The 57,671-nt window shown below is 58.5% G+C and carries 37 protein-coding genes (2 of these 37 cut by a window edge); 26 read left to right on the top strand and 11 right to left on the bottom strand.

Features of this window, described 5'->3' with window-relative positions:
• The 4 genes from IC757_RS12345 to IC757_RS12330 all read left to right on the top strand — a co-directional run.
• Nucleotides 1-1,720 carry the 3' portion of a winged helix-turn-helix domain-containing protein gene (locus IC757_RS12345; protein WP_223846119.1) on the top strand. 1,034 nt of this gene lie to the left of the window's left edge, so 1,720 of the gene's 2,754 nt are visible here — the last part of the coding sequence; its start codon lies beyond the left edge, outside the window; the stop codon is at nucleotides 1,718-1,720.
• A gap of 535 nt (nucleotides 1,721-2,255) precedes the next feature.
• Complete coding sequence (locus IC757_RS12340) at nucleotides 2,256-3,737, top strand: SulP family inorganic anion transporter (RefSeq protein WP_190974605.1); 1,482 nt, start codon at nucleotides 2,256-2,258, stop codon at nucleotides 3,735-3,737.
• A 13-nt stretch (nucleotides 3,738-3,750) separates the two neighbouring features.
• Complete coding sequence (locus tag IC757_RS12335) at nucleotides 3,751-4,635, top strand: universal stress protein (RefSeq protein WP_223846118.1); 885 nt, start codon at nucleotides 3,751-3,753, stop codon at nucleotides 4,633-4,635.
• A 693-nt stretch (nucleotides 4,636-5,328) separates the two neighbouring features.
• Nucleotides 5,329-6,150 carry a transposase gene (locus IC757_RS12330; protein WP_190974604.1) on the top strand — a complete coding sequence of 274 codons (822 nt, stop codon included), beginning with the start codon at nucleotides 5,329-5,331 and terminating at the stop codon, nucleotides 6,148-6,150.
• A gap of 546 nt (nucleotides 6,151-6,696) precedes the next feature.
• Here the strand turns inward: IC757_RS12330 and IC757_RS12325 are convergent.
• Together IC757_RS12325 and IC757_RS12320 are read right to left on the bottom strand one after the other, a co-directional pair.
• Nucleotides 6,697-7,722 (bottom strand): hypothetical protein, encoded by a 1,026-nt coding sequence (locus IC757_RS12325; protein WP_190974603.1) that lies wholly within the window; start codon nucleotides 7,720-7,722, stop codon nucleotides 6,697-6,699.
• Between the two features lie 61 nt (nucleotides 7,723-7,783).
• Entirely contained in the window at nucleotides 7,784-8,272 is a 489-nt protein-coding gene (locus tag IC757_RS12320; RefSeq protein ID WP_190974602.1) for a hypothetical protein, read from the bottom strand.
• Between the two features lie 724 nt (nucleotides 8,273-8,996).
• Between IC757_RS12320 and IC757_RS12315 the strand changes: the two genes are divergently transcribed.
• From IC757_RS12315 to IC757_RS12290, 6 genes are all read left to right on the top strand, one after another.
• Nucleotides 8,997-9,839 carry a transposase gene (locus IC757_RS12315; RefSeq protein ID WP_190974601.1) on the top strand — a complete coding sequence of 281 codons (843 nt, stop codon included), beginning with the start codon at nucleotides 8,997-8,999 and terminating at the stop codon, nucleotides 9,837-9,839.
• Nucleotides 9,775-11,327 (top strand): IS3 family transposase gene (locus IC757_RS12310; protein WP_411913475.1). Its coding sequence is split into 2 segments (ribosomal slippage): nucleotides 9,775-10,249 and nucleotides 10,249-11,327, totalling 1,554 coding nucleotides; the frame shifts between segments, so codons are not numbered across the junction. Before IC757_RS12315 ends, IC757_RS12310 begins: the two co-directional genes overlap by 65 nt.
• A 194-nt stretch (nucleotides 11,328-11,521) precedes the next feature.
• Nucleotides 11,522-14,239 (top strand): hypothetical protein, encoded by a 2,718-nt coding sequence (locus IC757_RS12305; protein ID WP_190974600.1) that lies wholly within the window; start codon nucleotides 11,522-11,524, stop codon nucleotides 14,237-14,239.
• Between the two features lie 567 nt (nucleotides 14,240-14,806).
• Entirely contained in the window at nucleotides 14,807-16,564 is a 1,758-nt protein-coding gene (locus IC757_RS12300) for a S49 family peptidase (RefSeq protein ID WP_190974599.1), read from the top strand.
• 190 nt (nucleotides 16,565-16,754) lie between these two features.
• Nucleotides 16,755-18,515, top strand: a complete 1,761-nt coding sequence (locus IC757_RS12295) for a hypothetical protein (protein WP_190974598.1) — start codon at nucleotides 16,755-16,757, stop codon at nucleotides 18,513-18,515.
• A gap of 149 nt (nucleotides 18,516-18,664) precedes the next feature.
• On the top strand, nucleotides 18,665-20,824 hold the full coding sequence (locus IC757_RS12290; protein ID WP_190974597.1) for a trypsin-like serine peptidase: 2,160 nt from the start codon (nucleotides 18,665-18,667) through the stop codon (nucleotides 20,822-20,824).
• Here the strand turns inward: IC757_RS12290 and IC757_RS12285 are convergent.
• Nucleotides 20,821-20,964, bottom strand: coding sequence for a hypothetical protein (locus tag IC757_RS12285; RefSeq protein ID WP_190974596.1), 144 nt, complete (start codon nucleotides 20,962-20,964; stop codon nucleotides 20,821-20,823). The two genes, IC757_RS12290 and IC757_RS12285, sit on opposite strands and share 4 nt — an antisense overlap.
• Nucleotides 20,951-21,367, bottom strand: coding sequence for a hypothetical protein (locus IC757_RS12280; RefSeq protein WP_190974595.1), 417 nt, complete (start codon nucleotides 21,365-21,367; stop codon nucleotides 20,951-20,953). Before IC757_RS12280 ends, IC757_RS12285 begins: the two co-directional genes overlap by 14 nt.
• A 285-nt stretch (nucleotides 21,368-21,652) precedes the next feature.
• Here IC757_RS12280 and IC757_RS12275 point away from each other — a divergent pair, with 285 nt between their 5' ends.
• From IC757_RS12275 to IC757_RS12255, 5 genes are all read left to right on the top strand, one after another.
• Nucleotides 21,653-24,286 (top strand): EAL domain-containing protein, encoded by a 2,634-nt coding sequence (locus tag IC757_RS12275; protein WP_223846116.1) that lies wholly within the window; start codon nucleotides 21,653-21,655, stop codon nucleotides 24,284-24,286.
• 166 nt (nucleotides 24,287-24,452) lie between these two features.
• Nucleotides 24,453-25,784: a CynX/NimT family MFS transporter gene (locus tag IC757_RS12270; RefSeq protein ID WP_223846115.1), complete on the top strand. Its 1,332-nt coding sequence runs from the start codon at nucleotides 24,453-24,455 to the stop codon at nucleotides 25,782-25,784.
• A 270-nt stretch (nucleotides 25,785-26,054) separates the two neighbouring features.
• A complete protein-coding gene (locus IC757_RS12265; protein WP_190974593.1) occupies nucleotides 26,055-28,187 on the top strand; it encodes a hypothetical protein in 2,133 nt (710 codons plus the stop codon).
• A gap of 137 nt (nucleotides 28,188-28,324) precedes the next feature.
• Nucleotides 28,325-29,842 (top strand): AAA family ATPase, encoded by a 1,518-nt coding sequence (locus IC757_RS12260; protein WP_223846114.1) that lies wholly within the window; start codon nucleotides 28,325-28,327, stop codon nucleotides 29,840-29,842.
• A 482-nt stretch (nucleotides 29,843-30,324) separates the two neighbouring features.
• Nucleotides 30,325-31,953 carry a hypothetical protein gene (locus IC757_RS12255; RefSeq protein ID WP_190974591.1) on the top strand — a complete coding sequence of 543 codons (1,629 nt, stop codon included), beginning with the start codon at nucleotides 30,325-30,327 and terminating at the stop codon, nucleotides 31,951-31,953.
• Between the two features lie 22 nt (nucleotides 31,954-31,975).
• Here the strand turns inward: IC757_RS12255 and IC757_RS12250 are convergent, their stop codons facing one another.
• A complete protein-coding gene (locus IC757_RS12250) occupies nucleotides 31,976-32,521 on the bottom strand; it encodes a hypothetical protein (protein ID WP_190974590.1) in 546 nt (181 codons plus the stop codon).
• On the opposite strand from IC757_RS12250, the gene IC757_RS12245 reads away from it, so the two are divergent.
• The 5 genes from IC757_RS12245 to IC757_RS12225 all read left to right on the top strand — a co-directional run bounded on the left by IC757_RS12245 (nucleotide 32,516) and on the right by IC757_RS12225 (nucleotide 37,547).
• Entirely contained in the window at nucleotides 32,516-32,779 is a 264-nt protein-coding gene (locus IC757_RS12245) for a PEP-utilizing enzyme (RefSeq protein ID WP_190974589.1), read from the top strand. The two genes, IC757_RS12250 and IC757_RS12245, sit on opposite strands and share 6 nt — an antisense overlap.
• 4 nt (nucleotides 32,780-32,783) lie before the next feature.
• The gene (locus IC757_RS12240; RefSeq protein WP_190974588.1) at nucleotides 32,784-33,260 is read left to right on the top strand and encodes a hypothetical protein; all 477 of its coding nucleotides are present in this window, start codon (nucleotides 32,784-32,786) and stop codon (nucleotides 33,258-33,260) included.
• Nucleotides 33,261-34,074: 814 nt separating this feature from the next.
• Complete coding sequence (locus IC757_RS12235) at nucleotides 34,075-34,686, top strand: hypothetical protein (RefSeq protein WP_190974587.1); 612 nt, start codon at nucleotides 34,075-34,077, stop codon at nucleotides 34,684-34,686.
• A 145-nt stretch (nucleotides 34,687-34,831) separates the two neighbouring features.
• On the top strand, nucleotides 34,832-35,425 hold the full coding sequence (locus IC757_RS12230) for a hypothetical protein (protein WP_190974586.1): 594 nt from the start codon (nucleotides 34,832-34,834) through the stop codon (nucleotides 35,423-35,425).
• A 232-nt stretch (nucleotides 35,426-35,657) separates the two neighbouring features.
• Nucleotides 35,658-37,547 (top strand): hypothetical protein, encoded by a 1,890-nt coding sequence (locus IC757_RS12225; protein WP_190974585.1) that lies wholly within the window; start codon nucleotides 35,658-35,660, stop codon nucleotides 37,545-37,547.
• A gap of 66 nt (nucleotides 37,548-37,613) precedes the next feature.
• Here IC757_RS12225 and IC757_RS12220 read toward each other — a convergent pair whose 3' ends face one another.
• A complete protein-coding gene (locus IC757_RS12220) occupies nucleotides 37,614-39,800 on the bottom strand; it encodes a TonB-dependent receptor domain-containing protein (protein ID WP_223846113.1) in 2,187 nt (728 codons plus the stop codon).
• 309 nt (nucleotides 39,801-40,109) lie between these two features.
• On the opposite strand from IC757_RS12220, the gene IC757_RS12215 reads away from it, so the two are divergent.
• From IC757_RS12215 to IC757_RS12195, 5 genes are all read left to right on the top strand, one after another.
• The gene (locus IC757_RS12215; RefSeq protein WP_223846112.1) at nucleotides 40,110-41,756 is read left to right on the top strand and encodes a nitrite reductase; all 1,647 of its coding nucleotides are present in this window, start codon (nucleotides 40,110-40,112) and stop codon (nucleotides 41,754-41,756) included.
• 95 nt (nucleotides 41,757-41,851) lie between these two features.
• Nucleotides 41,852-43,606, top strand: coding sequence for a NapC/NirT family cytochrome c (locus IC757_RS12210; RefSeq protein ID WP_190974584.1), 1,755 nt, complete (start codon nucleotides 41,852-41,854; stop codon nucleotides 43,604-43,606).
• A 76-nt stretch (nucleotides 43,607-43,682) separates the two neighbouring features.
• Nucleotides 43,683-44,015 (top strand): plastocyanin/azurin family copper-binding protein, encoded by a 333-nt coding sequence (locus IC757_RS12205; RefSeq protein ID WP_190974583.1) that lies wholly within the window; start codon nucleotides 43,683-43,685, stop codon nucleotides 44,013-44,015.
• A gap of 16 nt (nucleotides 44,016-44,031) precedes the next feature.
• The gene (locus IC757_RS12200) at nucleotides 44,032-45,210 is read left to right on the top strand and encodes an alginate export family protein (RefSeq protein WP_190974582.1); all 1,179 of its coding nucleotides are present in this window, start codon (nucleotides 44,032-44,034) and stop codon (nucleotides 45,208-45,210) included.
• 595 nt (nucleotides 45,211-45,805) lie between these two features.
• Nucleotides 45,806-48,541, top strand: coding sequence for a TonB-dependent receptor (locus IC757_RS12195; protein WP_190974581.1), 2,736 nt, complete (start codon nucleotides 45,806-45,808; stop codon nucleotides 48,539-48,541).
• Nucleotides 48,542-48,603: 62 nt separating this feature from the next.
• Here the strand turns inward: IC757_RS12195 and IC757_RS12190 are convergent, their stop codons facing one another.
• The 4 genes from IC757_RS12190 to IC757_RS12175 all read right to left on the bottom strand — a co-directional run bounded on the left by IC757_RS12190 (nucleotide 48,604) and on the right by IC757_RS12175 (nucleotide 55,040).
• Complete coding sequence (locus tag IC757_RS12190) at nucleotides 48,604-50,226, bottom strand: glycoside hydrolase family 19 protein (RefSeq protein ID WP_190974580.1); 1,623 nt, start codon at nucleotides 50,224-50,226, stop codon at nucleotides 48,604-48,606.
• Nucleotides 50,227-50,240: 14 nt separating this feature from the next.
• Nucleotides 50,241-52,715 (bottom strand): beta-N-acetylhexosaminidase, encoded by a 2,475-nt coding sequence (locus IC757_RS12185; protein WP_190974579.1) that lies wholly within the window; start codon nucleotides 52,713-52,715, stop codon nucleotides 50,241-50,243.
• Between the two features lie 223 nt (nucleotides 52,716-52,938).
• A complete protein-coding gene (locus tag IC757_RS12180) occupies nucleotides 52,939-53,949 on the bottom strand; it encodes a M48 family metallopeptidase (protein WP_190974578.1) in 1,011 nt (336 codons plus the stop codon).
• Complete coding sequence (locus tag IC757_RS12175; RefSeq protein WP_190974577.1) at nucleotides 53,949-55,040, bottom strand: YjgN family protein; 1,092 nt, start codon at nucleotides 55,038-55,040, stop codon at nucleotides 53,949-53,951. Before IC757_RS12175 ends, IC757_RS12180 begins: the two co-directional genes overlap by 1 nt.
• Nucleotides 55,041-55,595: 555 nt before the next feature.
• Between IC757_RS12175 and IC757_RS12170 the strand changes: the two genes are divergently transcribed.
• The gene (locus IC757_RS12170) at nucleotides 55,596-57,395 is read left to right on the top strand and encodes a hypothetical protein (RefSeq protein ID WP_190974576.1); all 1,800 of its coding nucleotides are present in this window, start codon (nucleotides 55,596-55,598) and stop codon (nucleotides 57,393-57,395) included.
• 119 nt (nucleotides 57,396-57,514) lie between these two features.
• On the opposite strand, the gene IC757_RS12165 is transcribed toward IC757_RS12170, so the two are convergent.
• A protein-coding gene (locus IC757_RS12165) for a CDP-6-deoxy-delta-3,4-glucoseen reductase (protein WP_190974575.1) crosses the window boundary here: on the bottom strand, nucleotides 57,515-57,671 show its end. 884 nt of this gene lie beyond the right edge of the window; 157 of the gene's 1,041 nt are visible here — the last part of the coding sequence; its start codon lies beyond the right edge, outside the window; the stop codon is at nucleotides 57,515-57,517.

Here is a 57,671-nt window from a genome sequence, read left to right as displayed (position 1 = left end):
GAGGGTGGCCCATGAATTCTTGCAGAAAGCGCGTGCACTGCTGGTTTCTGCACCCGATATCATCGATCCGGCCCTCACGTTGTGGGCCGGCACGCTGGGCGTGGAAAGCGAGCAGGCGCTGGAGGTGGCCGAGCAACTGACGGAACAATATTCCAGACGCACTGATCTGGCACGTCACCGCGCGGTGTTGCTAATGCTCAACGGTCGGCCAGCCGATGCCCTGGACTCAGCCCGATCAGCTAGCTGGTATTTGGAGCCGCCGGCCGAACGATTCCGTTGGCTACTATTGAAGTCTTATCTGCACTTGCAGAACGGCGACCTGCACGTGGCTGCCCGGCAGGCGGAACAAGCGTTGGATTTGGCCGTGGAAAGGAACTGGATGCTGGAACGGGGATTGGCCTCGCTGACCTTGGCCGACATAGACAGGGGCCGCAAGCTGGGCCGGATCGATGGCGACTACTACCGTCAGGCGGCAGACCTACTCAAGCAGTCCGGCGCTGAACTGCTGGCATTGCAAGCCGATCTGATGGCCAGCTTTGGTGAGGCCGGATCCAACAGCGACGCGGACCTCGACACCTTGTTGGCCAGGGCACGTGCCGCAGGTCAGACCATGCTGGAGTTCGACGCCTTGCGCATCATCGCCCATCGCCATTTTCATGAAGGCGATATCGACCGCTACCGCCGCTTGCTGGAGCAGTCAGCCTCAATGGCCGATGCCATGGGCAGTGACACCGCGCGCCAGTTCGCCTTGTTGGACGCGGTCAATGAGTCCTTTCTGCGTGGTGATATCGACAACATGCAGTCCGGCCTGAAACAACTGTCCGAGGGCGAGTTGCAGGGAGAGGCGCGGGCCTGGGTTCAACACTTCCGGGCGGCGGCACACTTAAGCCGTGGGGGGTTCGTTCATGCCCTGGATGTTCTGGACGAGACCGTCCTGGACCAGGCCGGTCCCGCCATTGTTCAGATTCGGGAGTGCTTGCGTGGCCGCATTTATCTGGCATTGGGAGAGCTGGTGGAAGCCCGGCGCAACCTGGAGCGCTGTGGCAACTCCGAGGCTTTGGTGCGACAACTTAGTGGCGCAGCCGGGCTGGCTCATGTAGATCTTCTGGCCGGAGACCGGCAGCGGGCCACAGAGCGTATGCAGTGGGTTGCGCAGAGTATGGAAGACCTCACCAGCGTGCCGGACCGCTGGGCCATCGCCATCGAACTGGGCGAGTTACTGGCCCGTAGCGGCGCAGCCGATCAGGCGTTGACACAGCTACAAGCGGTATTGCCCGCGCTGCACGATGCCGATTACCCCTGGCTGGAAAGCCTGGCGCTCACCGGGCTGGCCGAGGCCCACGCGGTTATGGGCAACCTGGAGGCCACCCATCAATACGTCAAGGCGGCCGAGCAGACAGCCAATGGTGAGTGTTGGTATGTGAACTACAGGCTGACCATGCTTGAAGCGGTTATCGCCCACATAGAGCAAGCCCATGACCAGGCCCACCAAATTCTGATTGGGCTACACGAACAAGCGTTGACTCGCGGCGACATACTGGTCCAAGTGCTTATCGACGATTTGCTCAGGCAGTGGGGTTACGTACCGGTTTGTGAAGCGTCCACCTGCGAAATCATGCGTTTGGAAAACGGCCTGCGCGGCGCCACCATGGAATGGCTGGTGCGCGGTTTGCCGACCAATGACGAAAACGCCGAAGATCGTAGCCTTGCCTGGCACTGACAATCACTGACAATCATTCCGGCTATTGCATACCATAATTAACCCGGCAGTCGTACAGCTCCGCTCCAGGGCTTTGTCGCTCCGCGAAGTCGCCCTTGCGCTCTCGCCTGCGCTGTTCGCGGATGCTGAGAAGCAAGCTGAATGTCAGCCGATTAACGATCTTAGGCCGGTCCATATTGGTCTTTCCCGTAGCTTGAGCATAATGCCAGCATTCGCCGGACTAGCCATACGGGACACGGCAAACTGCACGGCAGTTTGTCACACTGACGGTACTGGGCCGAGTGCCGCCCAAGGTTGTAGCACCACCTCAACTGGTAATTGCGGCCGGTTCCGTTGCGATTCGTAGTTGAACCCGCGTCCGGGTTATCGTCGTCGAACTCTACCCAGACACCCAACCACCCGCATATATTCTGTATAATCCGCGCACTCCGCTCGTGTTCCGCCTTTCCGGCCCCGGTTCGGCCCGGCTGTTGACGTTGCTTTCGAGATTCTGTCGCCCGGCAAGTGCCTGGTCGACTCCCAAGGTTGTTTGCCCATGAGTTTTCTGTATTCCGTGCGTCGGGACTGGTTCTCGAACGTCCGCGCCGACGTACTGGCGGGTCTGGTCGTGGCCCTGGCTCTGATTCCGGAGGCCATCGCATTCTCTCTGATCGCCGGGGTCGACCCCAAGGTCGGCCTGTATGCCTCGTTTTGTATTGCCGTGGTGATTTCCTTCACCGGCGGGCGACCGGGCATGATCTCGGCCGCGACCGGGGCCATGGCGTTGTTGATGGTGACCCTGGTTCGCGATCATGGCCTGGAATACCTGCTCGCTGCCACGCTGCTGACCGGCGTGTTGCAGATCATCGCCGGCTATTTCAAGGTGGCCGAGCTGATGCGCTTCGTCTCGCGCTCGGTGGTCACCGGCTTTGTCAACGCGCTCGCGATCCTGATCTTCCTGGCCCAGATTCCGGAGTTGATCAACGTGCCGGCCGCGGTCTACCCGATGGTGGTGGCCGGCCTGGTCATCATCTACGGGCTGCCGCGACTGACCCGGGCCATTCCCTCGCCGCTCATCGCGATCGTATTCCTGACCCTGGCGGCCGTGGCCTTCGGCATCCAGGTGCCGACGGTGGGTGACAAGGGTGATCTGCCCGATGCCCTGCCCACTTTCCTCCTCCCGGACATCCCCTGGACCCTGGAAACGCTGTGGATCATCCTGCCGGTGTCGCTGACCCTGACGGTGGTTGGCCTGCTGGAGTCCTTCCTGACCGCCCAGATCGTCGATGACCTGACCGACACGTCCAGCGACAAGCACCGCGAAGCCAAGGGCCAGGGCGTGGCCAACATCGTCTCCGGTTTTTTCGGTGGCATGGCCGGTTGCGCCATGATCGGCCAGTCGGTGATCAACGTGAAGTCCGGTGGCCGCGGCCGCCTGTCCAGCCTGGTGGCCGGCGTCTTTCTGCTGCTGATGGTGGTCTTTCTGAGCGACTATGTCGGCATGATCCCGATGGCCGCCCTGGTGGCGGTCATGATCATGGTCTCGATCGGCACCTTCAGCTGGCGCTCCATCATCGACCTCAAGCACCACCCCAAAACCTCCAGCCTGGTGATGATCGGCACCGTGGTGGTGACCGTCGCCACCCACGATCTCGCCAAGGGGGTGCTGACCGGAGTGCTGTTGTCGGCGCTGGGTTTTGCGCGCAAGGTCAGCCAGGTTCTGGTGGTCGAAAAGTCTTTGGAAGATGACGGCGAAACCCGCCGCTACACCGTCACCGGCCAGGTGTTCTTCGCTTCGGCCAGCGACTTCCTCGCCGCCTTCGACTTCCGTGAAGTGATCGAACGGGTCAGGATCGATGTCAGCTCGGCCCATTTCTGGGACCTGAGCGCCGTTGGTGCACTCGATCGTGTCATCCTGAAGTTTCGACGTGAAGGCGTCGAGATTGACCTTGTGGGCATGAACGAGGCGAGCCGGACCATGGTCGATCGACTCGGCGTGCATGACAAACCCGACGCCGAGAAGCTGCTGGGCCACTGACCGGAGCCATACCATGAGCAAACCCGCCTACATCATCCCCACCGACGGCAAGGTCATGGCCTGCCTCGATGCCTCCGCCTATACCGAGTCGGTGGTCGACCACGCCGCCTGGGCTTCGCGACGACTGGCTGCCGACCTGGTTTGCCTGCATGTACTGGATCGAAAGCCCGCCCGACCGGCACGGGCCGATTTCAGCGGCAATATCGGCATGGATACCGGTGTCGAACTGCTCGAAGAACTTGCTGAACTCGATGCCAAACAGGCCCGCCTGGCCATGCGCCGGGGTCGGGCACTGCTCGAACAGGCGCGTCAGCGCGCCAGCGATGCCGGCGCGATCAATCCCGACGGCCAGCAACGTCATGGCCCGCTCGCCCAGGCCCTGACCGAGCTGGAAGACAACGTGCGCTTGTTCGTGATCGGCAAGCGGGGTGAAGCGGCCGACTTCAACACCGGTCATCTCGGTGCCAACCTCGAGCGCGTGGTGCGCAGCGTCCATCGCCCGCTGCTGGTGACCTCCCGCAAGTTCCAGGCCGTCGAACGCTTCGCGATTGCCTTTGACGGCAGCGCCACAACGCGCAAGTGTGTGGAAATGGTCTGCATGAGTCCCTTGCTCAAGGGCCTGCCCTGTCACCTGATCGTGGCCGGCGACGAGACGGCGGCGCTGACCGAAGCATTGGCATGGGCCCGTACCGAACTCGAACAGGCCGGTTTCGAACCGGAAACCATCATCCAGCCCGGCAACGCCGAGCAGATCATCACCGAACAGATCGGCGAGCTCGACATCGGCCTGCTGGTCATGGGCGCCTACGGTCACTCCCGCATCCGCCACCTGATCGTCGGCAGCACCACCACCGCCGTGCTCCGCAGTAGCACCATTCCGGTTTTGCTGTTGCGCTAAGCGTCCGGTATCGTGAATTAAGCCAACGGCCGGGCTTGATCCCCAATGGTCTGACACCATGACCGACTTCCGCCAACTGAGCGAAGAAAAGCGCGCCGCGCCATCGGCTCGGCCGAAGCGCTGATGGCCAAGGCTGAGGAACTGGGCCAAGTGTGGATGAGGGGCGTGGCCGGTGAGGTGGCCAGAAAGTTTCTCCGAGAACGACCTATCTGACAGTCGATCTCAACTTGAATCCGACCTGCACCGTCCGTGCCGGATATCAGTGTGCCTGACGTTCGGGATTGTGGCCTTTCCAGGCCGGATCGCTTGGCAAATCCGACAAAGGAAGAGAACCGGGACACCCACGATTTACACGAAATTTCCTACAGCACTAAGCGGCAATCTGAGGATTTTTCGGCTCCCGATCTCACGCCATCATTGGCGCATGACGTATCCACGCAGCCAACTGGTCAGCGATGAAGAGCCTGGCTTCTACCATTGCGTGAGTCGGTGCGTGCGCCGCGCCTTTCTGTGTGGCGTGGACCAGTTAACCGGTAAGAACTTCGAGCATCGGCGCCAGCATAGGCAATGGAGCAGTTGCGGTTTCCGCGACTGGCGGAAGAAGCGAGTGCGGAATGCCGTTATGCGTGGATCTAGGATCGGATCTTCAAGCTGGCGAAGTCCTTCGCGGTGTCCGTTTATGCATACGCGGTCATGAGCAATCATTTCCATGCGGTTTTGCGTAGCGATCCCCGTGCGCCCTGGCAATGGCCCGATCGAGAGGTTGCTGAACGCTGGCTGTCCATCTTTCCCGGCTCCATTAGTGATCGTGACGATCCAGCCTGCGTGGAGCGAGCCACCCTCGCACTTCTTGCGAACGCCGAGAGACTTGACGTCATTCGTCAGCGCCTCGGTTCTATCAGCTGGTTCATGCGGGCGCTCAACGAACCCATTGCTCGTTGGGCCAATCGCGAGGATGGATGTTCGGGAAGATTCTGGGAGGGACGCTTCAAGTGTCAGGCATTGCTCGACCAGCAGGCGGTTCTGTCGTGTATGGCCTACGTCGATCTCAATCCGGTTCAGGCCGGGATGTGCGAGACGCTTCGCGACTCCGCGCACACCTCGGTCCGGCACCGACTGGAATCAGCTCAATCGGCCATTGCACAGGCTTTGGGCACAGGGTCTCAGGAGAAGGCACTCAAACCGGTCGCCGGGCTCGACGCAGACACCCTCTCGGATCTGACAGAATCCAACCACATCGACCTGGTCCGCTGGACCGGGCTCCAGGCCCATCCCGACAAGCGCGGCAAACTCTCCGCGACTGAAGAAATGCCGCCGGAAAGTCTCTGGAGCGTAGCCAAACATCCAGCCGAGTGGATGGAGCGCGTCCAGGGGACAGAGAGCAACTATTACCGCGCGATCGGTTCGGCCGAATCACTGATGCTGAAGGCCGCCGAACTGGGTCAGCGTTGGATGAAAGGTGTTTCCGGGGAATTCGCACTCCAGAAGCTGCGGGAGCACCCCCTACCCTGGTAGCCCCCTTTAATCTGACCCAGAATCTCTGGCATGCACCGGACGCCAGCCCGTGCAAAGTTTCGAACCCAACTGACCTCCCAAAGGCTCAAAACGCCCAATCTCGGCGGTTCCGAGCGAACTCTAGGAGAATTTCAACGCCCAGCCACCCGCCTTTGCGCTGCATCAGCCATCAGAATCCTGGGTGTCCTGGTTTTTCGCTGCCGCCATCCAAAACCCCTTTCCGGGTCAACTGAACAAGCGGCCAAGCTTAGTGGCAACCGGCCAAAATAGTTGTCGTCCACCGGCCAAAGTAATTGTCGCTCAATAGTGCGGGCATGCAGGGCTCTCAACGTGCAACGGCACTGGTGCTATCCGGACCGACTGCAGCGCAACCGGACTGCGGCGCCAGCGGGCAATGGCCTCGGGTTGTCGGAAGCCGAAGGCAGGGCGTCTATACTTCCTTTACGCCTACGAGATACTGCACCCACTCGGACCTCCGAATATCATCTCTGGGCGGCAACTTGGTGCTCGGAAACATCGGGGGGGGCAGGCTGGCCAACGACCAAATCAACGGCGACGGTACATCGCCAATTGAGTTGCGACCTGTTCATAAAACGCAGTAAACGCCTTATACTCAATCGGTGTGGAGGTTTGATAGATGGCATCAAAAATATCAATTGGTTGGTAGCAACCGGGGCTCGACTCAATCATTGACACGCAGTGCCGCAACACCATCGGATGGTGCTGCCCACGACAGCCACCTAATTCTGCGCAGATCAGCGCCTTACCAACCAACCATGTCATCATCGGTGTATAGTAGACCAACGTGTCGGGGTCACTGGAGATTGGCGGTGCAATGAGTTCTGAACCACTCATTATCATTGCACCAAGAGCACCGTGCACCCCATTTTCATCGATCCGCTTCAGTGCCTGGTCCAGTCGGTTCATGACTAATTCGAGAGCATAGTCAGTGGAATTCGCGTGGTGTAGCTCACGAATCTCATCTCGTTCAAGCACACGACTTTGATACTCGTGCGATGGAAATTCCTCGACGTCACCCGACGACCGGCCCTCAAACCCAAGAATGATTTCCTCCGAGAAACCGGCACACAAGCGGGCAAAATTTACCAATTCATCCGAGCCAGGCACAACTTTGCGAAGTTCATCAACCCGGACAGTCGCCCTTGAATAGGGTTCTGCCTTTTCACAGTACCGAGCCCATTGCGCGAGATTGGCGCGCTCCTCACGATCAGTCCATCCGTATAGGGAACTAGCCTGAGCAAATATTTCGACAAGCCGCTCCCCGCTGGAGAATGGGTCAGGGCCAGGCTGAACTTGCCGAACTTCATCCGTCGTCGTGACCACCCTTCGCTTGAAGCCTAATGAATCTTCCGCCGATCCCAAGGAATCCACCATGCCAATCTGTTCGTCAGCATCATTTGGAACTGGCTCCACGAGAAGCGATTCGTGCTTGCCTGTCAAACCTTGAGGCTCGAAGGTCAGCCACCACCCGAGGGTGATGGCTGTAACCAAGCCTAGGCTGAGCAACCCAATTCTAACCATTCTGAATTTTGCTTTAGTTGAGTCATTCATTCCAAAAACCTCAATCCATCATTACGCGTCAAGAGCATAACTCCAATCCATCCTGCGACAGTCACGGATTAATGAGCGCATCAATGAAGTTATCGAATACGTCTTGATCAGAAAAATTGGGGTTTGCCGCCCCATAGAGATTCCAGTTCACTTGTGCAACTTGCCATGGAATCATCGAGCCAATGGGGTTGGGATGGTGAAGCCCTGTTTGCCGAAAGGTTTGAATATCTACAAGTGCCCAATCAATGGTCAGCTGGTGTACGCTATTGGCAAGATCTGCGAGCTGCTGAGCAGTTATTGCAATATTCCCAATCCTGACATATCCAAGTGGCCCACCACTGCCCAGCCCACCGAATTGCTCATCCCTCCCGACCCTGGTTCCGCCACCGCCGCTGCTGACAAACCCCCACACCATAAACGCTGGTCGCTTCGCCACAACGATGATTCTATCAAGCTCCTCGATCCCAGCCGAAAAAGGACAAAGACCTTCCACACAACCATTTTCATCCGGGGGGGGGCAAAAGGAAATCGCCGGGGAGGATTGGCTCATTGTAGGCGCCAGAATCAAAGGTCGACCATACAAGTTCATACGTTGATGTCAAACTATCTTCCGCGATCTTCTCGTAGAATCCTAGATTCTGCGCGCTCGCGGCATGAGAAAAAAGAAACACAGTTGCAAACAGGGCAATATATGCCGTACGCCTAGCTTTAATCATGATTCGATCTCCCTAACTATTTTAGTATTGAAACGGAAAGCAGTTGCATACCGGAGATCATGTGTTGGGTCACCAACGCGAACTGAAAATTTGCCAGCGAACCACGCCGTTAGTACCGCAGTACCACACACTCATCCCCTAGATTTTTTTAACACATTGAATTGACGATTGTCAAATCCACCCAAATTCCCCCGGAAACAGGACACCCATAATCTGCAGGAAATCTCCTACAACACAACACGGCAATCTTAGGATTTCACCACGCTGGATCTCTCGCCATCATTGGCACATGACGTATCCACGCAGCCAACTGGTCAGTGATGAAGAGCCTGGTTTCTACCATTGTGTAAGCCGGTGCGTGCGTCGTGCTTTTCTCTGCGGCGTGGACCAGCTAACCGGCAAGAACTTCGAGCATCGGCGTCAGTGGATCGAAGACCGGATATTCCACCTTGCAGATAGCTTCGCAGTCTCTGTATTCGCATATGCTGTAGCGCAGGCTAAGCCGCCGGGTCGGATTGCGCGCTAGCGCAAGAAGACCCAAGGTGTGCCGTTTAGCGCGTGTCGAATCATGTCCATGTGATTCTGCGCAGCGATCCGGGTGCGTCCTGGCAGTGGACAGACAGGGAAGTTGCCGAACGCTGGCTGTCCATCTTTCCCGGCTCGATCAGTCATCGCGACGACCCGAACTGCGTCGCGCGCGCCACCCTCGCTCTCCTCGGAAATGCCGAGCGCCTGGACGTCATTCGTCAGCGCCTCGGTTCGATCAGCTGGTTCATGCGGGCGCTCAACGAGCCGATTGCCCGCTGGGCCAATCGCGAAGATGGGTGCTCGGGCCGATTCTGGGAAGGCCGCTACAAGTGTCAGGCGTTGCTCGACCAGCAGGCGGTCCTGTCGTGTATGGCCTACGTCGATTTGAATCCGGTCCGAGCCGGCATGTGCGAGACGCTTCACGCCTCCGAGCACACCTCGGTCCGGTACCGACTCGAGTCGGCGCAATCGGCCATTGCAAAGGCATTGGGCAAAGGGAAGCAGGAGGAAGCACTCAAGCCTGTCGCCGGGCTCGATGTGGACACCCTCTCGGATCTCACGGAATCCAGCTATATCGAGCTGGTCCGATGGACCGGGCTCCAGGCCCATCCCAACAAACGCGGCAAACTCTCAGCGACTGAAGAAATGCCGCCAGAAAGTCTCTGGAACGTCGCCAAGCATCCAGGCGAGTGGATGCGGCGTGTCCAAGGAACAGAGAACAACTACTACCGCGCCATCGGCTCCGCCCCCTCTGTCAGGATAGTTGTCGTCTCCTCTAAAATAGTCTCCAAGAGGGGGCGGACAGGAGCTGACAGTGAAGTATTCAGAAGAACGCAGAAAATCAGTGCTGGCCAAATTGTGCCCACCACATAATCGAACGGTCCGAGAAGTCGCCGCTGAGGAAGGCATTTCTGAGCCGACGGTGTACTTGTGGCGCAAGCAGGCTCGGGAGCGCGGAGAGCTGTACCCCGATGCCGGATCTGACGCCCAGGGCTGGAGTGCTCGGGACAAGTTCGCGGCCGTGATTGAAACGGCTTCGATGAACGAGTCTGAGCGCTCGGAATACTGCCGCAAGCGCGGCCTGTATCCTGAGCAGCTGGCTGCTTGGCGTCGGGCCTGCGAGCAGGCCAACGACTGGGCCGAGGAACGCACCGCCAGCCAAGTGAAGGCTGACCGGGAACAACGCCGGAAGATGCGCGAACTCGAGCGCGATCTGGCACGCAAGGAAAAGGCCCTGGCGGAGACGGCTGCCTTGCTTACCTTGTCAAAAAAAGCCCGGGCGATCTGGGGGGACGGAGAGGACGAATGATCAGCACCCCGGATCGCCAGAAAGCTGTTGAGCTGATCGACGAGGCCAGAACCGCTGGCGCCCGTCTCAGGCCCGCCTGCCAGGTGCTGGGCATCACGGCACGCACTTATCAGCGCTGGACGGCTGATGGCGGCGTGCGCGCCGACAAACGGCCTGAGGCAGTGCGCCCGTTGCCTTCTCACGCGCTCAAGCCTGAAGAACGGCAAGCGATTGTAACGGTCTGCAACGAGCCCGAGCACGCTTCCATGCCGCCGGGCCAGATCGTGCCGAAGTTGGCCGACGAGGGCCGCTACCTGGCCTCTGAGTCGAGCTTTTACCGCGTACTGAATGACGAGGACCAGCAGCACCATCGCGGTCGTGCCCGCAAGCCTGCAGCGGCCCGGCCGCCAGCGACGCACTGTGCCGATGCGCCCAACACCGTTTGGTGTTGGGACATCACCTGGTTGCCGGCCGATATCCGTGGGCGCTTCTTCTTCCTGTACCTGATCATGGATCTGTTCAGCCGCAAGATCGTAGGCTGGGAAGTGCATGATAGCGAGAGTGCCGTGCTGTCCAGTGAGCTGGTGCAGCAGACGGTCTGGCGGGAAGGCTGCGTCGATCAACCGCTGGTCCTCCATGGTGATAACGGCAGCCCGATCAAAGGTCAGACCGTCCAGGTCATGCTCGGCAAGCTGGGTATCACGGCCTCGTTCAGCCGACCGCGGGTCAGTGATGACAATGCCTTCGTCGAATCGTTGTTCCGAACCTGCAAGTATGTGCCGGACTTCCCGAAGACTGGCTTTGCCTCGCTGGAAGCGGCACGCGAGTGGGTCGCGCGCTTTGTCGAGTGGTACAACCATCAGCACAAGCATCGCGGGATCAACTACGTCACCCCGCACCAGCGCCACACTGGACAGGACATTGAGATCCTGGCCAAACGCCATGCCGTCTATCAAGCGGCGCGGGACAAGCATCCACAGCGCTGGAGTGGGGATACCCGCAACTGGTCTCCGGCAGGAGCCGTGTGGTTGAACCCGGAAAAGGAAAAGCAGCCGGAAAGTCAGGCTGCATGAGTATGGAAAAGGCGACTTCTATCTTGACAACCACCGACCCCGAACTCCTCGAAGACCACCAGGGCCAACCCGCCTTCCCCGCCCCCCCCCCCTGTCCTGCTTCGGGGGTTGCTTGCGCTGTGAGCTGGCGCAGCCCCAGGCATTTTTCCGATGTATAGGCTACGGAGCTGCATCATGAGTGCAAGAGGAGTGACATGACCGATAGTTGGTTTGAGTTTGAAAAGCCCGACCGACCTGGGCTGCTGGCAGGAATGTTTCTGCTTGGCGTTCTGGGGGTCGACGCGAATGGCCAGGCACTTGCTGAAGCCAGCGACAGGGTTCGTGTTCAGGCAGTTGTTGCCGATGATTTTGAGCGGCCGGTCGATGGTGCAGCCGTCATTGATCGGGCGGAGGTTGAGGCAGTTGTCGGAACGGATGGAATAGTCAGCCTTGATGCGCCTATTGATGGGGGTACTGAGTCGGTTCAACTTACAGCGGTGCGGACCGGTCGAGGTGGCAATCACTCGGGACAACTGGAGGTCGAGCGTTTGAATGGTGAGCAGAGCCAGGATGAGGGTCGTATCACAATTGCCAATGATGAGGGCTGTGATCTGCAGTGGCTGCCGGGTTTCGGAGGCACACAAGGGCCGGATGGCCATGTGAGTGCACTGGCAGTGTTCGACGATGGAAACGGTCCAGCACTGTATGCTGCCGGTAGTTTTCAGCACGCAAGTGGTGTTCCGGTAAACCGGATCGCAAGATTTGATGGTGATGGATGGACGCCTATTGGCGGTACCGACGGCACAGTGAGCAGTCTCCAGGTGTTCGATGATGGATCCGGGGATGGGCCAGCCCTCTATGTAGGGGGGAAGTTCTCGACTGTAGGAAGTGCCAACGCGACTAATATCGCCCGCTGGGACGGAAAAGATTGGTCTGATCTGGATGGTGGCGTGGAGGGAGGGTCTGCGGTCCAGTCCGCACAGGTTGTTGCGATGACTGTGTTCGATGACGGCACGGGATCAGACCTCTATGTTGGCGGGATTTTTGAAAGTGCAGGGGAACAGACGGTCAACCAGGTTGCGCGTTGGGACGGCAATGCCTGGTCAGCCCTAGGGGTAGGACTGAATGGTGGCACCAACCCTTTCGTTAGCGACTTTCAGGTTTTTGATGATGGTTCGGGCAACGACGCGATACTGTATGTTGGAGGTTCATTTCAATCTGCCGGTGGTGTCGATGCAGACAATATTGCGCGCTGGAATGGTTCGGCATGGTCGGCTCTCACAAGCGAGCTGAACGGGGCGGTGCGATCGATGACGACCTTCGACCTTGGTGCTGGTGAAGCTCTGTATGCTACCGGTCCCTTTACGCAAGCGGGCAGTCAAACCGTAAACGGAATTGCCCGTTGGGACGGGGCGACTTGGTCGGCCTTGGGAAGTGGGATCGATTACGAGGAAGGAACTGCGCAGGGCCGTGAACTGCAGGTCTTCGATGATGGATCAGGTCCAGCCCTTTATGTCGGTGGAGAGTTCGATTCGGCCGGCGGCGTTGCCTCTGATCGCGTAGCCAAATGGGATGGCGTTTCCTGGTCGGGCCTTGATGGGGGTGTCAGCGACGGTTCCTATCAGATAGTTAGCGCAATGCTCCCCTATGACGATGGTTCAGGTCACGGCGAGCGACTATATGTCGGAGGTTCTTTCGGGCAAGCTGGTAATGCTATAGCAGAGAACCTAGCCATTTGGGATGACGCAAGCTGGTGGGTCCCGGGGCAGGGATTTAATCATGTCGTCTTCGATATTTCCGTATTGGATGATGGTTCCGGACCAGCCTTGTACTCGGGGGGAAACTTTGCCTTTGCTGGCGGCATCGCTGCGAACCGAGTAGCCCGTTGGGACGGCTCATACTGGCAAGCCCTGGGAGAAGGCATGGATGGTACGGTTATTGCATTTGAAGTGTTCGACGATGGTAATGGACCGGCTTTGTATGCCGGCGGCATTTTCTCCGAGGCAGACGGGGAAACGGTCAATGCTATTGCGAAGTGGAACGGGCAACAGTGGACTAGCCTTGGTGATGGTGTGGGGGATCCATATGGATTCGGCCTGGGAGTTCATGCGTTGCAGGTTTTTGATGATGGAGACGGCCCACAACTCTATGCTGCTGGACGATTTGGGCAGGCCGGCGAAATTTATGCCAACAATATAGCCAGTTGGGATGGCAGCGAATGGCATCCCGTCGGTACTGGCGTGGTCTTTGATGCCAACCCCGAGCACGTCTTCGTTGAAGCACTAGAAGTTTTTGATGATGGTTCAGGTGAGGGCCCTGCCCTTTATGTCGCTGGCCAGTTCTCGACAGCAGGGGGAGACGATGCCAGTCATATTGCTCGATGGGATGGCTCTTCCTGGTCGGAAGTGGGGGCCGGGCTGAGTAGAGCGGCCCGTTCTCTGAAAGTCGTAGATGATGCCTTCGGGGAAGGGCCGTCACTTTTCGTCGGGGGCAACTTTACCAGTGCCGGACCGACTCCGGCCAATGCCGTGGCGAGATGGGATGGGTCAGCCTGGGCGAGCCTGGGCAGCGGAATCGAGGATGACAGCCAGCCTTTACCAGGGGTTTTCGGACTGGAATGGTTTGATGACGGCACGGGCCCTGCGTTGTATGCCGCCGGTGACTTTGATATCGCTGGTGGTGAGGTGGCAAACAGAATCGCTCGCTGGGACGGAGCAGGCTGGACACCATTGGGGTCGGGCATGTCGGGAGGCAGCATATTTCAGAGGGTCGATTCCTTGGCCGTCTTCCCCGGCGATTCGGGGGAAAATGACACCCTGTTCGCGGCCGGGGACTTTTATGCCACCGGTGGCATCAGCGCCAGTTACCTTGGCCAGTGGGGCTGCCTGGTGCTTCCTGACGCCATGTTCAGAGACAGGTTTGAGAGTATGTAACGGAGATGGAAGCTCCCCAAATGGTCCTGAAAGACCAGGACGAAAATTGTTGGTGGTTCTGGCCCAGTCTCTCCGTGGAAGAGCCATGGCCCAATGATGTCATCTGGTTCCGAATCGGGAAATACTCAGATTGTCGTGATGTGCTGTAAGAAATCTCCTGCAATTCACGAATATCTGGATTCCCCCATGTTCCTCCGGGTCCAATCGAGGAAAGCCGGGCACACAGAATGGGGGGGGCATACTAACGGCTTGACTGTCAGCGCTTCTGGCTGCGTTCCCGATGCTTGATGTAGTCTGGCTACACCGGCGCATCGGCGCCTTGCCACAAGCGCTGACAGACCAAAGCTGAGTGTCTGCTCAATAGTGAGACCGTTGGTAATTTGAGCGATTGCCTCGCGTGAGCCAACGATTTCGTTTCGATATCTTCTGCGTTCCTTCCAAAGGGGGCAGCAGCTCCGTGGAGTCGTCCGGATCGACATGGCGACAATGCTGAACCCAGTGCATGGCAATACTCGGCGGCTCGTGCTATAAGCGGTCATTTCCTTGCCATTTTCGGGGGGGGTCATCATGTTGCACTGGTTGAACCGTTTCTTCTTTACCATCGGTTTTCTGGTCGTGCTCGCCGTGGTCATCGGCCTGAGTCTGTTCTTGCTCACCAGGGATCAGGTGCCCGAGAACGGGGTTCTGTTGATCGATTTTGAGCAGACTGCCATCGAGTCGATTCCGCCCGATGCACTGGCTGGCATGTTGCTGGGCGAGCAGTTGAAGGTGCGTGACCTGGTCGATGCTCTCGATGCGGCAGCAACCGATGATCGCATTCACGCTGTGGTGGCCCGTATTGGCAGCGGCCATCCCATGGCCATGTCCCAAGAGTTTCGCCAGGCCATAATTCGCTTCCGGGAAAGCGGAAAACCGGCCGTTGCGTTTGCCGAGACCATTGGCGAGGTCGGGCCGGGCAACACTGGTTACTACCTGGCCACGGCCTTCGACGAAATCTACCTGCAGGAGTCCGGCGACATTGGCCTGATCGGGCTTTCGGTGCAGAGCATGTTCCTGCGCGGCATGCTCGACAAGCTCGAGCTGGAGCCGCGCTGGGACAACCGCTACGAGTACAAGAACGCCCAGAACATGATCGTGGAGCGTGAATACACCGATGCTCACCGCGAAGCCGAGTACGCCGTAGCCAACTCCATGTTCGACCAGATGGTCGAAGACATCGTCGCCGATCGCGACTTGAGCCCCGAGGAACTGCGCGAACTGATTGATCGTGGTCCGTTTTACGGCATCGAGGCCGTCGAGGCCGGCCTGATCGATGGCCTGGCTTTCCGCGACGAAGTGTTTGCCCAGTTGGAAGAGCGGCTTGGCCAGGACTTCGAAACACTGGGCCCGCGCCGCTATCTCAAGATTAACGGTCGTCCGCACGCCAAGGGCACCGGCGTGGCGCTGATCTTTGGTGACGGCGCTGTGGTGCGCGGCTCCAGTGGCTTTGACCCGATTACCGGGATGACCTTCATGGGCTCCGACACGGTCACCGGCGCCTTCCGCGAGGCCATCGAAGACGATAATATCCGCGCCATCGTTCTTCGGGTCGACAGCGGGGGCGGATCCTACGTTGCTTCGGATGCCATCTGGCGCATGACGCAACTGGCCCGCGAGGCCGGCAAACCGGTCGTGGTCAGTCTGGGTAACGTGGCTGCCTCCGGTGGCTACTACGTGGCCATGGGGGCTGACCGCATCATTGCCCAGCCGGGCACCATCACCGGTTCGATTGGGGTGCTGGCCGGCAAACTGCTGACCGAAAGCTTCTGGGAAGAGCGCCTGGGCATTACCTGGGATCGCATCGAAACCAGCGCCAATGCCGGCATGTATGTCGGGCTGGAAGATTACACCGAGCATGGTTGGGCCCGCCACCAGGCCTGGCTGGACCGTGTCTACGAAGACTTCACCGGCAAAGCGGCCGCCGGCCGCGGCATGAGCCGGGAAGCCATGCATGAGCTGGCCAAGGGTCGCATCTGGAGCGGACGCCAGGCACTTGAGAGCGGCCTGATCGACCAGGTCGGTGGCTTTGGCGAAGCCTGGGCAGCGGTGCGCGAGCTGCTGGAGCTGGAAGTAGATGCGCCGCTACATGTGCAAGGCTTCCCGGCCGAGCTTCCCTGGTACCAGCGTCTGATGGAGGGTAGCCAGGAGCCGGAGGTATCGGCTTCGGTGCAAGCTGCGGTTGAGGTGCTTGAGCAGGTGCAGCCGGTCGCGCGGGCTCTCCGGCGCGCCGGCGTGCTCGATCAGCCTCATGCGCTGGAAATGCCACACGAGATCGATATCCGATAGTTCCTTTGAACGCGGATAGGCTCGCGCCGCGAGCCTATCCGTGGGCTGCATCGATTCGCCAGCAAGTCGACTCAACCGGAATTTTCCAGCATCGTGTCCCAAATTCCTGGTTTCGACGTTTATAGGGAGTAGAGCCCCATTTCGATCTGGAAATGGAGCGCGCCATCTTGGGAATTCGATGGGAGGAAACATGCTTCGCTTGTTCATGCTGATAGTCGCCAGCGCTTTGGCCATGGCCGTCCACGCCGAGTCCACCATTACCTACCAGGGCCAGCTCCACCACGATGGCCAACCGTACGAAGGCAACCCGGGTATGGAGTTTCGTCTGTTTGGCAGCCTGAACGGCAGTGATCAAGTTGGCGATGCCGAGGTCTTTTCCGCCGTGACAATCGAAGGGGGGCTGTTCCAGGTCGAGCTGGATTTCGGTGAGGGCGCGTTTGACGGCAGCCAGCGTTATCTGGAGATCATGATTGCCGGCGATACGCTTGTGCCGAGGCAAAGGATCACTGGCTCTCCCTGGTCGCATCAGGCACTGGGTGTCGCCGCCGGCAGTGTGGGAAGCGACCAGATTGCGACTGGCGCAGTCGGCAGCAACCAGATCGCATCCAGCGCGGTCGGGACTGACGAACTGCAAAGCGACTCACTCAGTATCGGAAGTGGTACTGGTCTGCAGGGAGGGGGTGAAACGCCACTCGGCGGCTCGACAACGATCAGCATTGCCGATGCTGGCGTTGGCGCAGCCCAGATTGCCCCCGGCGCAGTCGGGGTAAACCAGGTTGACAGTGATCAGCTCCAGCTTCGCATTACCGGGACCTGCGCGCCAGGAACAACCCTGGTCGGTGTCAATGCTGACGGTAGTGTTGTCTGCGAGAGCCTTCCCTTCGGGGTAGCGTACGTTCTTGAAAGCGAGGGCGAAGTTGGCCTTCATAACGACATCGCCATTCGTGATAATGGACTTCCTGTTGTTAGCTATTCCGACCGAACCGCTGGCGCCCTAAAAGTCTACGACTGCGATAATGTTGTCTGCTCGTCAGGAACCGTGCGTACCCTCTACAGTGATTCCAATATCAATATGGGCCATTTCAGCTCTATTGCCATTCGTGATAACGGGCGTCCCATCATCAGCTATTTCGGGAGTAATCGTTCGGACCTCAAAGTCTTCGACTGCGACAATGCTCAATGCTCTTCGGGTGCTGTGCATACCCTCGATGACGACGACATTGTCGGAATGTGGACCTCCATTGCCATTCGCAACAATGGCCTTCCCATCATCAGCTATTTCGACTATATCAATAGCGACCTCAAGGTTTATGACTGCGACGACGTCGGGTGTGCATCGGGCACCGAGCGTACACTCAACAGTGGTGGGATTGTCGGAGAGTACAGCGCCATTGCTATCCGGGATGATGGGCTGCCGATCATCAGCTATCGGGATAGTGGAAATAATAGCCTGATGGCCTACGCATGCACCGATGTTTCCTGTTCATCGGGCATTGCGCGTACCCTGGATAGCGACGGCGATGTCGGGAAGTTCACCTCCATCGCCATTCGTGACAACGGGCTTCCGATAATCAGTTACCGAGATTCCGGTCGGGGTCGGCCCAAGGTCTACCTCTGCGGCGATGCCGGGTGCTCTTCAGGCAACGATCGAGACATAGACTGGTTCGGAGATGCCGGGAGATATAGCTCCATCGCCATCCGAGACAATGGGCTACCTATCATCAGCTACTATAACAGCACCGATGGCAATCTCATGATCCGAAATTGTAAAAATGTTACCTGCTCCTCGTGGGGCGAGCCCCCAACCCGCGTGCTCGATAGGGGTGATGATGTTGGGCGGTACACATCCATCGCCATTCGAGATGATGGACTTCCAATAATCAGCTACGTCGATTATAGAAACTACGATCTCAAGATCTTCAGTTGTGGTGATCCATCATGCTCACAATGAAACGTGCGGATCATGATGGGTGCGAAGGGATCAATTCGAGAAATTCAGCATGCGGAGTATTCCTCTGACGCGAATCTGAATAGAATCCGTTGAAGAGGGGGAGAGGCCTTTTGTGACGAGCCTCATCGGTCGATAGCTCAGGAACCCTTATGCAGATAAGAAAGAATACTTCGGTGGGCAGAAGCCCTTCAACAGCAGCGATGTTCCTTGTCCTTATGGTGATGGCTGCGATGGGCCAGTCGGCGAGCCTCGCGGGCGAGAGTGATGAACTAGAGGCAAGATCCCTGGAAGGTCGATTGTTGATGGACTGCCCCTCGGCTGTCCGTGACTATAATCCGCATCGAAGGGTTCTGCAGGTCATTGACGGTGTTGTTCATCGCTGGGCGGAATACGATCTTGCGGATGGCATATCCATGTGTGTCATCCTTGAGCGGCCTGACTTCCAGATTCTGAGCGCTGACGAGGCCAGTGAATTGATGGCTCGTTCCAGCACGTGGGAGGTGTATTTGCCTGATCCCGAATACTGGGAGATCTTGCCGCCCGACGCGCCGGAGCTGGATCTGCCGCCACCGGCTATAGAATCAGGCGAGTTGCCCGGGCGGGAAGTCAGTCCATCCGCTGACGAGCCGGATACTGAGTACTTTCCAGCCGAATCCTCATACAGGGGGCTTGCTGCTCCCCGACCGAAATACGACTTGTCCACTGAGATAGAGCAGTACAAGCCTCGGGCAGAAGGCGGTCCGCAAGTCGTGATTGGGGATGAAGATGACCGAGTTCGCCGTAGCTTGGTCCAGGTTCAGTCTCACCCATGGAACACGATCGGATTCCTTAGCCAGCAGTATCCCACCATGAATCGCTATCGATGTACCGCCTTCCTGGTTGGCCCGCACCTGGCACTGACTAATGGCCATTGCGTATACAACGACGAACGTGATGACGAAGGCGGAACCGTGCGCGCTGCGGAGCTTTCTCCAGGGCAATTCTCGGCAGGCCAGGGCGAGGATGTCATCCGGCCCTATGGGACCCACCCAGTTTATCGGGTGCGGCTGAATACCGGCTGGACAAGCGATGAGTGGGCCTGGCATTTTGACTATGCAGGCCTAAACCTTAGTCGGCCATTTACCGAGATCACCACTTTCATGCCCCTGGTTTTCGAGGACTCCGGTGCCCAGACCATGAATACATCGGGCTATCCGCGTCTGGTGCATGAAGAAACCAATGAGGAGGAAGATCCGAGCATGGCTCAATGGTACAACACCAGTGATTCGACTTCGATTGGTGGCACCAGTGACCGGCTCCTCTACCATGACGCGGACTCCAGTGGGGGACAGAGTGGATCACCACTTTGGCGCTTTATCAGCCCTGATCGACGGGTGATTGCGGTTCATTGCTGTGGCAGTGATTCCAGCGAGATCAACTGGGGCCCCCGGCTGGTCAGCCAGAACCAGAGCCTGATTGAGAACTGGCTGGACTGGACTCCTCCGGGTACGCCCACCCTGGCCGATGATTTCGGTGAAGTCGATCTGCCCAATGCCGGCAGAGGCTTCATGGTGCGCGACAATGTCGGCGCGACTCGGCAGGTGTCCGAGCCCAATCATTGCGGCAATGACGATGCCGGGCGAAGCATGTGGTGGACCTGGACCCCTCCGGTGTCTCGCCCGGTCACCTTCACGGCAATTTCGTCAGATATGGATTTGATCCTTGCCGCCTATCGGGGCTCTGACCTTCGGTTTCTGAATTTACAGGGTTGTGATGACAGTGCTGGGGGCAACAACACCGTAACTTTCACTCCGAACTTCCAAGTTCAGCACGCTGTTGTCGTTGACGGTGCTGAAGGTGCCGAAGGATCGTTCGCGCTTGAATGGCACATAGAGCCGCCAGAGAACGACGATTTTGCAGATGCGCTGAACATTCCGGGTACTGCTGGAGCCCGTGCGGGAGACAATTGGGGTGCCACCAGTGAGATTGGTGAATCTCTACATTGTGGAAATTTTACAGATACTTCGGTTTGGTGGACCTTTCCCCCACGAGTTGATCCCGGGCGCCTGCGTATCGATACCGAGGGCAGCAACTTTGATTTGTTGATTGCTGTGTATACTGGCGACGCCGTGGATGAGCGTACACTGGTCGCTTGTGATGATTCAGCTGGCTCAAGCAACGAGGTGGAGTTCGCCACCCGCTCTGACGAGCGCTATTACGTTGCCGTTGCCGGGGTTTCCCATGATCAGGGCCATATCTCATTGAACTACCAGTGGACCGAAACCTCGATTGAGATCCTGCACGATCGTTTCGAGGTTGACGCACCCTAGTGGGCCATGCGGTACTCTTGATCGGTGTGACGCCAGTCGGGATCAAAGCCATGCAGCCGGTAGCGGTAGCGCGATGGCGACGAGATGGCGTAGGTCAGCGAGGCAAATTCCACGGCCAGCCGGGTGCTACCGGCAGGCATGATCACCGCTTTCGGATATCTCGATCAGGCCCTGGCCGTAGGTGCCCAGCCAGAGTACGCCGGGGCGGATCTCGGCCAGGGAGTAGACCCATTCGCCACTGAAGCACTCGACATGCCGGCGAGTGATTTCACCCTCTCTGTCGATACGGAAAAGACCCTCACGGGCCGTACCGACATACAGCGCGCCGTCATTTGTGATTGCCAGACTGGCCATGCGTTCGTTTTTATCAACGCCGGGCAGGGTTACAAGCTCAAAATCCTCGGCCGGTGTATCCGTGCGGCGGTGCAGCAGCCCGGTTTCGGTGGCGGCCCAGACGCTGCCATCGCCGGTCATGCTGATCTCAAAGACACGACCAGGCTCGCTGTCGTAAGCGACTTCTGCACTGCCGTCGGAGAGATTCATCACTGGGGTGTAGGCAGGCGGGGTGTGAGTTTGACCAGCACTTGCGGGGTGACCAATATGCCTCCGCTTCTGCCGCTTCAGTCAGACCCAGGCCGTCTGGCGGGCGTCCTCAGAAAAAGGGTGAGCTTTCTGCGCTCCCTGAACCTGTCGGGTTGGTACTACACAGTACCGGGATGCGCAGCATGCTACATTGGTCTTCAAGTCGTGCGGCTGCAGGCGCGAGGAAATGGGAGTGCCAGAATGAATTGCCGTGGCAATGGTTCAAGGGGTGCCGAGGGATGCAGGATGCCGGCCACGAGGGGTCTGGTCATCTTGACGGGCCTGACGACAGCGGCGCCGGCCTGGTCGGCGGAATCCGCCAGTGTTGCCTCGGTTGTCCAGACCCCGCTCATCGTCGCCGTCCTGGGGCTGCTGGCCATGGTTTCGTCCTCCATGGCACTCTTGCTATGGCGCTCACTTGGTCGTGCCCGGTGGCAAGCCAGCAGGATACAGCGACGGCTCGCACAGTATGAAAACATGGCTGGCAACCTCCCGATCGGTTTGCACGAGGTAGTCGATGATGAAGATGTCGGCCCCAAATTCATCTATGTCAACGATCGTGCGCTGGAGTTGATGGGCGTCTCGCGTCTCGAGGCCGAGGAGGATCTCTACGCCGCTTTCTCCAATGTGCATCCGGATGATCACGAGCAGGTCTTGCAGAATCATGAGTCGGCGCGCAAGCAGAATACTCCCTTGACGATCGAGGCGCGCTTCATCGTCGAGGGTCGTCAGCGCTGGCTTAGAATCGAGTCCTGGCCACGCGAGGTCAATGGGCAATTTACCTGGCCTGGTTGCACCACTGACGTGACCGACCGTCGTGAGGCCGAGCTTCAGTTTCGCGTGCTGTTTGAGCAAAGTCCGTTGGCGATCATGCTGCATGATGCGGATACTGGCGAAGTGCTGGATGCCAACCGGCAGGCTTGGTCGGGTTGGGGATATGATTCGATCGAAAGCTTTCAGGCAGCCAAGCCGCACGCCCTCATGGGGCCTGAATATGGTGAGGAGCAAGCGCTGGAAGGATTGCGGCTGGCGGCTCGAGGCGGTAGTGATCGTTTCGAGTGGTCGTCACGGCATGCTGATGGCCACGTTCTTTGGCATCACGTGACCCTGACTGCAATCCTGCTCAGCGGGCGTACCTGTGTGCTGGGCGTGTGCCTTGATATTACCGAACGCCGCGCCGCGGAGCATCGCCTGCGCGAAAGCGAGGCATGGTTCCGTCGCATTCTGCAAGACGTGGACGGGGTGTCGGTGCAAGGATACGATGCCGATGGCCAGGTTCGCTACTGGAATCGTGCTTCCGAAGAGCTGTACGGCTATTCTGCGGAGGAGGCTATTGGCGAGAATCTGGTCGAGTTAATCGTCCCGCCGGAGATGCGTGAGGAGGTCCGTCAGAACCTGCAACGAATGCTCGAAGGCGAGGACATCGAGAATGGTGAGCTGGAGTTGATGCGCAAGGATGGGAGTCGGGTTCCAGTCTATTCCAGTCATACCGTGCTGCGCCGGGCTGAAGGCGAGCCCGAGTTGTTCTGCGTTGATATTGACTTGAGCGAACGCAAAGCGCACGAGGATGCGCTGGACCGCATGGCCAACTATGACGCGTTGACCGGTCTGCCTAATCGGCGACTGATGGGGGTGTTGCTGGAACAGATGATGGTCCGGGCTCGGCGCGCGCAAAGTTCGTTCGCGCTGTGCTATCTCGATCTTGACGACTTCAAGCCGATCAATGACGCCATGGGCCATGAAGTTGGTGACAGCGTGCTGGTCGAGGTCGGAAAACGCCTGCATCGGTTGGTTCGCGGCAGTGACCTGGTCGCTCGTCTCGGTGGCGACGAGTTTGTGTTGGCGATGGATAGTATCGGCGATGGTCCGGAGCTTGAGAAAAGGCTTCGGTTCATTCTTGACGGCATCTCGCGACCGATTGAGCTGGATGGGCGCCACTTTCAGGTGAGCGGGAGTATTGGTGTTACGCTCTTCCCACAGGACGATACCGACCCGGACACCTTGCTTCGTCACGCTGATCAGGCCATGTACAGAGCCAAGGCCATGGGGCGCAACCAGTTCAGCTTGTTTGACACAGAAATCGAGGCTCGGGTCAGTGAACAGAGGGAGCGCCTGCGCAAGATTGAAGCCGGCCTGGAGCAGGGTCAGTTCCGCCTGCATTTCCAGCCCAAGGTCAGGTTGGCTAGTGGGCGGGTTGAGGGTTTTGAGGGGTTGGTGCGATGGCACCATCCCGAGTCCGGCGTGCTTGCACCGGCCCGGTTTTTGCCGGCGCTGGATCGCACCGGGCTGGAATCGCGATTTGGCGACTACATTATCGAGCAGGCTTTGCAGCAGCTTCAGCATTGGCTGCAGGGCGGACTGGATCTGAGCTTGAGTGTCAACATCTCCGGCCCGCATCTTTTGAGCGAGGGCTTTGTCGACAGGCTGCAGGATTTGCTCAGTCGTTACCCAGACGTGCTGCCTGAGCGCCTGGAATTTGAGATTGTCGAAAGTGCCGCGGTCACCCACCTCGAGCGGGCCGTCGCCGTATTGCTTGCAGTGGGCGACCTGGGGCTTCAGATCTCGCTGGACGATTTTGGCACCGGCTATTCCTCGCTCAGCCACCTGCGCAGCCTGCCAGTCGATGAAGTCAAGATCGACCAAAGCTTTGTGCGCGACATGCTGACCGATCTCAACGACTACAACATTGTGCGTAGCGTGATCGGTCTTGCAGAAGCATTCGGCCTGCGCGTGGTGGCCGAGGGCGTGGAAACTCCGGAACATGCCGATGCGCTACGCAAGCTGGGCTGCGAGATCGTGCAAGGCTACGCCTTCGCCCGCCCGATGCCTGAAGAAGAGGTTAGTGGCTGGCTGTCAAAGCACCATGAGGAGTCGAGCTGATGGTCTCTCCCCGGCCCCAAGAACGACCTGATGAGCGAATTCGACAACACCCGACCGTTGCCATGTAACCATGGTCAGTCCGACAACTGAACTTCGGCAATAAGCGCCAGTCGGTTGGTGGTGGCTTGATCAGTTCAGGCATCCTGGGCGCTTCATTGGAGATTACATGACAGCAAGCATAGCCAGGCTCTCGAGCATGCAGTTCGCGATACTTGGGGCCGTGCTGGTTGCGATCAGCTACGGTCTGGCCCGTTTTGCCTTCGGACTGTTTGTGCCGCCGATCCGCGAAGAGCTCGGTCTTTCGGCCTCTGTGATCGGGTTTATCGGTGCTCTCCCTCTGGTCAGCTTCCTGCTGGCCACGGCAGTGGCGCCGCTGGTTACCGCTTTGCTTGGTTCTCGCAACACGGCTGTTCTTTCCGGTGTTCTGGGGGCTGTCGGGCTTGGATTGATCAGCCTCGCTGGTGATGCGCTGCTCCTGGGGATCGGGGTTTTCGCCTGCGGGCTGTGCACCGGACTGATGATGCCGGCCCTTACGGCCGCCATGCAGGTGGTCGTGAAGCGTTCACTGCACGGGCGTGTCAGTTCAGTCATGAATGCCGGCACCAGTGTGGGCGTAATGCTGGCCGTGCCCATGGTGCTGATCCTTGCGGGTGCCTGGCGTTCCGCCTATCTCTCGTTTGCCATCCTCGCGCTGCTCGGTGTAGTGGCCGCATGGCGCCTGCTGCCCTCGGTGTCGAGCATCATGCCGGCCGATGCCGCGCTACCGCCGCCTTTGACTCGATTGCCATGGTCGCGTCTGGTCAGTCTTGCGCTGTTTGCCTATCTGATGGGCTTTATCTCTTCTGCTTACTGGATCTTTGCGCCCGATCTGGTGGTGACGCTTGGCGACCAGCCCGCCGATGCCACGGCGTGGCTCTGGTTGGCCGTGGGTGTGGCCGGTCTCGGTGGTGCGGCAGTGGCCGATTTGGCTGATCGAAACAACCCGCCCATTACCCAGGCCTTGATGCTGATGATGCTGTCCGCCAGCCTCGCGCTGCTCGTGGCCAGTCCTGCCCAGCCACTGTTGACCGCCTTTTCCGCGCTGGTTTTCGGCCTGGCCTACATGAGTCTGACGGGGTTGTATCTGTTGACGGGCATTCGGTTGTTGCCCGGGCGCCCTTCCGCCGGACCGGTCTTGCCCTTCATGGCCGTGTCCCTGGGGCAGGCGACTGGTTCTCCCTTGGTCGGTACTTTGGCCGACGGTTTCGGTTACGGCGATGCTTTTGCCATGTTTGCGGCTTTGGGTATTCTTGTGGCCATGCTGTCGCCGTTTTATCCCGGTGCCATCGCTTCGGCAGAGGAGCAAGAGGGTGACGATGAGAGTGGCCTCCAGGCGGCCTACGACAGCCAGTTGCAAAACGAAGAAGGTGAGCCGCTGGAAGATCCGCTGGAAGAGCAATATCAGGCAAGCGCTTTCACATCGATGAATAGTGACAGCGCCGGAGATTCAAATGACTGATTCAGCGTTACCTTGATCGGGTGGGTTGCACAACCCGCGTGTTTTCCCGGAGATTGCACCCGGCTGGCAAGCCTTGTTGACCGGGATGATTCAGCTTATTCGGATCAAGGTGATGCCCTGTATGAGCGGTGCCGGCAAAATCGACATTGTCGGTTGTACCTGCCAAGGCCTGACTCCAGTAGGGTGTTCTCCAGGGCCAAGAAGTTCTTGACACGCCACTCCCTCGCAGCCAAACTAGTATAAAGAGGGCTCTTGGATTTCAATGCTCAAATGCTTCCGAACATGAAGGCTGAAGGCACGTCAGATTCTAGTGTTACGGTGTTTTGGGGACTCCTGGCCCTGCTTTGCTTTTCCCTTCCCGCGCCGCTTTCGGCCGCCCAGCAAATCAAAGTTGGCTCAGATCAGGCTTGCGATACCACCAGTCTGACCGACGCCATTAATGCCGTAGACGATGGTGGAACGGTGCTGGTGGCCAACAACCAGTCATATGATGGTATAGAAATTACCATCGATATGAAGTCACTCACCATAGCCGGAGGTTTTCCTACCTGCTCATCCTCGACTCCTAGCGGGCGGACCACTTTGGGGCGTGATACAAGCCGTGCCATCAATACTCGCTTCGGGACGTCGACCCATGAACTCAACCTAATCAATCTTGAGATCACCGGTGCCAGTGGATCGGGTGATGGTGCGGGCATCCGACTAGGGAATCGCACTCATCTGACGCTGGAAAATGTGCTGATCCACGGCAACGAGACTACGGGTCGTGGTGGGGGCGTCTTTATGAATGGTCCGATCGGGCAACGTGTTTCGATCGACGATCCGGGTACCGAGATTTTCGACAATCAGGCGAGTAAGGGTGGTGGTATCTACTGCGAAGAATCCGCTGGTACGATTCGCAGTGGCGTCATCGAGCTGAATGCCGGCCTGATTCAAGGTAATCGGGCGACTGAAGATGGTGGCGGTATCTACCTGGAGGACTGCAACCTGACTTTGCGAACCGGTGAGCGAGAGGGTAATACGGTATCAGCGGGCATATATGACAACGAGGCCGAGGGTGATGGCGGAGGTCTCTATGTCAGCGGCTCGTCGGAGGTGCTGCTTGAGCCGGCCCTGCAGGTCAACTACCAGCCGCTGATAGACAGCAATCGTGTCAGCGGATTGGGTGGTGGCGTTTACTGCACCAACCTGGACGATGATCGCCCCGAGTTCATCATGACTGCCGGGCTTATTCGTGCCAACCGAGCCTGGTGGGGAGGCGGAATGTGGCTTCGCGGTTGTGATGTCGAAGTTTATGCAAGCGGGTCGGAGCAGGGTATTCAGGACAACGTCGCGGAGGACAGGGCAGAAGATCCTGGTCCGCAGTCGCCGAGAGCTGGTGGGATCGGTGCCGTTTCCGGCACGGTCCTGGAAATCGATGGTGGCAATCGCGACTATTCCCCGCCTGAACAATCAATTCATATTGTCGGCAATAGCGTCCTTGACGGTGGTTTCGGTGGGGCGATCGCTTCGGAGAACAGCGCGACAGAGGTCCGGTTGCGAGATGTCCGTCTGGAAGGTAACTCGGCCAGAAGTTCTCCGGCCCTGCGAGCCGGAAATTCGTCAAAGCTAAGTGTCGACCACTCGGAAGATGGTCAGTGCACGATGCCCAATGGGCCAGACGGTTGTTCGCAGATTTTGGCTAACGCTCAGTCAGAAGTCCCGAACGCTTTCATTGGCGGCATGGCTGTCACAGTAGGTCTTGGTGCCCAGGTCAAGGTCAGCCGGACAGTTATCAGGGATAATCAGGGCTCCTTGGCGAGCAGCGTTTTTTATATCCAGAATAACTCGGATAGTGTGATACCGACCCTGCATGTCAACTCCTCGCTGATCGTCAATAACAAGGTTCGGCGACTGTTGCGCAATTCACGAAATGGTGAGGTGCGAATCGCCTGGACGACCGTTGCCAACAATGTATCCTCGGCACCTTCCAATCCCGGTGAGTTGATCTGGATTGCCGGTTCCAGTACCAACACGGCGCCATTGGACCTTGTTTCCAGCATCATCTGGCAGCCAGGAGATGAATTTAGCGACTACTTCAGAGTCGACGATACGGCCGAAGTCGATCAGGTCAATTGTTTGATCACTCATGATCCTGATGCGGTCACAGCAGTAGCCAACAGTGCCATTCAGGTAGACGGCAATGATCCTCGTTTCGGGGCACCGTCCAATAAGGACTGGACGGTTTCGATGTCCAGTCCCGCCTTTCAGTGCAGTGGTGCTTTCTACAACGACGAGCTGGACCTTGCTGGGCGCCAGCGCGGGGTCCTGACGACTCTGCCGGGGAATCCGGTGATTTTCACTGCTGGTGCCTATTCCATTCGTTCTACCGATACTCTTTTCATGGACCGCTTCGAGTTCTGAGGGGCTCGCAGAGCCTCCGATATCCTCAACCACCCTCCGCCTTCTCCCCAGCACCTAGTCAACTCGTCTTTGGGATGTGTGACATTGTCTCGACTTTGCCTCACAATGGCGTGGGACTTGGGATGAGGTGCTCAGAATTGAACGATTTTTCCTTTTCGGCAGAAGCTAGCGTCAACCCGGCCGAGCTGGCCGCTCTCTCGGCGATGATTCGTGCCGGGACGCCGTTGATTACCATTGAGTGTCATGATGAGCCCCAGGCGATGACGTTGTTCTCCGAGCTCCGGCGGCAGATGAGTCGGCCGTTGCTAAAGTGGACAGCTGCCACGGGCCTGGTGTGGGTGGAGCGGGAACAGACGCTGGCCGCGGAGTTTGCCGATCCCGAAAAGGCACTGGAGCATCTTCGACAGCGGCCTGATCGGGGCATCTATCTACTGATGGACTTTCATCACTACCTCAATGACCCGGTGGTGGTGCGACATCTGCGCGAGATGAGTCGTCAGGACGACGGGGCGAACCCGCGTACGGTCGTGCTGATCAGTCCGTCGCTGAAACTGCCAGCGGAACTGGAGCGCCAGGCCCGGTGTTTTCGCATCGCGCCCCCTGATCGCCAAACACTGAAGCAGATGGTTCGTGAAGAGGCCCAGCGTTGGGAGAAACAGCGAGGCTCAGGCGGTGCAGCCATTTGCGAGCAGGCGCTGGAGCGCTTGTTGACCAATCTGGAAGGGCTGACCCTGAAAGATGCCCGGCGACTGGCACGTAATGCCATCTTCGATGACGGTGCGCTGGACGAGGATGACCTCCCAGATGTCATGCAGGCAAAGTTCGAGTTGCTCAATCCCGGTGGGATACTGAATTTCGAGCTGGAAACGGCGCGCTTCAGTCAGATCGCCGGCATGCCCCGACTCAGACAGTGGCTGGAAACACGCGCTTCGGTGTTTGCGGCCGCCGAGCCGCCACCGGGCCTGGACATGCCGCGCGGGATGTTGTTGTTGGGGGTGCAGGGGTGTGGCAAGTCACTGGCGGCACGCGCGGCGGCCGGTTTGTTTGGTGTGCCCCTGTTGCATCTGGATTGCGGAGCCCTGTTCAATCGTTTCCATGGTGAAAGCGAGCGCAATCTGCGTGAATCGTTGCAGGCGGCCGAATTGATGGCGCCGTGCGTGTTGTGGATCGACGAGATCGAGAAAGGGCTGGCGGTGTCGGATACCGATGGCGGTACGTCGCGGCGAATGCTGGGCACTCTACTGACCTGGATGGCCGAACACCGTTCGCGCGTGTTCATCGCCGCAACTGCCAACGACATCAGCATCCTGCCGCCGGAGCTGGTGCGCAAGGGGCGCTTCGACGAAATCTTCTTCGTTGACCTGCCTGATGAAAAGATACGGGCGGAGATTCTGGCCATTCATTTCCACCGTCGGGAACTCAAGCCGCAGCTTTATCCGCTGGACGACATTGCCCGGGCGACCGAGGGTTTTTCCGGTGCGGAACTGGAGCACCTGGTCGTGGCGGCACTGTATGTCGCCCACGCCAGGGGCGAGCCATTGACTACCGACGACCTGATGAACGAAATCCACAACACCCGGCCGTTGTCGGTAACCATGGCCGAGCCGATCACTGAACTTCGGCAATGGGCGGCCAATCGGGCGGTGGCGGCTTGAGCAGTTCAGGTTTTTATTAATAATAGCCAGTTGGCGGATGGGGGAGCGAAAAATGGGGGGATTACCAGTTCGCAGGAGCAAGATTCGTTGCAGCGCTTGTGGCCCAGAGACTCGTAAGGAGCCTGGGCTCTGAGCGCTTTTCAGGAATCATGGGATCTTTGTGGCAGGAATTCTGAAAGGGTTTCGTAATAGGCGCTGATAAGCAAGAAAAACCTTCTTTCCAAAGGAATACAAGAATGAGAATAATCAAGCGATATTCAATAGTTACGGCGCTTATGTGTATTGCCACGAATTTTTTTCTGGCGAGTCTTTCAGCTACAGCAGGGCAGGGCAATATTATCCGAGTCGGGTCGGATGACGCAGAATGTGACTATGTCAGTCTTCAGGCCGCCATCAACTCAGCCAGTGGCGGGGATATTATCCTTCTGTCGGGGGAGGCTGATCACTATCGTGGTAACTCCTACTACATTTTTGCCAAGAGCTTGACCATTCGCGGTGGCTACGCATCCTGTACGGCCACCGAGTCGACGGGTCAAACGATTCTGGATGCCGATGGCCAGGATCGGATTTTCGATATCTGGATGCCGAAAGGTGAGGACGGGCCGCACAGCGTGGTACTGGAGAATCTGCTCATTACAAACGGTTACACGTCCCAGTCTGGTGGTGGGGTGCTGATTGAGGGGCGTCCGGGCGCGTTGTCCGTGACCTTGAATAACGTTCGGGTCGAGAACAATGAATCCGAAGCCAATGGCGGGGGTGTGGCGGTTTTGATCAATGAGGCCATTGCCGGACACGGTGGGCTTGTTCTGGTCACCGATGCTGACACCTGGATCGGTTCCAATGTTGCAGGCCACTACGGCGGGGGGCTCGCCTGCATGAATTTGTCGGGCTACAACGTCGGGATCTCCAATATGATGGTCATTGATCGCACCAATATCATCGACAATCAGGCCACTAACGGAGGAGGGTTTGCCGCGGTCGATTGTGCCACCATTCAGTGGTATAGCGGGGGCAGCATGTTTCTGATTGTCCCCGACTCCGCGATCTTCGGCAATTCCGCCACTGGTTCTGGCGGCGGCATCTACCTGAGCGATGGCAGCAGAATGAACTTTCGCGGTAGTTCGGGGACCAGCAGTGGTATTTCCGTTGGCGATTTGAATGCTGGTCGTTTGACATTCAACCAGGCCGATATGGGCGGTGGAGCGTATGTTACCGGTCCATCAACCCGCCTGATGCTTGAAGATGTCATCATCGATGCCAATTCAGCCGATGACGATGGCGGTGGCTTGTTTGTCAACGATCGTGCCCTTGTCGAGATGCGGCGCGGTCCGACTGGTCCGACAGCGCCGTGCCAGCCTTCGCAGAGCAGTGCCGGGATCACCACAATCCCCAGATGCAGTCGGCTACGTAACAATACCGCCGGCCGACGTGGTGGTGCTGCCTTCGTCGATGGTGGCGAGTTATCGGTTGACTATACCCAGATCAGTGGCAACGATGCCACGACTCAAGGCAGTGTGGTCACGGTTCGCGGTACCGAAGGCCACCCCGGCCAGGCGATCTTCTCCAATAGTCTGGTATTCGGAAACTCGGGCAATGCCCTGTTCTATGCATGGACCCACTCCGATCTGACCGTTGGCTGGTCCACCATTACCGATAATGTCAGCCCGACCAGTGCGGTTCGTGCGTTCACCAATACCGGTAGCGCCCGGGTTCGGTTGCTTGGCAGCATCGTTCATGAAACGACTGGCGACGTGGTGAGTGCCGGTGGAAACGGTGACTTTGATGTGTTGACCCGTTGTGTCATGGGCCACCAGCATCATTCACAGATCTACGGCTCCTGGGATCGATACCAGCAGAACAATCCGCGCCTGATGGAAAAGGATGCCACTCGCCTCCACTACCCGTCTCCGACCTCACCGGTTATCGACTTTTGTGATGGATCCACGGCCAGCAACCGCGATCTGGCCGGCCGTTCCCGTGGCAGTGCGCATGCCGGCTCTCCGCTTGTCAATCCGCCGGCCTGGAGTGGCAATAGCCCCTACGACATCGGTGCTTACGAAACCAACTGGCCCGTGCTGGAGGACGGGATCTTCCAGAGCCGGTTCGAGTAACACTACAGGCAGACAGGGCTCCTTAACTGTGATCTCTCAGTAGGTTGTCCGAATGCCGACTGACCGATGCTCCTTCGATCCGGAACGCGCCTGGCAAAAGCGAATCCGGCACCGGCGAGAAGCGGTAGCCACGCTGCTCGGGCGCGCCGGGCCGGTCCGGCGACGAATACTGAGACATCTCCACCAGGTCATCGAGCGATACGGCGGCCTGCGCGACACACCGAAAGAACATCTGTTGCTCATCATGCAGTCGCTTCGTGGCCGTCTTCTTGCCGCCGGTCGTTAACTTCATCAAGGTGGACATCTGGACGGGCCGCATCAGGCTTTTCAGCTCGAATGGCAAGAGCTGGTCGAAGCGCTTGACGACACCGAACCCAGTCTGACGTCCCGAATAAAAGAACGCAGCGACTGGCAGCCCATGCTGGAATCTGCTGTTGTCAACTTCCCGCCGCTGATCGATTCGCGCGGCCGAATCCTCCAACAGGTTCTGGACACCGATAGTGCTGGTGGGCTTCAGGGTGTCGGGATTTCGCCAGGGGTGGCGAGAGGGCGAGCGTGCGTCGTGCACTCACCCGAAGCGGCAAGCCTCGCCCCGGGCGATGTGCTGGTCCCCTATGCCACGGATCCGGGTTGGACGCCCTTGTTTGCCAATGCCGCTGCAGTCGTCCTCGAAGTAGGTGGCACCTTGCAGCATGGTGCCATCGTGGCCCGGGAGTTGGGCTTGCCCTGCGTGGCCGGCATAGAGGGTGCAACAACAACCTTGTCGAATCAACCAATGATAGAAGTGGATGCAGATGCCGGCACGGTCAAGGTCATCGCTGAGTAAGTAGGTGCATGACGAGACCTGCAATGCCAGCCGCTTGCATGGGATTGATCAGGAAATACTGAACATCATGCGCAGCAAACAAGAAAGCCCCGCCGCGACGGCGCCGCGCAACGGCGGGGCTTTCAAATCTCCATGGCTCACATCAGAGCCAAGCGAACCGCATGGCCAATCAGAAAGCCTCGATTACATCCATCAGCATCTCGACGGCCTCGGCACACGTTGGCGCGGTGGCAGATACCTCAACCCCGGTTCCGCCCGGGATGCTGATGGTTGCCATGGCAGTGCAGCTGGTGTCCATCAAGCCATGCTCCCCCTCATCCCTGGCGCTTTGCTGGAAGCTTACGTCCGAAACCTCCACGCCGTGCAACCTGCCCATTTCCTTGAGCAGGTGGGCGTGCTCGGCAAGGATCTCATTCGAAGGGTAGGCGATCAGGGATTGTGGTTGCCCGACTTGCTGATTCTCATGCGCAATAGCACTTGACGAAGCGCCGAGCACCAGGGCAAGCAATAGTGTCGAAAAGGCCAATATCGATGTGTTTCTCATAAGTCACTCTCCTACTTCTCAGATTGGCTTTGAGAACACTTCGATAGCGCCCCCCTTTTCTTCACTATCGTTAGTGCGTGCCGGAGGCTAGCAAATCGACCCACTCTCTGTCAAGGCACTAAAGGGCAGGATAATCAATGGCTTAAGGCTCTCTTTTCGTGATGCAAACGGTTGGCTCTGGACCCGCTTGAATGGCCGGGCCCCGGAGCCCGCTTGAGTTGAGGCCGATTATCAGCAAGGGACCAGTGCGAGAGTTCCTGAAGCCGCCTTCCACCGACGTTGCTCTCCGACTGGATGCAAGTCGGGTTATTAACCCGGCAACCAAACAGGTTGGTGGGTTAATGCCCGGCCGGAACGGCCGGGGCCGCGAAGCGAAGGCATTTTCGGACATGTGCCGCAAATGCCGCGCAACGAATACCGTAGGTATTTCGTTGCCGGTTTAACAACTGCAAACGTAGCTTCTCTGCCGCAGCATGAGTGCTGGAGATATGCTGCGTGCCGTATTCGATTACGGCATTGCAGGGCATGCAATGAGTGAGTGTGATGAAAAGTGATGACGTGCCGAAACCTGGACTGTTGTGTCCCCTCATCCGCTATACCTTGTACACGAACAATGTGCTTGCAGGTAGGCTTTGCCGTAGGTATTCTATTGCGTCGCCGATATGAATTTGATCCCCGGCTGCCGGCCAATCTCATTTGCACATATGCAAGAGAAAGCATAACCGCAGCGATGTCAGATCAAGGAATACAGATGGAAATTGACACTAATAAGTACAAGGTCTGGAAGCTGCCCCATCCAATGTTGTTGCACTGGATCATCAATCCTGGAATTGCATTCAATGAGCTCGTGCTTGGCCAGCGGGTTCCAAAGGTTACCCTGATTGACCAGACCAGTGATGCACCGCTAATGGAGAGGCAGTATATTCCTTGTCCTGAATGCAGCGCTGTGAATGATGGCCGCCTTTGGTCAAAAGGGAATTCATTTGGGCATTGGTTTGGACTAATCTGCCCTGAATGTCATGGCAGGATTCCCTGTCTCTGGAACATTACCAGCCTTCTTTTGTTGGCCGTTACCGTTCCGATATGGATTTGGATCAAGCTCTTTGCCGAGCAGAAGTGGGTTGAATGGCAGAAGCGCCGATTCTCCGAGGTCGTTTCATCCGGGTTGCCTGAGGCGAAGACTGTCAACTGGGTCAGAATGGGTCTTGTCTTTGGTCTGGTGATGTTTTGTGTTCTTTCCCTGCCCATAGCATACTTGGAAGGTATTGGTATGCGTGCCATAGGTGTACATGCGCTTCTCTGGCTGGCAGGTGGCCTGTTGTTCGGTTTCTTGATGAAGCGGCACCTGACCAAGCAGAAGTGAAGTTCAGGTCCTGGAGGGTTCCGCAATCTGTTCCATCCGCTATCAACGGCAGGAATCGACAATCCGATCTAAACTCATGCCGGTTCAGTAGCCTCGCCTTTCCGAAGCAAGCTCCAATGGGGCGGCACCATGGGCAGAGGCCGCTGTGACCATGCAGGCATATCCAGAAGGTCCCATCTGGTTCCAGCCCAACATCAGGCTTTTACGTCTCCTTCGCCTGGGCTGCTGGGTGATTCCGCTTTTGGTTCTTGCGCTTGGTTACTATCTGGTTAGAGTGACGATGCTGCTTTTCACCGGCGATGATCCGGATGCCGATCTGTCGGATGCCATTCGGATTGTGGCATATCTGTGGATTGCGGCATTAGCCATGGCATCCTTCTCAATGTTGATATTCTTTGAAGTTCGTCGCTGGACAGGCTATCGGCTTGGCTTGCAGAGTGATGTGCTGCTGCTCAAGGAAGGAACTGGTGCTGTCCATCGAATCGAGCCGCGCGAGCTAATATATGGAGACGGCACTTTGCTCTGGGGCAAACGACAGATACCACTCAAGTGGCAGTATAGTCATCTCTTGAATCAGGCTGAAGACCTTGAGCGGCATTTGATTCCCTTCTTGAAACATCGAGCGGAGTATCTTGATTGCTTCTCAATGTTTGGCAGGCAGCTGGCCCGTGGCGAGCCTGTCATCCTTTCCATGTGTCTGCTGGTTGTGGTTCTGGGGGTGCTGATTGTGCTTCTCTAATTGACCGCATGGTCTACTAGCTTGCCTCTCATCTGTAATCAATCGATGGCCAAAAGTCGCTGATATCAGGGCATTGCGGGCCGATTTGGGTGTGATCGCGGGCTTGCCTGTCCTGATTTTCCGTTTTTTCCGTTAAGTACTGGTAGGGAAGACAAATGGCGAATTCCGGCGATGCTCGGAGGTATCGCCGGCGCTGTTACTTATGTAGGAAATGGCAAGACGGAGGAGCTTCATGAAAGTACTGTCCATGGAGGCCGGACCGGCCGGATTGATGGTGGTTGCCGGGTTGATGCTGGCCCAGTCCGGGCTCACCGGGGTGATCGAAGATCGGGGAATGATTGAACAGGTCGAGCGCAGTGGCGCGCGCACCGTGGGACCTTCCGATGAAGGTTGTGATCACACCAATCTACAGAATGCTATCCAGCTGAGTAGTGAGGGGGATGAGATTCGTATCCATACCGATTACGAGGCCAATGTCCCTGCATTTGGATACACTATTCTGAGTCGATCAGTGACGCTTCGTGGCGGGCTGCAGGACTGCTCGGGTTCTCCGACCTTCAGCGGTCGTTCCGTACTTGATGCCGACGGGCAAGGCCGGGTGATGTGGATCACGGCCAGTGGCGAGGAGCAGGTGACTCTCCGCGACCTGGTGCTGACCGGAGGCGAGACCGACCTGGAAAGTGGCGGTGGAGGACTGAGGATTGAAGGGGTGCCGGGGCTGTTGGCGGTGGCGCTGGAGAATGTGCTTGTATCTTTCAATACCGCCGAGCGCCAGGATACCAGTGACCCACGGGTTCGGGGTGGTGGTATCCATGTCGAGACGACTGGCGACAGCGAAGGGTTTACGCCAATGCTGACCGTGGATAATGCAAGCCGCATCACCAATAACCAGGCCGATAGCGGGGGCGGGCTGGCCTGCACGGCAACGGACAATCTGCCCGAAGACCGCACGATCATTCGCCTGGGCAGCGCGACCATCGACAATAATCATGCCCATATGTATGGGGGAGGTATCATGGTCAATGGGTGTCGCAATATCTTTATCTATTCCGGTGAGGGCACAACCGGCCTGGGAGGCATTGCATGGAATAATGCGGATTACATAGGGGGCGGAATCTTTTCCGGGCTTTCCGGTACACCACAGAGCGGATGGATTTCAGTGCGGGCATCCCAGTTCCAGGAGTTTGGTAATTCCAATGGTGCGGGGGAGATCGTGGGTAACCATGCCGACCAGCTTGGGGGTGGAATTCAGGTCTCGCATGGAAGCAAAGTTCAGTTGTTCGATACTGTTGTTCATCTCAACAGTGCGAGAGCCGTTGGAGGAGGTGGCATCAATACCGGGCCGGCCGGTAGCCGTGTTGAGATGATGGGGACCGGAAACGAACCCTGTGATACTTTTGATGCAGGTGACCTGACACCATGCAGTCGGCTGAGGAGCAACACTGTGGACAGTGGTTGGGGTGACGGCTTGCGAACCAGGGGTGGAGAACTTGATGTACGGCGCACTTACATCAGCGGCCATGAGGGTAATAATACTGTGTATGTGGAGGGCACAACATCCACAACCTTCGAGTCAGTGCTATTTCACGACAACGAAGGAGGCCACCTGATCCTAGGATCCAGGAATGGCGACATTGATGTGCGCTGGTCTACCATTGTTCATGAAGAGTCCGGTTCAGAGCCGGTAATCCGGCTGGAATCATCGAACGGTCCCCTGAACTTCTCTCTAACGGGCAGCATCATGTGGGCGCCGGGCACCCAGCTAGTCAGCATAGAAGATGCTTCTGAGCAGACTGCGACGGCCCAGTGCGTGATTGGTCACCAGCCGGAGGCCGGGTCGGGTTTTACCGCCGCCAGCTACTATAGCCAGATCGACCCGGAGTTTGTCGACCCGGACGCCGGTGACTTTCGGATCAGTGACATCTCGCCGGCCATCGACTATTGCAATCCGGACTCGGAAGACCAGCCGTCCGGTCGCGATCTGGACGGTCGGCTGCGCGGTGAACTGACCGAATCCAACCCCATCCGGCCGCCCAATGGACAGCCCGGGGGGGTCTACGACCTCGGTGCCTTCATAGTGGACATGCCACTGCTGTTCCGGGATCGGTTCGAGGAGGATTGACCCGGCCGCATGCGATCTGCATTCGCACCGGGTCAATGGTGGGGCGGTACTACCGCTCCCCCGGCCTCAGCGGCTCTGCCAGGTAAGCGTGACCATTAATGAGCGACCCGGTTCGGCCAGCAGCGGAAGCAGCGGGTCGTCGGGCGCTCGTCCGGGTACGGCGGCGTTGCGCCAGTACTGGCGGTCGGTGAGATTGAACAGGCCTACACCAACGCTCAGGTCCTGACGAGGAAAGTATCGGGTGAGCAAGTCCACGGTCGCGTGCCCCGGAGTCGAGAACAGGGCGTCTCCCTGTTCATCCCGAAGCTCGCGTTGTGACTTGACGGCGCTGACGATCAGTCGCGTTTCCCAGTCTGTCGAGGGCGACAGCCAGGCCAGTTCGGAGATCAGCCTGGGTGGGGATACTTCGGGCAGGGGGCGTTCATCAACCCGATCGCGTCCCCGGGTCCACTCGGCGGCCAGTTCGGCAGTAAGGTTTCTGCCAAGTTGTTGCTGGTAGCGGGCTTCGACACCTTCTATACGAACCGAATCGCGATTGATGGACTGGAACTCGAGAAAGCCGCTGGCCGGATCGAATCCGATTGGTGCGCGGGTCTGGATGAAATCCCGGTAGTCATTGCGAATGACCGCCAGTTCGGCCCGAGCGTCGGAACCGCGCCAGCGCAATCCGGCCTCGGCGGTACGACCGCGCTCGGGTTCCAGGTCGGGGTTGGCGATTGCCCGAATGTTGAACATCGGTATTTCCAGGCCGATGTTGACGTCCTCGAATGGTGGCGCACGAAAGCCACGGGCATACTGGGCGAACAGTTCCATGCTGTCGTTGATCGGCCAGACCAGGCCGAGGCGAGGCAGCCATGAAGTGGTGCTCAACGAGGTGGTTTGTGCATCGGGGAACCGGGCTTCGAACAGCGGGTCGTTTCTCACCGACAAGTCGTAGTACTCGAAGCGAATCCCGGGGCTGAGCCGCGGCCCACGATGCCACAGGCTGATCTCGTCGTGCAGGTAGACACCCAGCTCGGTGACCCGGCTGGCAGGGAAGTCGCGCAAGGGGAACTGCTCTCCCAGCACGAAACGGGCGCTCTGGCCGGTTTCGAGTGTTGTCTGCATGGCATCGCGCTGTGTGGTGATGTCGGCACGAGTCAGTTCCAGACCATAGCCCAGGCGGTGATCCAGGCCGAGAATGGAGAACTCGCTTTCCAGGTCGGCGCCGACACCGGTCATATCCTGAGTGAACTCGAAACGCCGAAACAGCTCGACCGGCGTGGGCGCCAGGAGACGCTGCTCGGTAGTTTCCTGGCGGGTATCGGATTGCTGGTGCCAGGCCCGCCAGTGACCGCGACTTGCAACACCGGCACCTTCGAAATGATGGTCGAGAATCAATCGCCACTGGTGGCGTCGATCGTCTCCTTTCAATGATGTCGTGTCGACGAAGCGTTCGTGGCCGAGAATGGCGTGCAGATCACTGTCGCGAGTCTCGCGCAGCCCGTCAAGAGAAAGGCGAAAGCGACCAACGGCGGTATCCAGCCCTCCGCGTAACAGTACGCCGCCATGGCGTCGATCAAGTTCGTCGCGTGGCAGGTCTTGCGGTCGCTTGGCTACATTGACTTCGCCGCCACGTTGCCCGGCAGCGGCCAGAATAAGACTTCGGTTGCCGGCGCGCAGAGCCGTTGTCGATGTCACTCGCATCCGGTCGCTATCGGTTCCGCCGGCGGTGGTCATGCGGTGCGCACTGCCGTCACCAGGCAGCAGGTCATCGACATCGATCAGGCTTACCGCGACAACACCACCCAAGGCCTTGGAGCCATAAAGCGTTGACGCGGGCCCACGCAGGATCTCGACGCGTTCGGCCAGACCCAGCTCCATCAGTCCTCGGCCGGTATCGGAAAAGCTGCCGACGGTAAATCGATCAGGGGCTGGCACGTTGTCGATTATCACCGCGGTGCGGTTGCCACCAATGCCGCGAATACGGAACCCATTGAATCCAAAGCGTGTGCTGCCGCTGTCAACCTCCACTCCGGGTTCATAGCGCACCAGATCGGCGATATCCACGACCATGTCACGCTCCATGTGCTCCCGACCGATAACGGTGACGGTGCCGGCCACTTCACTTAATGAACGGGGCTGACGGTGTGCCACCACAGTGATCGTGTCGAAATCCCGGACGTACTCCTCGCGCTGATCCTCGGCGTCTGGCTCTGCATGGGTGGTCAGAGGGAGCATGACTGCAAGCAGGACAATGGCAATCTTGTACACGGTTTGGGTCCTCGTGAATTGATGGGTTTGTCTGGTTCGAGGCCGGGGCCTTGGTACAGCTCACGGTTGAATCAAAAGTAACATGCAGCGCAAATACATGAATTGTTTGGGGTCAAGTTTGCTTGAAATGATCAAGAGAGAGGTGTTTGCGCCAGTGGTCAACGGGCGTGCCTTTCGACTTGGTCAGGTGCTTCCAGCTATTGACCGTATGGAAATTTCTGCTGGTGCTTGACCATCGTCAATGAAAAAGGCATAAAAAATACATGAAAATAACGCTACCCCGACCACCCACAGTAAGGAGTAGTACGAATGAGAACCCGGAACCGCAAAAAAATGCATCACCTGATGGGCGCTACCGCCCTGACCGCGGTGCTGGGGCTGGGAGGATTGGCGACCAGTGCGCTGGCCGACGAACCCAGCCTCTCGCCCGAAGACTTTGAGCACGCCAAGCAACTGTACTTTCAGCGTTGTGCCGGCTGTCACGGCGTCCTGAGGAAGGGCGCGACCGGTGGCAGTCTTGAACCCGAGGTCACCCGTGACCTGGGCCAGCATCGACTCGAACGCATCATCGCGCTGGGCACTGAAGGCGGCATGAACAACTTCGATCACATCTTCACGCCCGAAGAGATCGAGATGGTGGCCACCTTCATTCAGAAGGAGCCCCCCGAGCCGCCGGAGATGACGCTAGAAGAGATGCGCGAGCTCACCGAGCAGCATGTCGCACTCGAGGACTATCCTGACGAGCCGCTGCACGATCGCAATTGGCAGAACTTCTTCGTGGTCATCGAGCGCGACGCCGGCCAGGTCGCCATCGTCGATGGTGATCGCCACGAGATCGTGGCCCACATTCCGACCGGCTACGCGGTGCATGTGATCAAGTCGGTAAAGGAAAACCATGCCTTCCCCGATCAGAAGGATGTCGGTCGTTTCTGGTACACCATGGGTCGCGATGGCCGCATGACCAAGATCGATCTGTGGCAGGAGCCGGAGAATATGCTCGTGGCGCAAACCCAGATTGCCTATGACGCGCGCGATGTGGCCGTTTCCGGCGATGGGCGTTACGTCATCGGCGGCGGCTACTGGCCACCGCACTTCGTGATCGTCGACGCCAAGGACATGAATCCCCTCAAGGTGGTGTCCTCACGCGGCATCAACGTTGACGGAGAATACGTCGAGGAATCACGCGTGGCGGCCATCTACGACACCCCGCATGCCCCGAGCTGGGTGGTGGCGATGAAGGAGCTTGGCCAGATCTGGCAGGTGGACTACAGCGATATCGACAACCTGAGGATCGAACAGATCGATACCGCCAAGTACCTGCACGACGGCTTCTTTGACCCGACCGACCGTTACTTCATGATCGCGGCCAATGCCTCCGACAAGATGGTGGTAGTCGACACCAAGACCCGCAAACTGGAAGCCCTGATAGAAACCGAGTCCCTGCCGCACCCGGGTCCGGGCGCGAACTGGATCGATCCGGAATGCGGTCCGGTCTCCGGCACCCCGCACCTGGGTCTCGGCCTGGTCAGCGTCTGGGGCAGTGATCCGGAAGGTCATGCCGACCAGGCCTGGAAGATCTGCTACGAGCTCGAGACCGATGGACCCGGCCTGTTCATCCGCACGCATCCGGACAGCAAGTACGTGTGGGCCGACCAGACCATCCATCCGGAACCGGACGTGCAGCAGTTCGTCCAGGTCTTCGACAAGGAAACCCGCGAGATCGTCAAGACCATCCAGGTCACCGATCACCCGGGGGCCGTTGCCACCCACATGGAGTTCAATGCCGATGGCACCGAGGTCTGGGTGTCGGTCTGGAACCAGGGTGACGCCGGCGAGGCCAATGGCGAGATCGTGGTCTACGACGCCGAGACGCTGGAAGAGAAGGCTCGCATCAAGGGCCTGACCACGCCGACCGGCAAGTTCAACGTCTACAGCCGCAAGAACCACGTCACCTGATGACCGGTTGACGTGAGCAAGAGGCGGACGGGCCAATGCCCGTCCGCCAACTCCAAGAAAGCTACCGGATGTTTAGTAGAACAGGGAAAGCCACCATGAAAGACAAGTCGCTGCTGGCCAGGATACTGTCGCGTCGCGTGATCTTCGGAACCTCGCTGGGCGTGGCGCTCGCATTCATGCTCACCGGCATTGTCCTGTGGGGTGGATTCAACTGGGCCATGGAAGCGACCAATACCATGACCTTCTGTACGTCGTGCCACGAGATGGCCGACAATGTCTATGCCGAATACAAGGGTACGCCCCACGACATCAATCCCAGCGGTGTCGGCGCCACCTGTTCGGATTGCCATGTGCCTGATCCATGGCATCACAAGGTGGTGCGCAAGGTCTATGCCACGCGTGAACTCTGGCACAAGGCACTGGGGACGGTCGATACTCCCGAGAAGTTCGACGAGCGGCGGCTGATCATGGCCGAGCGGGTGTGGGATTCAATGAAGCGCACCGATTCGCGCGAATGCCGCAACTGCCATGACTGGAACTCCATGAACCCCGAATTCCAGAGCCCGCGGGCGCGCAGCCAGCACAAGTTTGCCATGGAGCAGGGGCACACCTGCATCGACTGTCACATGGGCCTGGCCCACAGCGATGTACACGACCGGCTCTCCGACGAGGAGCTCGAGGAGCTGACCGCGCCGCGTCCCGAGCACCGCCAGGAGGTGCCTGAATCCTTCCTCGCCGGCATTGCCCGCGCCGAGGAACGCGAAGCTGAGAAAGAAGCGGCTCGCCAGGCCGAGGCCGAGCGTGAACGCGAGCGTCGACGGCTCGAGGAGCAACGCATCAAGGAAGCCGTCGACCGTGCCCTGGCCGAACGCGCCGTCGAAACCGACGACGCGCCCGAGGCGACCGACGACATCGATTTCGACTGGTCTGGCGTGCCCGAGCGTGAAGTGACCGTGTTCTTCCCCGGCCAGGCGTCAATGGAATGGACGCTGGTCGGCCGCATGCATGGTGGCGCGCGCGCCTTCCGGTTTGGCGATACCTGCGAGTCCTGCCACGGACGCGAGACCGACGAGATGGGCGAGAAGATCGTCACCGGAGAGACCGCCGAGGAACACCCCATCCCCGGCAAGCGCGGTTCCATGCCGGTCGCCGTCCAGGCCGCGCATGACAGCGAAAATCTGTACCTGAGATTCGAGTGGCCGATGACCGATCACGTGCCGGTCGACTTCGTCGATGGCGGCAAGATGGATCCGGACAACCCGATCAAGGTGGCCGTGATGCTGTCGACCGACAAGCCGGAGTATGCCGCCCAGGCCGGCTGCTGGGCCGCCTGCCACCATGATCTGCGTGACATGCCGGCCCATCCCGACGACCCGGAAGCCTCCGGACTGCCGCTGGACTTCTCGCGCGGGGTGACCAAGTATCTCAAGGAGTCGCGCACGGAGGTCGAGGAGGCCGGCCGGCGCGGTGCCACCCTGGGGGGCTGGGACAAGCTCGAAGACGAAGACGTGCTTGCCGACCTGCTGGCCTCGGGCCAGTTCATGGACCTGATGCGTATCAACGCTGACGGCAGCACCGAGCATGGCCATGTACTGGAAGAACGCATCATGACCGGCGGCGCCGGCTTCGAGGCCAGTGTGAGCAGCAGTGGCGGCTACTGGCAGGTGGACATGAAACGCCCGCTGCAATCCGATCAGCCCGGTGATGTCAGCCTGCAACCGGGCGAGACATACAATTTCAGCTTTGCCATCCACGACGACCATGCTGATGGCCGTTTCCACCATGTCTCGCTGGGCTACCGGATGGGGCTGGATGACGAGGAAGTGGACTTTAATGTTGTGGGGCGGTAGGGGTGGATGAGTGGGAAGTAAGAAGTGTGAAGGTGTTAGGTGTTAGGTGGTGTTGGAGTTAGGATTGGGAGAGGTTATGAAGAGTTTGTTGATTGGTTTGGTGATGGTGGTGGCTTTGGGGTGGGGTGGGGTGTTGGTGGCTGATGATGATACTGTTGTGGTGGTGATGCGTGATATGGCGTTTAAACCTGAGGAAGTAACGGTGCAGGTTGGTCGGACTGTGCGCTGGGAGAATCATGAGCGGCGTCAGTTTCACAATGTATGGTTCCGTGAGCTTGGCGAGGAGCCCGGTGAGTACCTGTTTCCGGAAGAGTCCATGGAGCGAACGTTCGATGAGCCGGGTGAATACCCTTACTTGTGCGAGCCGCACGAAGATCGCGGCATGACCGGCGTCATACGCGTGGAATAGATCTAGAGGCTTGATCATGAAACCGACAACAGTAGCCATTCTCACCAGCCTTTCCGCCCTCCTTTCACTGCCTGCCCTGGCCGGCGATACCAGCCAGTGGCAGCCATCCCTGGACCTTCGTTACCGCTTCGAACATGTAGACGAAGACAGCATTGATCGAGACGCCAATGCTTCGACTTTGCGCTTGCGGGCCGGGATTGTCAGTCCAGACTGGTCAGGATGGCAGGTGGGTGCAACTGTGCATGGCAACCGAAGTGTCGGCTCCGAACGCTTCAATTCCACGGCTAACAGTCGGACCCAGTATCCGGTGGTGGCAGATCCCGACGACGAGGGGGTGTCCGAGGCCTGGGCCAGCTACCGTGCCAATGATGAATTCGTAGTCCGGGTGGGCCGGCAGCGCATCACGGAAGACAATCATCGGTTTATTGGCAATGTCGGCTTTCGTCAGCTTGAACAGACCTTCGACGCGGTATCTGTCGGCTGGAAGCCGACCGATGCGGTGCGGGTCGATGTGAACTGGCTGGACAAGGCACATCGCATCTTCGGCCGCTCCAACCCCAATCCGCTTCTGGCCGGGGCCAACCTCGATGCCTGGACCGCAATGCTTGCCTATTCCGCCGACGATCATACGCTGGCTGCGTACGGGCATCGCTTGGTGTTTAATGATCGACCGGCCTCACACCGCAATCTCGGCGTCCGTGCCACGGGTGATCTCGGCTGGGCTGACCTGGGTTACCGGGTGGAATTGGCCCGGCAGGAAGGGCTGCGCGAGCTTACCGGCCTCTCCTCGAACAACTACCTGCACCTGCGGGTCGAGCGGCGCTATGATCAATGGCACTGGTTTGCCGCACACGAGCGTCTCGAAGGCGACGGTAACCGGGCATTCCAGACCCCCCTGGCGACATTGCACGCCCACAATGGCTGGACCGACCGTTTCCTGACCACCCCGGACCAGGGCCTGCTCGACTCGCATTTTGCCACCGGCACACGCATGGGCGAATGGTCCGGGATGCTCAAAGTGCATCACTTCACGACCGATCACGGCAGCCGCTATCTGGGCAATGAGTATGGCCTGATGATCAACCGGTCCCTTCCCGCTGGTCTGGCCATGGATGTGAAGACCGCCTGGTTCGATGCGGACAGGGGCGGTTCGGATGTGTTCAAGGCCTGGCTGAGCCTGACCGGAACCTGGTAAGCAACGAGGTTCCAATGGTCTCCGCCCCGGGGCGATCCAGTTGGAACCCTGGTGCGCAAAGCGGACACCATCTCCGAGTTTCACGACCCGAACCGGGTGGCGCCGGCTTTTCAGTTTGTAGACGACCGTTACGGCCGAAGCGCACATTGCAGCCGAGCGCGAACTATGTTCGTGTCGCCTGAGTCCGGCAGAGAAAAAGGCCGGAAATCACCGGCTTGCATGACAACGCTGTCACCGTTCCCTTGTTGATTGGGGATTGCAAAAGCAAGCACGGGACTGGTCGTGAACCGGGTCAGCGCTGGATCCGGCAGCATTGCGGCTGGAGCATATCACTTCCTCAAACCGGATCATGCTTTGCCAGTTCCCGGTGCTCGTTGATGATCGAGACCATTTGCATACTCGACGCAAATCCGCTATAAAGAAATTATGACAGCGTTGTCATGCTATTTGGCATCTCTGTCATGAGATGAGGCTCTCCACTTTGTTTGGTGCCCATCCAGAGGGTGTCCGAAGACGAATTGCCATCAACAAGTCTTTGAATATCCGTTGGTTTGTGGGTCTTTGCTCTAGGGGTTTCGTCCGCCTGAGATGGCCAATGTCCTGTTCGCAGGAACGACTCGACATACATGACAAGAGGGAAGTTTTAGTGTTCTCAGAATCTATTCTCACAAGAAAATTGGTCCTGGCAATTGGCGCCGGGTTGATTGGAATGCAGTGCGGCGTCCTGTACGCTCAGGATGAGACGGAGTCCGAAGAGGAAGCGGATGGGGCACAACTCGAAGTAATCACAGTGACCGCAACACGTAACGTGACGGACCTGATGAGAACCCCGCTTGCCATCACCGCGCTGGATTCTGAGGCGCTGGTGCGTCAGAACACCTTGACACTCCAGGACATGGACGGCATGGCGCCCAATATCGAGTTCGGTCACTCGCAAGGCGATTCTGGGGTGCAAATTGGTATTCGAGGCGTTACGTCCACAAATTTCACCGAGATTGGCGATCCAGCAGTCGGTGTCCACATTGATGGAATCTATTCACCTCGTCCACAAGGTGCGCTGGCCCTGATGTTTGACCTGGACCGAGTGGAGATCCTCCGCGGCGCACAGGGAACATTGTTCGGTCGGAACTCAACAGCCGGTGTGGTCAATGTGGTTCCGGCCAGGCCGGATTTTGATGACAGCTATGGCTGGTCCAGCTTTCAGCTTAGCAATTTCAATGGAAAGCAGTTTCGTTCTGTATACAACCTGGCTGTCACGGAGAATTTCGCTCTAAGAGGCGCTCTGATGATTGACAAGCGTGACGGCTTTATTCACCAGGAGCGTGACCTGACTGATCGTGGGCCTTTTGTTTCCGATGGTGAAGGAGGCGGTAACTTTACTCCGGATGGAAATCCTGATGTCGACCAGCGCTTCAATCGTGAGCTTGATCCCAGTGAGTACTACCACAACTCCAATCAGTGGGGTGCCCGCCTGACCGGTTTGTGGCGGATTGCAGCCAATCACCGCCTGACCCTGGGCTACGAACGATTCAAGAACATGGGGGCCGGTGGCATCGGCATGAAGGACTGCGATGCCGCCGAGGGAACCCGCTGGGCTTGTAACGAGCACGGGCAGTGGTACGCGCTGGTTAATGTGCCTGGGAAAATCGATATGACCATTGACACCCTCCGGGCGCTGTACCAATGGAATCTGAACGATTCAACAGACATCGAATATCGGGTCGGATATGCGCTTCAGCAACGCTATCAGCAGCATGATACGGATGCGGGTCTTCATCCCCTGAAAGAAGATGTCGATATCATGCATCCGTGGGGCAACTGGGGGCGTCAACATGTGATTGACCGTGCCAATTTCACGTTGGAATCCGACTTTGGGTCATGGGTGAACGAACTTCAGTTCCGCCAGGAATTTGATCGACTGAACTATGTTGCCGGTTTGTTCTGGCTGCATGAAGACAACTCCATTGTCTTCGCTCAGGATCGTTTGGTTGAGGCGCCCTGGGGCATGCCGCATGGCAATCTCTATGTTCAGCCCAGCCGAGTCATTGACTCGCGTGCTGCCTTTGCCCAGGCGGACTATCGCTTTACAGACCGCTTGACCGGCACGATTGGCTATCGACATAGTTGGGACAGGCGCAGTGACAACGAAGGCGCGACTTACGGGGCATGGGACGATGGTGAGTTTGCCGAGTACGATTTTGGCTGGTACTACAATGGCCTGCATGTCCCCCCCAACCTGGGTTTCGCGGCGGCGCACAGCGGCAATGACCTGACCCTGGGAATGGGGCCGTTTGCGGGCCCGAGCGCTTATCCAGGGCCGACTATCAATACCTTTAGCCAGAGCTGGGAGCAGGGCACTTATCGTGTTGGCCTGCAGTATGAAATCGACCATGAACGTATGGTCTTTTCGTCCCTGGCGACGGGTTACCGGCCGGGTGGTTTTGGCGACCGGTTTGATACCTGTGGTGGCCGGCCCTGTGCCGACCCTGACCTGACCGATTCAGAAGAGCGGTTCAGTTATCTGGAATATGACGCAGAGCGTACCAGAAACTTTGAGATTGGCTATAAGGGTAGCCATTTGAATCGCCGGTTGAACTTCAGCGCGGTCTACTTCCATACCCGCTATCAGGATATGCATTTCACGGCCATGCACGCCGTGGGCCAGAATATCCCCGCTCAGGAGTGTCCGGACTGGAACCCTGCGTGCGATATTGTGGATGCCTGGAAGACCGAGAATATTGGTGAGGCGACCATTCAGGGGCTGGAGATTGAGTTCAACGCAGTACCATGGGACGGTGGCCGGATCAACGGCTTTTTCTCCTGGATGGACAGCAATGTGGACAGCTACCCAACCTTTGATGATAACTGGATGTGCGGTTATCGTGAAGAGATGGGTGCTGAGCCGTGCGCGGACATTTACATGGGGCCGGAGACTGAGAAGCGTGGCCGTCGAATCCTGGATGTCCGTGGTCATCGTCTGCCACGCACGCCCAAGTTCACCGTTGGCGTGAATCTGTCGCAGGACTTTGATCTGGCGCGAGACCTAACCCTGACACCGTGGCTTGGTGTGACCTGGAAGGACAAGCAGTACTTTACCGTTCGAAATCTGGATAACCCGCATATTGGTGATTTCCAGAGCTCTTATACCAACGTCAATGCCTCTCTCCGGCTGGCCTCAGTCCGTTCGGACTGGCATGTCGAAGCCTATGGAACAAACCTGACCAACAACGTGGTTAAGAACTGGATGGGGCAGGGCTTGACCGGTGGCTTCACTTTCAATTCGTTCAACCCGCCACGGATGTACGGTATTCGATTTCAAGTCGCCTATTGACGATGTGAACGCCCGGCCACTGTGGCCGGGCAATCACCCGGCATGCGAGTTCTTGTGCCGGGTTAGCACATGAGCTTGTTGCCCGGCGTGGCGCCCAGTTTATGCACATAGTCCTGATAGAGTTCGATCCGGCTTTGAACCTGCTCCGGATTGCCGCCCTCACACTCGAGGCTGCCGTTGATGGACCGGATGGTTTCCCCGAAACCTTTTTCGTTGACCATGGCGTGGTGCGAGGTCATGGTGCCGGGGCCTTTGCGACTCATCCAGTACCAGAGTGCGGTTTGCCAGGTGATGGTGGGGTTTTCCGCAACCAGCTCCGGCTGGCCCCAGAGATCCAGGCCGAGCGCTCTGCCGGCGTCACAGTAGTTGGCGTTCCAGCTCAACTGAATGGGGCCGCGCCCGTAGTATTGCTTGCCGGGCGCACAGACGCCGCAAGGAGTGGCGCTGTCGGAACAGTAGTCGCCGCGATAGATTTCCTTGAGGTAAGTTAGCGCATAGGTCTCGTGGGAAAAGTTGGCCAGGGCGGCGGCAATCTCGCGTTTGCGCACCTCTTTGCTTCCAGTGGTAGCGAATGCCGGGAACTGGCCCGAGGCCGCCAGCAAGCCGCTGTAGCTGTACAGCTCCTTGCGCTCCGGGAACAGCTCATCAAACAGGGTGTTGGGTAGCAGGTCGCCCAGGTGCGGCTGTGTCGGGTCGGGTCGCTGAATCTCGAATGTCTCGATGTTTCCTCGCTGCTGCATGGTGACGTAGAAGCGCAGCTTGTCACCGGTTTCCTCGATCGCCAGGTTGGTCGGGAAGCGGCCGTGCAAGGGGATGTCTGGCAGGCGTCGACCGTCTGGTGCGAAGACCGCCAGGGTGCCAGCGCCGTAGCGGGCAATGTAGAGAATGCCTTTTGAATCGACCTTCATGCCGTCCAGTCCGGCGTCGACAAACTCGTAGATGACCTGCTTGTTGCTCAGTAGCCCGTCTTCGCCTACGTCATACTGGTACAGCAACCGTTGTGCACTTTCGTTGACATACAGGCGGGTTTCATCCGGGCTGAGCTCGATGCCGTTGGTGGTGCCCACATCCGACTCAATCTGGACAAAGTCACCATCGGGGCTCAATGCCCAAAGTTGTCCGGCCGAGTTGGCCCAGTCCGGGTCGCTGGCATAAATCCAGCCAGACCTGGCGACGGCGATATCGTTGGGCTGGTGCATGTCACTGTTGTGGTGACGTTCGAGGATGGCGGTGTCGTTCGGATCAATCTTGAAGATATTGTGGCCGGTATAGTCTGCCACCCACATGGCGCCGTCTTCGTCAAACCGGATGGCATTGGGGATACTGCCCTCGGGCATTTCCAGAAAGGTCTCACTGGTATTCTTGGCTGTCACCCGGCCAATGGTGCCCTGACGCTCATGGTTTACCGCGTAGAGGTGACCGTCCGGCCCTATGGCCGGTCCTTCTATCCCGTCGGTGAAGGTGCCCTCGGCCACCCAGTCGGTAGAGAGCGCCAGTGAGCCTTCTTCAACTTCTACCCGATCGCGGATCTGGGGCTGATCAGTCGACTGCTCTTCGTGCCTGGGCAGTGAGCAGCCTTGCAGGCCAATGCTGGCTGCCAGCAAGGCCAACGCGGCCGAAGGCAAGAGCCGGGAGCTGGATGCACCATCGGCTTCGGATCGCGTCAAAGATGAGCGTTTGGCCATGAAACGGACTCCGGTCAGTATGATTCGTTGCCGTCGCTTTGGGCCTGTGCCTGAAGCAGCAGCTGTTGATTGACCAACTGCTCGACCGGGTAGGCCAGGGCGACGACAACTTCTTCTTCGATCTGCTGTGCCTGGTGTAGCTCGGCGCGAGCACGATGCAGGAGCGATGCGCTGACCGTCTCGCCTTGCACGTGGTTCTCCAGCATCAGCCGGCCCCAGGCCGCAGTGGTGCGGACACGTTCGGCCAGCGTCGCCAGGCTACCCGGGTCGCCCTGCTCTTCGATCTTTTCGAGCAACCTCAGGGAATGGTGTTCCCAGCGCTGCAAGTCGCCATAGAGCTTTTCGAAGCGGGCATTCTCCTCCGGTTCCTGTAGCCATTGGTTCAAGGTATCTTGCCAGTCGCGCAAGGCGAAGCTTTCCGAGGGCAGCGCATCAACAAAGCGATCGAGCGGGTCGCGCCGGGAATAGCTTTCATAGGTCGACTTTTCGTGATGCCGATGGTAGTACTGGGCGGGTTCTACAGCCTCTGCCAGTACCCGGGCGAGCGGATACTGCTCGGCGGTGGTCACCCGGGCAATGCCGCGATGCATTTGCTCGTAGTGCTGCAATCCGACGGAGGCTTCGGACCAGGCGGATACCGCCTGAAGGCGTCGGTACATGGCGTCCTCATCGCGCTGCTCGCTGTTTGACCAAAGGCGCTCGGCGACAGCAAATGCGCGCGGCCAGAGGCGGCGGTCAATGCTGTCCTCGTTGATGATTTCGCTCCAGAGTGCGATCTCCCCCCCGAGCACCCGCTGCCGACTCACTTCATCGAGTACAACGGGCTCTTTGCCTTCCGGGGGCTGAGCGCTATCTTCGCCGGAGTGGGCAACGCGCTCGCCGTAAGCCCGGTAGGGTGCGTTGCCGACGATCATGTCGCCGCCCAGTTGGTCGTCCTCAAGGGTCAGGCGGGCTCGCACCGGGCCCATCCAGGTGTCGAGCTCGAACCAGACATAGCCCGCCTCGACCCTGAGATTGTCCATCATTTGGCGGGAGCGGCCATCGAAGTCGATAAAGCCTCGGCCTTGCTCCTGCCCGGCCTCTATCAGGGTCAGCTTGCCGGTAATGGCGGAACCGCGCTTGCGCGGCAGCTCAAACTGCCAGATTTCCCAGGACTCATCTCTTGCTACCTGGTCCCGTCCGGCAAGGGGTTGGGCGAAGAAGCGGTTGCGATAGTGGTAGCCCGCTGGCTGCGGTTGATCCAGGTAAAAGCCGGTGGAGAGAATAGCCGGGTGCCCGACCCGGGCCGCCTGGCCCAGCGAGTCGGCGCCGCGCCATGATTGAACGGCAGTGTGGCGGGGCAGATCTGGGTGCAGCACTTCGTCCCAGCCGATCATTTTGCGGTCCAGTTCGGCGAGAATGTCGCTGATACGCTGGTTGAAGTAGGCGTGAAGTGCGTCGGAGTCGGCCAGGCCCCGGGACTTGCGGAAAGCCTGAATGTCGGGGTTTTCCTCCCAGTCGCGTGGGTCGACCTCATCGCCACCAATGTGCACATAGTCGAAGGGAAACAGTTCGGCGACCTCGGCCAGGATGGTGCGGGCGAAATCGTAGACTGCATCTTCGGCCGGGTTGAGCAGCGGGCGGTGTACCCCCCAGCGCTCTTCCAACTCATAGGGTCCGGGCTGGGACATGAGTTCGGGGTAGGCCACGCCGATGGCGGTGCTGTGTCCGGGCATATCGATTTCCGGCATCACCTGAATGCCGCGCTCGGCGGCGTAGGCCACGACCTCACGTACTTCGTCTCGGGTGTAGTATTGGCCACCGGAGGCCTTTTCGTGCAGTTTGGGGTAGGCCCTGGATTCCAGGCGCCACCCCTGATCATCGGTCAGATGCCAGTGGAAGACATTGAGCTTGGCCGCCGCCATGCCATCGATCTGGCGCTTGACCGTCTCAACCGAGAAAAAGTGGCGGGAAGAATCCAGCAGTAGACCACGCCAGGGAAAGCGCGGCTCATCGACGATACTCACTGCCGGCACTGACACCTGCGTCGCCTCTTTTGTGCCGAACAGTTGCAGGATCGTTTCCAGGCCGTGATAAATCCCGAACTGGGTTTGTGCATGCAGGTCGATGCCGTGTCGGTCGATGCGCAAGCGGTAGGATTCTTGATTGGGTGTCATTTGTGACATGCGCTGGAACGGCTCAATCAGCTCTTCGACAGAGATATTCAACGACTTGCGCTGGTCGCCGGGCTCCAGGTCGGCCAGCCTGGTGCCGGTCTGTCGTTCCAGCCGATCGGCAAAACGTTCAATGGCAGCAGCGAGCGCCTGCTCGGTTCCCTGGCTGCCAAAGTGGATGGCCATGTCAGCATCCAGAATAAAGTGACCCTCAAGCCGCTCCAGTTTCTGGGGGCAGGGCATCAGGGGGAGGCCGTCGGTGCTGGCTGAGTGCAGGCTGCCTGCCAACGCTAGCGCCAATGCCGCCACGATACTGCGCCAAATCCAATGCTTCATGATTTATGCGTGTCTGCCTGCTGCCACTTGAGACAAGAAGGCAGTTTAGCGTACACGTGCTGGGTAAAGAAGAGCAGGCTATTAATATTAATATTCAACCGGCAACGAAATACCTACGGTATTCGTTGCGCGGCATTTGCGGGACATGTCCGAAAATGCCTTCTTTTCGCGGCCCCGGCCGTTCCGGCCGGGCATTAACCCAGCAACCTGTTTGGTTGCCGGGTTAATAGTCCGAACCTGAAGCGCGCGCCTGGTCTATGCGTTCCTGGGTTGGCGGGTGTGACGACAGGTAGTGGAATTCGGATTCTCGTGCCCGGTCTTTATCGTCAACCAGCCGTTCCAGCGCTTCGGCAAAATCTTCCGGGGAGTTTCCGGTGTGTTTCAGAAGCTCCAGTGCAAAGGCATCGGCTTCGCGCTCGAAGTCCCGGGAGTAGTGATTGTTGGCCAGAAACGTCGGCACACCGGCAGTCAGGGCAGTCACGCCGCTCAGGTCACCGAGTGCAAGACTCAGCACCACGAAAACCGAAGCCGACTGGGCCACGGATCGCATGGTGTGGCGATGTTCAAGGTGACCGATCTCATGGGCCATGACGGCTACGGTCAGACGGTCTTCTTCAAACAACTCCACCAGCCCGTCGGTCACGATCACGACTCCCCCGGGCAAGGCCAGCGCATTGGGCATATCGCCCCAACGCGCAAACCTGAGTTCGTAGTCGCGATTCTCGGGCAGGGCGGAGAGCAGTTCATTGAACGCTGCCTGCAGCCGATTCCGGGTTGCATGGGGGAGCTCTGACTCTCGCATGCCCATGAGCTCGAGAATGGTGGGAACCTGCTGCCCGAGCAAATGCTCTGCCTCCATGGGCAAACGCTTGGCTGCCTGATCGCCTACCCACGGTACGGCGTGGGTAAAGAACAGTACCGAGGCCAGCGCGGTCACCACGACCGCGCCCAGTGCGGCGCCCCAGTGTTGCTCGAGTCGGTGGACAAGACGTTCCAGGCCGGATGAGCCTGGAAACAGAGCATCTATCGCTTCGTTGTCCTCGCTGAAGATCAGTCCGCCGTCGGGCAGCTCAAGACTGCGTGCGCTGTCTCCCAGCCTGGTGGGGACATGGATTTCATCCGCCCGGTATTCCAGATCGAGGTCTTGCCCCGTGACGCGCACGACATCGCCGAATCGCGCCACCCGAACCGGGTGGCGCCGACTGCTCAGACCATCTTGATAAAACGCCTCCATTACAAGCCGATATCAACGTCGAGGACGTCGCCGACCTCTGCCCCGATGGCTTGTTCGTCAGCGGCGGCCTGGCCGGCAAAGTGTTCGAAATCATCGGGCCCGACCAGCGCCAGGCACGAAGCGCGGTAGCGAGCCATTCGTACGCGTGCCCAGGGGATCGCCAGGCCCAGCGAGAAAGACACGGCCAGGGCGTTGCTGATCAACAGCCAGGCCATTTCTCTAGTCCTGAGGCTGGAGCGTAGCTGGTAGGCGTCCAGGCGGGTGTTGTTGTAGACGGTATTAGTGATTCGCGTGTAGACGAATATGCCGATCAGGAAAGCCCCCAGGTAGAAAGCCACACCCATCAGGCCGGTCAGGCCGGCAAAGATGATGTCGTCACCCGCATCGCCGAGGCCGAACATGACAAGCATCGCCAGGGCGATCAGCACCGCGACGCCCACCAGCATGCCAATGATCGAACCCCAGGCAATCAGGTAGGTTTCATAGAAGGGCCGCGTCAGGTTGCCGATCTCGAAGCGATGAGTGCCAAACGAGTGATTGCCCACCAGGTAGCGCTTCTGCCAGCCCTTGATCAGTGGATAGGCCAGGCCTAGGGTGAGAATCACCAGCAGGATGGAGAACAGGTAATACTTGTAGGCGCCGGCATAACTGCCGTTGAAACGGAACCTGACTCCGCGCCAGGACGAGTAGCGTGCACGAAAGCGCAGGCTTCGGACCAGCAGTGCGGGCACGAGGCACGCTACTGCAAGAAAGAGGGCCGGCGTCAGCAGTGGAAAGAAATACTCTGAAACGACGTACAGTGCGAATACCGTGAAGGCAATCAGGCGTCCCAGCAGGATGGGCAGGGGACGGGCGGAGTACTCGAATGGCGCATTGGCCACGCGAGTGTTTGCATAGAAATATCGTCGGGTCCTGACCGTGGCCCAGGCAGAATAGATGCCCAGGGTCAGGATGCTCAAAGCCACATTGACGATCCAGATACGAAAGTATTCTCCCGCGGTGCCCGAAAAGCTGAAATTGTGGTTTAGTACTTCCGGTTGCGACTCGATTTCCGCATTCAGTGTCGGTTCCTTGCGGACTGCCTGGTCCATCTCGATGCTCTCCCTCATGATTAAAAAAGTAGGTCTGACCCGGCGATGGCGGACGAAGCCGCTGCCGGGCCGTTTCACAATTAAACGGCGCCAGCTCTGGGGGCGAGCCCCTGCCAGGTGGAGCCTCATTCGCGGGCTCTGAACGACCGGCATACCAGGGTATGCGTAAAGCCTCCCATTTTTGCCTCACAGCACGACCCTGGAATACCCGAGCCGGGGACGGATGCCCATGGCGCGACTGCCCGTGCCCGGCGACTCGAAGTGCCCGCTCCTGCCCGTGGGTGCTGGTCCGAGCCCCACGCAGCCCACGCTTTTCATGATGACACAAGCGAGAGTGTCGATACAGGCTGAGTTGCCCCGTTGGGTTGTAGGAAATTTCCTATATCCAGTATGGCTTGCTTGGAGTTCCGGATGCACCATGTCGGGTTAATAATGGCAGCAACGTCCCGCCGATCTCGTTTGAAGCGGGTAGACATGAACCGGAGAAGTAAGGTGAGGCCTTGCAAGGAATTTAGTCTGAAAGGGGGTGCCGTGGTCGTGGTAATCCTGGGGTTGATGATGCAAGCAGTCCCGGCAGACGACGGTCGCGAGTCGCCCCCGCGGCAGAGTCCGTCGATGCTGTGGGTTGGCAATGATTCTACCGCCTGCGACCACGCCAGCCTGGCGCAGGCCATCAGCGCGGCTGACCCAGGTGACACCATTCGGGTAGCGCGGGATCAGGATTATCGCAACACACCTTATGAAATTGACAAGTCCTTGACCGTCTCGGGTGGGTGGGACGGCTGCGGACAGGGGCGTGACCCCGGCAATCGCAGCGATCTTTCAGCGACCTTCAACTCCAGAGTCATCGAAATTTCCCATCCGAATTCGACGGTCAGCCTGGACGTCGAACTTGAGAATCTGAATGTTGCGGCTGGCGTTTCATTGACCGATGGTGGCGGCATCATCATCTCGGGCCCTCATGAGGTGACCCTGCGCGAGACACTCATTGGAGCTAACCGGGCCGAAGGCAATGGCGGTGGCATTGCCGTCCATGATGGTGCCCTGCTGCGCCTGGAAGGCAGCAATGATATCGCCCTGAACAGGGCCGACAACGACGAGGAGGACGATGATGCAGCGGGCAGTGGTGGAGGCATTGCTTGCTGGGGCGGGGCAGCGGTTCGCGCCGGCCAGGGCGCCATGATTCGCAACAATACGGCACGTCTGGATGGTGGTGGAATCTTCGCGGAAGACTGTGATGTGGAGTTTGCCTCCGGAGGAAGCGGAAACCTCGGTATCCGCAACAACGAGGCCGAGGAGGGCCGGGGTGGTGGAATCTATTTCGAAGGCAATGGCGAGTTGGTGCTCGACGGTGCAGACGAGCAGCTGAGTGATCCGTCCCATCCTGTGACCATTGCCGGCAACACGTCTGCCGGTGGTGGCGGCGGAATCAATATCCGCAATGCCAGTTCGGCCGAGCTGGTCAATACTGTGCTCGAGGGAAACGAGTCAACCAGCTCGAGTGGCGCACCTTCGGCACTCAGCGTATTCAATGCCTCCATCATGATGCGTTCCGAACCCGACGCCCCTTGCCGATTGCAGTTGGTGCCCGGAGGATCGAGCACCTGTTCCAAGGTAATCAACAATGTTGCCGGGGTGGGCTCTTCCCCGGTGGTTCGGTTCTTCTCCCGGACCGATGCCAGTGTGCTGGGCACGGAGATCAGTGGCAACCAGCTGGTCAATGGTCCGGTAGTGTGGCTTGACAACGAATCCGATCTGCTGATGGAGAATTCGCTGATCGTTGACAATGCTCTGTCGGGAGTTGCAAGAGGCGAGGTGATCTATCTATCTTCCTTTAGCCAGCCCACCAGTGCATTCATCCGCTGGACCACATTGGCCGGTCATCATGCAGATCATGAACAGCACCCCTTCATTCGGGCGCGCTCGTCAGCTGATGGTGAAATCGAGCTGTTTCTGGAAGGGCTGGTTCTGGATGACTCCCGTCCCGCCACCCTGGCAATGGAAACGCTGGATGCCGGCGAGGCGAAGCTGCGCAGGGCGGCGTGCATCGTCGGGCCGGACACGCAGTTCCTGGAGAACCAGGCCGAGTCCGATGCCCTGGTCATTGCGCTGATTGACGATGAGCCGATGCTTGAGAACCCGCAACAGGGTAATTTCCGGCCACAGCCCGGATCGCCGGCGGTCGATTTGTGCGACTGGATTGTGGACGGTCCGATTGCGGTGCTGCAACCGCCGGGCATCGATATAGACGGCATGGAGCGCGGAATCCCGAACTCGGAGGAGACATCGACAAGGTATGATGTCGGGGCCTTCGAGTGGCTGGGTCCGGTGATCTTCAGAGATCGCTTCGAGTAGTCGGCTGCGGCAGGCATTGGTTCATCCGAGCCCTGGCGATCCGACAGGCAAGCAGTTCTGCTGCCGTCAGGCCAGCCATTCCGATTGCCAGCATCTCTGGCAGCAGCTTGATGGCCTGCTCAGTCGCGCACAGGCGGAACGTCCGGTGCGAAATCGAAACTGTCGTAGAATAGGCGGTTTTCCGGCACGCCGGAATCGACGAAGGCATGTCGGGCAGCGTGGATCATGGCCGGCGGGCCGGACATGTATATATCGAAGGCCGAAAGGTCGGGGTGG

This window comes from Wenzhouxiangella sp. AB-CW3, from assembly GCF_014725735.1.
GTDB lineage: Bacteria > Pseudomonadota > Gammaproteobacteria > Xanthomonadales > Wenzhouxiangellaceae > Wenzhouxiangella.
This window is presented reverse-complemented; position numbering and strand designations above follow the sequence as displayed.

Bases quoted from the DNA above. Each gene is read 5' to 3' on its own strand.
- IC757_RS12265 (WP_190974593.1), top strand. From the start codon at position 26,055: ATGCTTCCGAACATGAAGGCTGAAGGCACGTCAGATTCTAGTGTTACG.
- IC757_RS12215 (WP_223846112.1), top strand. From the start codon at position 40,110: ATGAGAACCCGGAACCGCAAAAAAATGCATCACCTGATGGGCGCTACC.
- IC757_RS12275 (WP_223846116.1), top strand. From the start codon at position 21,653: ATGCCGGCCACGAGGGGTCTGGTCATCTTGACGGGCCTGACGACAGCG.
- IC757_RS12340 (WP_190974605.1), top strand. From the start codon at position 2,256: ATGAGTTTTCTGTATTCCGTGCGTCGGGACTGGTTCTCGAACGTCCGC.
- IC757_RS12335 (WP_223846118.1), top strand. From the start codon at position 3,751: ATGAGCAAACCCGCCTACATCATCCCCACCGACGGCAAGGTCATGGCC.
- IC757_RS12185 (WP_190974579.1), bottom strand. From the start codon at position 52,715: ATGAAGCATTGGATTTGGCGCAGTATCGTGGCGGCATTGGCGCTAGCG.
- IC757_RS12175 (WP_190974577.1), bottom strand. From the start codon at position 55,040: ATGGACCAGGCAGTCCGCAAGGAACCGACACTGAATGCGGAAATCGAG.
- IC757_RS12190 (WP_190974580.1), bottom strand. From the start codon at position 50,226: ATGGCCAAACGCTCATCTTTGACGCGATCCGAAGCCGATGGTGCATCC.
- IC757_RS12180 (WP_190974578.1), bottom strand. From the start codon at position 53,949: ATGGAGGCGTTTTATCAAGATGGTCTGAGCAGTCGGCGCCACCCGGTT.
- IC757_RS12170 (WP_190974576.1), top strand. From the start codon at position 55,596: ATGATGCAAGCAGTCCCGGCAGACGACGGTCGCGAGTCGCCCCCGCGG.
- IC757_RS12300 (WP_190974599.1), top strand. From the start codon at position 14,807: ATGTTGCACTGGTTGAACCGTTTCTTCTTTACCATCGGTTTTCTGGTC.
- IC757_RS12295 (WP_190974598.1), top strand. From the start codon at position 16,755: ATGCTTCGCTTGTTCATGCTGATAGTCGCCAGCGCTTTGGCCATGGCC.
- IC757_RS12290 (WP_190974597.1), top strand. From the start codon at position 18,665: ATGCAGATAAGAAAGAATACTTCGGTGGGCAGAAGCCCTTCAACAGCA.
- IC757_RS12270 (WP_223846115.1), top strand. From the start codon at position 24,453: ATGACAGCAAGCATAGCCAGGCTCTCGAGCATGCAGTTCGCGATACTT.
- IC757_RS12195 (WP_190974581.1), top strand. From the start codon at position 45,806: ATGTCCTGTTCGCAGGAACGACTCGACATACATGACAAGAGGGAAGTT.
- IC757_RS12205 (WP_190974583.1), top strand. From the start codon at position 43,683: ATGAAGAGTTTGTTGATTGGTTTGGTGATGGTGGTGGCTTTGGGGTGG.
- IC757_RS12330 (WP_190974604.1), top strand. From the start codon at position 5,329: ATGAGCAATCATTTCCATGCGGTTTTGCGTAGCGATCCCCGTGCGCCC.
- IC757_RS12235 (WP_190974587.1), top strand. From the start codon at position 34,075: ATGGAAATTGACACTAATAAGTACAAGGTCTGGAAGCTGCCCCATCCA.
- IC757_RS12200 (WP_190974582.1), top strand. From the start codon at position 44,032: ATGAAACCGACAACAGTAGCCATTCTCACCAGCCTTTCCGCCCTCCTT.
- IC757_RS12280 (WP_190974595.1), bottom strand. From the start codon at position 21,367: ATGAATCTCTCCGACGGCAGTGCAGAAGTCGCTTACGACAGCGAGCCT.
- IC757_RS12225 (WP_190974585.1), top strand. From the start codon at position 35,658: ATGAAAGTACTGTCCATGGAGGCCGGACCGGCCGGATTGATGGTGGTT.
- IC757_RS12210 (WP_190974584.1), top strand. From the start codon at position 41,852: ATGAAAGACAAGTCGCTGCTGGCCAGGATACTGTCGCGTCGCGTGATC.
- IC757_RS12325 (WP_190974603.1), bottom strand. From the start codon at position 7,722: ATGAATGACTCAACTAAAGCAAAATTCAGAATGGTTAGAATTGGGTTG.
- IC757_RS12305 (WP_190974600.1), top strand. From the start codon at position 11,522: ATGACCGATAGTTGGTTTGAGTTTGAAAAGCCCGACCGACCTGGGCTG.
- IC757_RS12285 (WP_190974596.1), bottom strand. From the start codon at position 20,964: ATGCCTGCCGGTAGCACCCGGCTGGCCGTGGAATTTGCCTCGCTGACC.
- IC757_RS12320 (WP_190974602.1), bottom strand. From the start codon at position 8,272: ATGAGCCAATCCTCCCCGGCGATTTCCTTTTGCCCCCCCCCGGATGAA.